General features: G+C 70.4%; 43 protein-coding genes and 2 pseudogenes. 22 read left to right on the top strand and 23 right to left on the bottom strand.

Features of this window, described 5'->3' with window-relative positions:
* Positions 1-188 precede the first annotated feature (188 nt).
* Positions 189-770, top strand: a complete 582-nt coding sequence (locus J7E87_RS30725) for a winged helix-turn-helix domain-containing protein (protein WP_215097879.1) — start codon at positions 189-191, stop codon at positions 768-770.
* Positions 771-793: 23 nt separating this feature from the next.
* Here J7E87_RS30725 and J7E87_RS30720 read toward each other — a convergent pair whose 3' ends face one another.
* A complete protein-coding gene (locus tag J7E87_RS30720) occupies positions 794-2,188 on the bottom strand; it encodes a PepSY domain-containing protein (RefSeq protein WP_215097878.1) in 1,395 nt (464 codons plus the stop codon).
* A gap of 44 nt (positions 2,189-2,232) precedes the next feature.
* Positions 2,233-2,751, bottom strand: coding sequence for a hypothetical protein (locus J7E87_RS30715; RefSeq protein ID WP_251018243.1), 519 nt, complete (start codon positions 2,749-2,751; stop codon positions 2,233-2,235).
* 192 nt (positions 2,752-2,943) lie between these two features.
* Between J7E87_RS30715 and J7E87_RS30710 the strand changes: the two genes are divergently transcribed.
* A complete protein-coding gene (locus tag J7E87_RS30710; RefSeq protein WP_215097876.1) occupies positions 2,944-3,939 on the top strand; it encodes an SDR family oxidoreductase in 996 nt (331 codons plus the stop codon).
* A gap of 265 nt (positions 3,940-4,204) precedes the next feature.
* On the opposite strand, the gene J7E87_RS30705 is transcribed toward J7E87_RS30710, so the two are convergent.
* Together J7E87_RS30705 and J7E87_RS30700 are read right to left on the bottom strand one after the other, a co-directional pair.
* Positions 4,205-5,545, bottom strand: coding sequence for a diacylglycerol kinase family protein (locus tag J7E87_RS30705; RefSeq protein WP_215097875.1), 1,341 nt, complete (start codon positions 5,543-5,545; stop codon positions 4,205-4,207).
* 356 nt (positions 5,546-5,901) lie between these two features.
* Positions 5,902-8,040, bottom strand: coding sequence for an MMPL family transporter (locus tag J7E87_RS30700; protein ID WP_215097874.1), 2,139 nt, complete (start codon positions 8,038-8,040; stop codon positions 5,902-5,904).
* 217 nt (positions 8,041-8,257) lie between these two features.
* Between J7E87_RS30700 and J7E87_RS30695 the strand changes: the two genes are divergently transcribed.
* Both J7E87_RS30695 and J7E87_RS30690 read left to right on the top strand, forming a co-directional pair.
* Entirely contained in the window at positions 8,258-9,541 is a 1,284-nt protein-coding gene (locus J7E87_RS30695) for a sensor domain-containing protein (protein WP_215097873.1), read from the top strand.
* Positions 9,526-10,176 carry a response regulator transcription factor gene (locus J7E87_RS30690; protein WP_215097872.1) on the top strand — a complete coding sequence of 217 codons (651 nt, stop codon included), beginning with the start codon at positions 9,526-9,528 and terminating at the stop codon, positions 10,174-10,176. Before J7E87_RS30695 ends, J7E87_RS30690 begins: the two co-directional genes overlap by 16 nt.
* Positions 10,177-10,199: 23 nt before the next feature.
* Here J7E87_RS30690 and J7E87_RS30685 read toward each other — a convergent pair whose 3' ends face one another.
* The gene (locus tag J7E87_RS30685; RefSeq protein WP_215097871.1) at positions 10,200-10,733 is read right to left on the bottom strand and encodes a GNAT family N-acetyltransferase; all 534 of its coding nucleotides are present in this window, start codon (positions 10,731-10,733) and stop codon (positions 10,200-10,202) included.
* Between the two features lie 214 nt (positions 10,734-10,947).
* Here J7E87_RS30685 and J7E87_RS30680 point away from each other — a divergent pair, with 214 nt between their 5' ends.
* Positions 10,948-12,519, top strand: a complete 1,572-nt coding sequence (locus J7E87_RS30680; protein ID WP_215097870.1) for a DUF1996 domain-containing protein — start codon at positions 10,948-10,950, stop codon at positions 12,517-12,519.
* Positions 12,520-12,614: 95 nt separating this feature from the next.
* Here J7E87_RS30680 and J7E87_RS30675 read toward each other — a convergent pair whose 3' ends face one another.
* Positions 12,615-13,112, bottom strand: coding sequence for a hypothetical protein (locus J7E87_RS30675; protein ID WP_215097869.1), 498 nt, complete (start codon positions 13,110-13,112; stop codon positions 12,615-12,617).
* A gap of 102 nt (positions 13,113-13,214) precedes the next feature.
* Between J7E87_RS30675 and J7E87_RS30670 the strand changes: the two genes are divergently transcribed.
* From J7E87_RS30670 to J7E87_RS30655, 4 genes are all read left to right on the top strand, one after another.
* Positions 13,215-16,337: an alpha-N-acetylglucosaminidase gene (locus tag J7E87_RS30670; protein ID WP_215097868.1), complete on the top strand. Its 3,123-nt coding sequence runs from the start codon at positions 13,215-13,217 to the stop codon at positions 16,335-16,337.
* Between the two features lie 69 nt (positions 16,338-16,406).
* Positions 16,407-17,201: a tyrosine-protein phosphatase gene (locus J7E87_RS30665; RefSeq protein ID WP_215097867.1), complete on the top strand. Its 795-nt coding sequence runs from the start codon at positions 16,407-16,409 to the stop codon at positions 17,199-17,201.
* An 83-nt stretch (positions 17,202-17,284) separates the two neighbouring features.
* On the top strand, positions 17,285-19,246 hold the full coding sequence (locus J7E87_RS30660; RefSeq protein ID WP_215097866.1) for a hypothetical protein: 1,962 nt from the start codon (positions 17,285-17,287) through the stop codon (positions 19,244-19,246).
* 107 nt (positions 19,247-19,353) lie between these two features.
* A complete protein-coding gene (locus J7E87_RS30655; protein WP_215097865.1) occupies positions 19,354-20,076 on the top strand; it encodes a TetR/AcrR family transcriptional regulator in 723 nt (240 codons plus the stop codon).
* A 414-nt stretch (positions 20,077-20,490) separates the two neighbouring features.
* On the opposite strand, the gene pulA is transcribed toward J7E87_RS30655, so the two are convergent.
* The 7 genes and pseudogenes from pulA to J7E87_RS30620 all read right to left on the bottom strand — a co-directional run bounded on the left by pulA (position 20,491) and on the right by J7E87_RS30620 (position 34,063).
* Positions 20,491-25,797 (bottom strand): pullulanase-type alpha-1,6-glucosidase, encoded by a 5,307-nt coding sequence (gene pulA / locus J7E87_RS30650; protein WP_308313135.1) that lies wholly within the window; start codon positions 25,795-25,797, stop codon positions 20,491-20,493.
* A 304-nt stretch (positions 25,798-26,101) separates the two neighbouring features.
* Positions 26,102-27,484: pseudogene (locus J7E87_RS30645) on the bottom strand (alpha-amylase family protein); the annotation flags it as partial.
* A gap of 350 nt (positions 27,485-27,834) precedes the next feature.
* Complete coding sequence (locus tag J7E87_RS30640; RefSeq protein WP_215097862.1) at positions 27,835-28,905, bottom strand: LacI family DNA-binding transcriptional regulator; 1,071 nt, start codon at positions 28,903-28,905, stop codon at positions 27,835-27,837.
* Positions 28,890-30,563: a glycoside hydrolase family 13 protein gene (locus J7E87_RS30635; RefSeq protein WP_215097861.1), complete on the bottom strand. Its 1,674-nt coding sequence runs from the start codon at positions 30,561-30,563 to the stop codon at positions 28,890-28,892. The genes J7E87_RS30640 and J7E87_RS30635 overlap by 16 nt, the downstream gene beginning before the upstream one ends.
* A gap of 100 nt (positions 30,564-30,663) precedes the next feature.
* Entirely contained in the window at positions 30,664-31,590 is a 927-nt protein-coding gene (locus J7E87_RS30630; protein WP_251018242.1) for a sugar ABC transporter permease, read from the bottom strand.
* Between the two features lie 62 nt (positions 31,591-31,652).
* Positions 31,653-32,651, bottom strand: a complete 999-nt coding sequence (locus tag J7E87_RS30625; protein WP_215097859.1) for a carbohydrate ABC transporter permease — start codon at positions 32,649-32,651, stop codon at positions 31,653-31,655.
* Between the two features lie 140 nt (positions 32,652-32,791).
* A complete protein-coding gene (locus J7E87_RS30620; protein ID WP_215097858.1) occupies positions 32,792-34,063 on the bottom strand; it encodes an extracellular solute-binding protein in 1,272 nt (423 codons plus the stop codon).
* A 366-nt stretch (positions 34,064-34,429) separates the two neighbouring features.
* Here J7E87_RS30620 and J7E87_RS30615 point away from each other — a divergent pair, with 366 nt between their 5' ends.
* The 3 genes from J7E87_RS30615 (at position 34,430) to J7E87_RS30605 (ending at position 38,110) form a co-directional block, all read left to right on the top strand.
* Positions 34,430-36,067, top strand: coding sequence for an alpha-amylase family glycosyl hydrolase (locus J7E87_RS30615; protein ID WP_215097857.1), 1,638 nt, complete (start codon positions 34,430-34,432; stop codon positions 36,065-36,067).
* A gap of 25 nt (positions 36,068-36,092) precedes the next feature.
* On the top strand, positions 36,093-37,148 hold the full coding sequence (locus tag J7E87_RS30610; protein WP_215097856.1) for a LacI family DNA-binding transcriptional regulator: 1,056 nt from the start codon (positions 36,093-36,095) through the stop codon (positions 37,146-37,148).
* A gap of 74 nt (positions 37,149-37,222) precedes the next feature.
* On the top strand, positions 37,223-38,110 hold the full coding sequence (locus J7E87_RS30605; RefSeq protein WP_215097855.1) for a phosphatase PAP2 family protein: 888 nt from the start codon (positions 37,223-37,225) through the stop codon (positions 38,108-38,110).
* 78 nt (positions 38,111-38,188) lie between these two features.
* Here J7E87_RS30605 and J7E87_RS30600 read toward each other — a convergent pair whose 3' ends face one another.
* Complete coding sequence (locus J7E87_RS30600; protein ID WP_215097854.1) at positions 38,189-41,176, bottom strand: bifunctional [glutamine synthetase] adenylyltransferase/[glutamine synthetase]-adenylyl-L-tyrosine phosphorylase; 2,988 nt, start codon at positions 41,174-41,176, stop codon at positions 38,189-38,191.
* A 222-nt stretch (positions 41,177-41,398) separates the two neighbouring features.
* Here J7E87_RS30600 and J7E87_RS30595 point away from each other — a divergent pair, with 222 nt between their 5' ends.
* On the top strand, positions 41,399-41,941 hold the full coding sequence (locus J7E87_RS30595) for a pyridoxamine 5'-phosphate oxidase family protein (protein WP_215097853.1): 543 nt from the start codon (positions 41,399-41,401) through the stop codon (positions 41,939-41,941).
* A 39-nt stretch (positions 41,942-41,980) separates the two neighbouring features.
* Complete coding sequence (locus J7E87_RS30590) at positions 41,981-42,412, top strand: VOC family protein (RefSeq protein ID WP_215097852.1); 432 nt, start codon at positions 41,981-41,983, stop codon at positions 42,410-42,412.
* Between the two features lie 158 nt (positions 42,413-42,570).
* Here J7E87_RS30590 and J7E87_RS30585 read toward each other — a convergent pair whose 3' ends face one another.
* Positions 42,571-43,890, bottom strand: coding sequence for an aldehyde dehydrogenase family protein (locus J7E87_RS30585; RefSeq protein ID WP_215097851.1), 1,320 nt, complete (start codon positions 43,888-43,890; stop codon positions 42,571-42,573).
* 233 nt (positions 43,891-44,123) lie between these two features.
* Between J7E87_RS30585 and J7E87_RS30580 the strand changes: the two are divergent.
* Positions 44,124-44,342: pseudogene (locus J7E87_RS30580) on the top strand (VOC family protein); the annotation flags it as partial.
* A 159-nt stretch (positions 44,343-44,501) separates the two neighbouring features.
* Here the strand turns inward: J7E87_RS30580 and J7E87_RS30575 are convergent.
* Positions 44,502-44,693 (bottom strand): antitoxin, encoded by a 192-nt coding sequence (locus tag J7E87_RS30575; RefSeq protein WP_215097935.1) that lies wholly within the window; start codon positions 44,691-44,693, stop codon positions 44,502-44,504.
* Positions 44,694-44,797: 104 nt separating this feature from the next.
* Positions 44,798-46,159 (bottom strand): type I glutamate--ammonia ligase, encoded by a 1,362-nt coding sequence (gene glnA, locus J7E87_RS30570; RefSeq protein ID WP_215097849.1) that lies wholly within the window; start codon positions 46,157-46,159, stop codon positions 44,798-44,800.
* A gap of 246 nt (positions 46,160-46,405) precedes the next feature.
* Between glnA and J7E87_RS30565 the strand changes: the two genes are divergently transcribed.
* From J7E87_RS30565 to J7E87_RS30555, 3 genes are all read left to right on the top strand, one after another.
* On the top strand, positions 46,406-46,807 hold the full coding sequence (locus J7E87_RS30565; RefSeq protein ID WP_215097848.1) for a hypothetical protein: 402 nt from the start codon (positions 46,406-46,408) through the stop codon (positions 46,805-46,807).
* Positions 46,808-46,868: 61 nt separating this feature from the next.
* Complete coding sequence (locus J7E87_RS30560; protein WP_215097934.1) at positions 46,869-47,510, top strand: DUF3105 domain-containing protein; 642 nt, start codon at positions 46,869-46,871, stop codon at positions 47,508-47,510.
* Entirely contained in the window at positions 47,507-48,175 is a 669-nt protein-coding gene (locus tag J7E87_RS30555) for a DUF305 domain-containing protein (RefSeq protein WP_215097847.1), read from the top strand. The genes J7E87_RS30560 and J7E87_RS30555 overlap by 4 nt, the downstream gene beginning before the upstream one ends.
* 35 nt (positions 48,176-48,210) lie before the next feature.
* Here J7E87_RS30555 and J7E87_RS35655 read toward each other — a convergent pair whose 3' ends face one another.
* Together J7E87_RS35655 and J7E87_RS35650 are read right to left on the bottom strand one after the other, a co-directional pair.
* The gene (locus tag J7E87_RS35655; protein WP_308313134.1) at positions 48,211-48,303 is read right to left on the bottom strand and encodes a DUF5990 family protein; all 93 of its coding nucleotides are present in this window, start codon (positions 48,301-48,303) and stop codon (positions 48,211-48,213) included.
* Positions 48,291-48,557 carry a DUF5990 family protein gene (locus J7E87_RS35650; protein WP_374195243.1) on the bottom strand — a complete coding sequence of 89 codons (267 nt, stop codon included), beginning with the start codon at positions 48,555-48,557 and terminating at the stop codon, positions 48,291-48,293. Before J7E87_RS35650 ends, J7E87_RS35655 begins: the two co-directional genes overlap by 13 nt.
* A 281-nt stretch (positions 48,558-48,838) precedes the next feature.
* Here J7E87_RS35650 and J7E87_RS30545 point away from each other — a divergent pair, with 281 nt between their 5' ends.
* Entirely contained in the window at positions 48,839-49,252 is a 414-nt protein-coding gene (locus tag J7E87_RS30545) for a CBS domain-containing protein (protein ID WP_215097846.1), read from the top strand.
* On the opposite strand, the gene J7E87_RS30540 is transcribed toward J7E87_RS30545, so the two are convergent.
* Positions 49,243-50,127: an alpha/beta fold hydrolase gene (locus tag J7E87_RS30540; protein WP_215097845.1), complete on the bottom strand. Its 885-nt coding sequence runs from the start codon at positions 50,125-50,127 to the stop codon at positions 49,243-49,245. The genes J7E87_RS30545 and J7E87_RS30540 overlap by 10 nt on opposite strands.
* Positions 50,128-50,302: 175 nt before the next feature.
* On the opposite strand from J7E87_RS30540, the gene J7E87_RS30535 reads away from it, so the two are divergent.
* The 3 genes from J7E87_RS30535 to J7E87_RS30525 all read left to right on the top strand — a co-directional run bounded on the left by J7E87_RS30535 (position 50,303) and on the right by J7E87_RS30525 (position 54,422).
* On the top strand, positions 50,303-50,719 hold the full coding sequence (locus tag J7E87_RS30535) for a hypothetical protein (RefSeq protein WP_215097844.1): 417 nt from the start codon (positions 50,303-50,305) through the stop codon (positions 50,717-50,719).
* 106 nt (positions 50,720-50,825) lie between these two features.
* Complete coding sequence (locus tag J7E87_RS30530; RefSeq protein ID WP_215097843.1) at positions 50,826-52,469, top strand: multicopper oxidase family protein; 1,644 nt, start codon at positions 50,826-50,828, stop codon at positions 52,467-52,469.
* A gap of 171 nt (positions 52,470-52,640) precedes the next feature.
* Positions 52,641-54,422, top strand: coding sequence for an NAD+ synthase (locus tag J7E87_RS30525; protein ID WP_215097842.1), 1,782 nt, complete (start codon positions 52,641-52,643; stop codon positions 54,420-54,422).
* Here the strand turns inward: J7E87_RS30525 and J7E87_RS30520 are convergent.
* From J7E87_RS30520 to J7E87_RS30510, 3 genes are all read right to left on the bottom strand, one after another.
* Entirely contained in the window at positions 54,391-55,617 is a 1,227-nt protein-coding gene (locus J7E87_RS30520; protein ID WP_215097841.1) for an MFS transporter, read from the bottom strand. The genes J7E87_RS30525 and J7E87_RS30520 overlap by 32 nt on opposite strands.
* Before the next feature lie 106 nt (positions 55,618-55,723).
* Positions 55,724-56,749, bottom strand: a complete 1,026-nt coding sequence (locus tag J7E87_RS30515; protein ID WP_215097840.1) for an endonuclease/exonuclease/phosphatase family protein — start codon at positions 56,747-56,749, stop codon at positions 55,724-55,726.
* Between the two features lie 212 nt (positions 56,750-56,961).
* Positions 56,962-57,630: a TetR/AcrR family transcriptional regulator gene (locus J7E87_RS30510; RefSeq protein WP_215097933.1), complete on the bottom strand. Its 669-nt coding sequence runs from the start codon at positions 57,628-57,630 to the stop codon at positions 56,962-56,964.
* Positions 57,631-57,671 lie beyond the last annotated feature (41 nt).

The following is a 57,671-nucleotide window of genomic DNA, read 5'->3' as shown; positions in this document are numbered from 1 at the left end:
CGACAGGTCGCACCGACCTTGAGCCGTTCTGGCCGTCCCGGCAGCACCATGACTTCGACCGGGTGTGTTGCCGCGCGGTGAACGCGCAGGCCCTCTAAAGCCGCTCACCCCGGTCTTCGGCCAGCGCGCACGACGTACGTCGGTCCTACCGACTCGACGACTCCTCCGCGCGAAAGAGCTGAGCCCTCATGGCGAACTCCCGTACCTTCTCCGCCGTATCCGCTGCGACCACCGCCAACCCCAAACCCGTGAATCCGGGCCGCCACCGGCTGCGTGCCGTCGACCGCGACGAAGTCGTCGCGCCGGGCAGCCTCGTCGATGTGGCGGACTTCCTGCCGCCGGGGGCCACCTGGCTGCCCGCGCCCCAGCACACCCTGCCCACCCTGCCGGGGCAGCCGCCGATGGTCGGCTACCTCGTCCTCGTACCCGCCGATCAGCAGCGGCCCCCGCTGGTGCCGTCGGCAGCTCCCGCCGACGGAGCGCAGGGTGCGGGTCCGGTGACGATCGACAGCGTCCGGCGCACCGCCCACGTGGACGGGCGGACGCTGGACCTGACGTATCTCGAGTTCGAGCTGCTGGCGCACCTGGTGGCGCACCCCCAACGGGTGCACACCCGCGACCAGTTGGTGACCACCGTGTGGGGCTACGGGCATGTGGGCGACGGCCGGACGGTCGACGTCCATGTGGCCCGGCTGCGCCGCAAGCTTGGCGCCGAGCACCGCCGCACGATCCAGACCGTGCGGCGGGTCGGCTACAAGTACGCTCCGTGAGCTGAGCGTGGGCCCGGTTTCCGCTACGCGCGGGCCCGGGCCCTCGTCACGCCCGCGAACGCGAGGTCGGCCACCAGGAAGACCAGCAGGCTGATGCCCAGCATCGGGACGAACCAGCCGATCGCCGCGGTCACGGCGGCGAGCGGCAGGAGCATGGTGATCGGCACCTTGCGCCACGCGCCGCGCGGGATGGCGCGGCCCGCGCTCAGCTTCCGGTCCTTCGTGGGCCTGCGCAACCACCACATCCGGTAGCCCCACAGGATCAGCAGGATCAGGGCCAGTGCGAGCGCGGCCAGGGCCAGCTGGTTGGCCAGGCCGAGGAAGACGCCGGTGTGGGCGTCGATGCCGAAGCGGGTCAGCTTGGCGAGCAGCGGGTAGTCGGCGAACCGTAGTTCGTCGATGACCTTGCCGTCCTTCGGGTCGACCGCCACCGAGTCCAGATGGACCGGGAACTTGGTGTCGGTCTCCTTGACGATGTAGCCGCTGCCCTCGGCCGGCAGGACGACCGACAGCTTTCCGTCGATGCCGGCGGCGCGGGCCGCTGCGAGGGCCTTGTCCACGCCGACGTCGGCGCCCTGGTGGGCTCCTGTTTGTCCGCTGCCGTGGCCATCGTGGGCGCCGCCTTCGAGGGTCGCGGAGACGGTGGGTGTGGCCCCGCCGAGCTGGTCCTGGACCGCGCCGATGTTCTCGCCCGCGTACCGCGACCAGGTCAGTCCGGTGGCGGAGAGCAGAACGAGTCCGGTCACCGCCCACAGGCCGACCGAGCCGTGCCAGGAGAGCGTCCTGCGGCGGCCCTTGACGCCGCGTTCGGGGACGAACAGGGCGCGCTTCGCGGTACGCCGGCGGCCGAGCCAGAGCAGCAGGCCGCCGAGTGCGACGACCCAGAGCCAACTGGCGGCCATTTCGCTGTAGTTGCGGCCGAGGTCGCCCAGGTGCAGATCGCGGTGGAGCTCGTCGAGCCAGGTGCGCAGCGGGAGGGCGCCGGAGCTGCCGTAGGAGGTCAGTTCGCCGCGTACGTCGGCGGTGTACGGGTCGACGAAGACGGCGAGGGACCTGCCCTCCTCGACGTCGGGGGTGGTCATCAGTACACGGGTGGTCGCGCCGTCCTCGTACGAGGGCCAGACGGCGGTCACCGTGCCGTCGGGGCGGATTTTGCGGGCGGCGTCGACCTGGGCGGAGAGCGGGACGGCGCGGTCGCCGACGGGGACTGTCAGCTCATCGCTGTAGAGGATCTTCTCGGCCTGGAAGGAGAGAGAGTAGAGCAGGCCGCTGGTCGCGGCGACGAGCAGCAGGGGCGCGATGAGCAGCCCCGCGTAGAAGTGGACACGCAGGACGAGGGGCCGCAGTGCGCTCCAGATGGAGCCTCGTGGCGGCGCTGTCTCGGATTCGTCGGTCTGGGTGGGGACGTCAATGGCCATGGTGGTCCTTGGGAGTTGACGCTGACATGGGGACAGGCCCCAGGTCAGGCGGCTGCTCCGGGGGCCGTGGCGAGGGGTGCGGCGAACGCGGGCGGGCCGCGCCGGGTCAGCGCGTGCGTGAGGTGAACGCCATGCAGGCGCCGGGGCCGCGGGCTCTGCGGGACCGGACGTGGGGCTGCGGGCAGCCGTACGACGGTGAGCAGCAGGCGCAGCGGGGTGAAGGCGAGATGCCCGACGGCGTGGGCGAGCCGGAAGAAGGCCGCCTCGCCGCGGGCCAGCCACAGCGCGCAGACGGCGGCCGCGACGAAGTGGGCGGCGAGCATGCCGGCGTCCGCGTCCATGGTTTCCATGGCTGTGGTGACGGGCTCGGCGTGATGGTGGTGCCGGGACGGGGGTCCGCCGGCTCCGGAGAAGACCAGGTGCAGGGCGCCCTGTACGGCGAGGAGGCCGGTGCCGATGGCGGGGACGCCGCGGCGTCGCCCTCCGGCGAGCCAGCCGAGCGCCGAGGTCGCCGCGAAGGCCGTAAGCAGCGCGGGGATGGGGATGTCATGGGCAGACGTCAACGAATGCCCCATGGCGGCCAACGCGATGCACACCGCCGCGAAAAGCGCGGCCCGAAAGGCGCGTATCGGCGACCGGGCATCTGTCATGGTCCGCACATGTTGCCATCTCGCGCGGTGGTTGCGGGAGTAGGCCCCTTCAGCGGGCAGCGGAATCGCGTGCCTGGCCCCTCCCCACCGGGCAGAGTCGCTGTCATGAGACTTCTGATTCTGGGGGGCACGGAGTTCGTCGGCCGTGCGGTTGTCGAGTCGGCACTGGGGCGAGGCTGGGAGGTCACGGTCTTCCACCGCGGACGGCACGAGGCGCCGGCCGGCGTCACCACGCTGCTCGGTGACCGGACCGCGCCCGACGGGCTTGCGGCGCTGGCCGACGGGGAGTGGGACGTCGTCGTCGACACCTGGTCGGCCGCGCCGTCCGTCGTACGGGACGCGGCGCGGCTGTTGGCGGGTCGGGTCGGCCGCTACGTCTATGTGTCGAGCTGTTCCGTGTACGCCTGGCCCCCGGCGCTCGGCCACGACGAGACCAGCCCGGTGGTGGAAGGCTCGCCCGACGCGGGCGAGGTGCCGTACCCGCAGGCCAAGCGGGGCGGCGAGTTGGCCGCGCTCGACGCGTTCGGCGACGAGCGCGCGCTGCTGGTGCGCGCGGGCCTGATCATCGGCCCCTGGGAGAACATCGGCCGCCTGCCGTGGTGGCTGCGGCGGATCGCCCGCGGCGGCGCTGTGCTCGCGCCGGGTCCGCGGGGCACGCCGCTGCAGTACATCGACGTACGCGACCTCGCCGAGTGGGTCGTACAGGCGGCGGAGCGGGGCCTGAGCGGCCCGTACAACGTGGTGAGTGAGCCGGGGCACACGACGATGGGCGACCTGCTGGAGGCGTGCGGGCGGGCCACGGGCTCGTCGGCGGAGCTCCGCTGGACGCCGCCGGAGACGATCCTGGCGGCGGGCATCGAGCCCTGGACGGACCTGCCGATCTGGATCCCGCGGGCGGAACAGCCGGAGCTCCACAGCGCGATCCACGGCGTGAACGTCGACAAGGCCCTTGCGGCGGGCCTGAGTTGCCGCCCGGTCGCATCGACGGTGACGGACACGTGGGGCTGGCTGGAGTCCATCGGGGGGATTCCGCCGCAGCGGGGGGACCGTCCGGTGGTGGGGCTGGCGGCGGAGTTGGAGGCGAAGGTTCTGGGCGGCTGAGCGGGGGGCCCGCGGCGGGGTTGTTCCCCTACCCGCCCTCCCCCTACGCGGCCTTGGGAGGTACCCCCATCTGTCCCTGGCCGACGTCCCGGGGTCGAACAGCCCGCCCAGCCCAAGCCCGACGCCGCTGCTCCTCCGCCCACCAACGAACTGTGACCGCCCTCCGGGTGCGGGAAAATCCGGTGGTCCCCCGGACAACAGACCCGGGCGTACCCGTACGCGTACCGCACGCCGTACACCCGCCGGGCCGACACCTGCCGTTCGCTCAGGCGGCACCGCGTCCTGCCGCGGCCCGCCCCATCGTCAGCGCCAGACACCGCACCCGGCGCCAGTCCATCGGCGGGGCGGCGTGCGGCGCGCCGGGGCGGTGCCGGGGCACGCGCACGCGCAGAGCACCGGCCGCGAGGCGACAGTGCACCGGGGTGGCCAACATCAGGGCCTCGCCGTCGACACCGACCGGGATGAGGGGAGTGTCGGCGTCGACGACGACCTCTCGGGCGGTGGCCGCGGTCAGCCCGCGGCCCTGCCCGCCACGCAGCAGGAGCTCCGTCGCTTCGGCGGCGTTACCGACGCCGACACAAAGCACCCCCAGCTCGCCGGAGTCCAGTCGCTCTCGGCGCCCCAGTCCCGCCGAGTCGCCCCTCTCATAGGGGTTGTTGCTCACCAGTACGGCCTGGGGACCGTCCATGGTCGGCGAACCGGCACGGACACTCAGCCGCGCGCCGCTGTGGTGAGTCAGCAGATCCGGCAGCATCTCCAGGGTGGTGCGGGCCTTGTCGTCGCGATAGGCGGGACTCTGCACGACTTCCGCGTACACGCCGAACGAGGCGTTGTTGATGAAGACCCGCCCCGCACTTACGTCCACAGGCTCTCCCGCATGGAGGTAGCCGAGGTCGATGCGCAGTTCGACGCCGTCGGTCAGTGCCTCCAGACATCTGGAGGGATCCTGCCGGTCCAGGCCCAGATCCATGGCGAAGTGGTTGCGGGTGCCGGCACTGATCACCATGAAGGGAATGTCGTGCTCTGCAGCCACAGCGGCAACCGAGGCCTGCGTACCGTCACCACCCGCGACGCCGAGCAGGTCGGCTCCACCCTGGACGGCCCGCCGCGCCAGCTCGGCCACATCCTGCCGCTGGGCCGGATCCAGCACGACGACCTCGGCACCAAGGGCTCTGGCTCGCTCCGCCAGGTGGAACTTCTCGACCTTTCCGCCGCCCGAGAGCGGATTCATGATCAGGAACGGTCGCTCGGCCCGGCTGACGGAGCGCTCCGGCATGCTTGGCGGGGTGTCTTCGACAAGTGCGGCCCTGCCTGCGGAAACGGCCAGCGCCCAGAGGCCGAGCGAGACCAGTACGACCCACAGCAGCCCGGCAGCCGTGTACAGAAACAGGACACCGAGCGGCGCGGCGACCACCAGCAGCGCGGCCAGCACCCTGATCCAGCCGGTGTGGGTGAGCATCCACCACACGCCGGCCGCCGTGAGCGCCAGTCCTGCCCACCCCACCCCCATGAGCACGAGGCTTCCGAGCCCGGCGAAGACCACCAGCACCAGAAGCGCCGCTGCGCCCGCCGCCAGGGCCAGACGCGCGGTCCAGCGCCTGCTCATGGGGCAACCTCCCGCCGCTCCACCGGCTGCCGGACAGGAATCTCGAGCACTGCGTACCGGGCGAGCCGAACCCCTGTGGACATGAACCTTCGCGCCACTTCAGGGTACGAGCGGTGACCCTGCGCGGCATGTCCACCGTGGACGCCTGACCGGCCGCCTGGGATGCGATGTGGTCTGGCCGACCCCTGCCTCGTCGACGTAAGCACGCTGGGCGCGGTCGCCCCGGACGAGTCTGGGGGAGATCGAGGAGCGGGGTCCGGGGCGGAGCCCGGAGAACAAGCCTCGCCGGCGGGAGGCGCGGGGTCCCCCCACGCCCGCCAGGGCGTGGGGGGAGGGTCCGGCGCGGAGCCCCCGGGTCAGGGCCGCGCCCCCGTCGGCACCGCCTCGCGGCGCGGGCGCCGGGTGTCCAGCTCGTCCGGCCGCGGCCTGCGCGTACGCCAGTTGCGCTCGCCCAGCAGCGCCATCACCGACGGCAGCAGCACCATCCGTACGATCGTCGCGTCCAGCAGCACCGCCACCGCCAGGCCCACGCCCATCTGCTGCATGTCCTGCATGGACAGCGTGCCGAACACCGCGAACACCGCCACCATGATCGCCGCCGCGCCCGTCACCGCGCCCGCTGTGCGGCGGATGCCCTCGCTGATCGCGGCGCGCGTGTCCGCCCCCCGGTCGCGCGCCTCGCTGATCCGGGAGACCACGAAGACGTGGTAGTCCATCGACAGCCCGAACAGCACCACCAGGACGAACAGCGGCATCCAGCCCTCGATCGCCCCGACCGCCTCCGTGCCGAGCGCCGACGCCCCCCAGCCGTGCTGGAAGACCGCCACCATCACGCCGTAGGCCGCCGCCACCGACAGCAGGTTGAGCAGGATCGACGTCACGGCGATGACGTACGACCGGAAGCAGAACAGCATCAGCAGGAAGGTCACGGCCGTGATGAAAGCGAAGACCGGCACGATGCCCCGCTTCAGCTGGTCGTTGAAGTCGACCGACCCCGCCAGCTCACCGCCCACGAAGACCTGCGCCCCGGTCCCGTCGAACGCCGCCGGCACTGTCTTCTCGCGCAGGTGCGCAAGCGCGTTCTTGGAGCGGCTGTCGCTGCCGTTGCCCTCCAGCGCCACCTCGATCTCCGCGACGTTCTTCGTCTTGTGCACGGTCACATCGGACGGGTCGAACTTCGCGAGCGCCCCCCGCATCCGCTCCGAGTCGATGTCGTCCGCCTTGACGACCACCCGCGCCGGCTCGGGACCGCCCGGGAAGGCCTCGGTGATCTTCTTGTACGCCACCGAAAGCGACGCGTCCGAGCCGAACTGCTTCTCCATCCCCAGCTGTTCGGTCTTCATGCCCACCGCCGGCGCCGCCAGCGCCAGCAGCACCGCGACCGCGCCGAACGCGAACAGCTTCGGCTTCGCCAGTACGGGCCTGAGCACCGCCCCCGCCACCGCGCCACTCTCGTGCGCGCCCTTCTTTCCGCGCCGGTTCAGGAAGGGGATGCGCCCCGCGTCGATGCGGTCCCCCAGCCACGCCAGCAGCGCGGGCAGCACGGTCACCGAGCCGAGCATCGCGATGAAGACGACGAGGATCGTGGCGAGCGCGAAGCCCTTGAAGAGCATCAGCCCGGACAGGAACATCCCGGCCATCGCGAGCATCACCGTCACGCCGGAGACGAGTACGGCCCGCCCGCTGGTCGCGGCCGCGATCCGCAGCGCGGTCTCGGCGTCGTGGCCCGCGGCCCGCTCGTCGCGCTCGCGTCGCAGGTAGAAGAGGCAGTAGTCGACGCCGACGGCAAGACCCATCAGGAACATCACGGAGTACGTGGACTGGAACAGGTGCAGCTGGTGGCTGGCGAGCGACAGCAGACCGAAGGCGGCCACGCACGCGGTCAGCGCGAGACCGACCGGCAGCAGCGCCGCGACGACCGCCCCGAAGGCGACCAGCAGGATCCCGAGCGCCAGCGGTACCGCGGTGAACTCGGCCTGCTTGAAGTCCTCGGAGAGCAGATCGCCGAGCCACTTCTCCGCACTGGCCTGCCCGAACTGGTGCACTTCGACGCCCGGTTGGGCCTTGTCCGTGTCCCGTACGGCATCGAGCACGGGCTGCACCCGGTCCGCCGCAGTCTTCGAATCACCCTTGATCTGGAAACGGATCAGCGCTTCCCTGCCGTCCTTGGAGGCGAGGGGCGGCTCGATCTGCTGAGCCTCGCCGGTGTTCTCCACGGCCGCCGCAAGCTCGCGCGCCGCCTCCTTCCAGCCGTCGGATGTCTTGCTGCTGACCAGTACGAGCTCGCCAGCCGGGTGATCCAGGTCCGCCTCGTCGAGGATCTTCTGGGCTCGAGCGGAGTCGCCGGCGCCCTGCTCGGACTCGGACATCTCGACCATCCCCGATGCCCCGCCGACGGCCGTGGCGAGGACGACGAAGAGCAGCCAGCCGATGATCGCCGTTTTGCGGTGGTGTGCGCTCCACACACCAATGCGTGCCGCGAGGTTATGCCTCATGGCCTTTCGCCCCCAGAGGTAAGCGCCGAATAAGTCGAGTACGACGCTAGAAATCCGCGGGCTCGCGCCCCAGCCGTCAAAGCCCCCTCCCGTGGAGACGAAAGGCGAGCTCAGGGGGTGGTGCCAGCTACACCCCCACTCGGGGGCCGGGCCCAGTGCCACCGCGCACCGGTCCGGCCACACTTGCGTCTGAGACCGGGCAACGAGGGGAATCCCAATGAACGCGACGAAGGTGAACGCGACGAAGGCACGTGACGCGGTGGTGGCCGGCGCACAAGGACTGGCGCTGGCTCTGATGGCGCTGATCGGGTCGATCACGCTCTTCGTCCTGGCGGTGGTCTCCATCTCCCTGATCCCCATAGGCGTGGGCGTGTTCACCACTCCCGCCGTACTGTCCCTGGTGCGGGTCCACGTCAACCAGCGGCGGCTGCTGGCGGCCCAGTGGTCGTCGGTGCGGATCCCGGCCCCGTACCGCCCCTTCCCCAGGGACATGCGGACCGGCATGACCGGCCGGGTCGAGCGCTGCACGCTGATGCTGAAGGACCCGGCGACCTGGCGGGACCTGCGGTGGCTGCTGGTGGACATGACGGCGGGGGCGGTCCTCGCGATACTCGCGCCCTCGCTGGTTCTGGACGGCATCTTCGGGCTGGTGCTGCTGACCGGCCTGTGGCAGCCGATCGTCGACGCGCAGGGCACCTACTGGTACGCGTTCGTGCCGGTCGGCAGCTGGGCCACGGCCGGTGCGGCCGCGCTGCTGGGCGTGGTCTGGCTGGCCGTCGCGATGAACGTCAATCACATCCTGGTCCGCACCCACTTCAAGCTCGCCGGCGCGCTGCTCCACCCGACCCGCGAGGTCGAGCTGGAACAGCGCATCGACCGGCTCACCGAGACCCGGCACGACGCGCTGGACACCTCCGCGGCGGAACTGCGCCGTATCGAGCGGGATCTGCACGACGGGGCGCAGGCCCGGCTGGTCGCCATGGGCATGAACCTCGGCACCATCGAGGCCCTCATCGAGAAGGACCCGGCGCAGGCCAAGGAGCTCGTCCTGAAGGCCCGCGCGTCCTCCGCCGAGGCGCTGACCGAACTGCGCGACCTGGTCCGCGGCATCCACCCGCCGGTCCTGGCGGAGCGCGGCCTCGGCGACGCGGTCAAGGCGCTGGCGCTGCGGCTGCCGGTGAAGACCGAGGTGGACGTGGAGCTGCCGGGCCGCGCCGACGCTCCGGTCGAGTCGGCCGCGTACTTCGCGGTGAGCGAGGCCCTGACCAATGCGGTCAAGTACTCGGGCGCCGAACGGATCTGGGTCGACATGTCGTACTCGGACGGCTCGCTGCGTATCGCGGTCACGGACAACGGAGGGGGCGGCGCGGCCATCGCCGCCGGTTCGGGCCTGAGGGGCCTCGAGCGCCGGCTCGGTACATTCGACGGCGTACTCGCCGTCAGCAGTCCCGCGGGCGGCCCCACCATGGTCACCATGGAGATCCCTTGCGAGTTGTACTAGCCGAAGACCTGTTCCTGCTGCGCGACGGACTGGTCCGCATGCTTGAGGCGTACGACTTCGAGATCCTGGCTGCCGTGGAGAGCGGGCCCGAACTCACCAAGGCATTCGCGGAGCTGGAGCCGGACGTCGCCGTCGTCGACGTCCGGCTTCCGCCGTCGCACACGGACGAGGGCCTGCAGTGCGCACTGGCGGCGCGGCGGGCGAGGCCCGGGCTGCCGGTGCTCGTTCTCTCCCAGCATGTGGAGCAGTTGTACGCGCGCGAGCTGCTGGCCGACGGCAGTGGCGGGGTGGGCTATCTCCTCAAGGACCGGGTCCTCGACGCGGAGCAGTTCATCGACGCGGTACGGCGGGTGGCCGCGGGCGGTACGGCGATGGATCCACAGGTGATCTCCCAGCTGCTGTCGCGACGGGCCGCCCAGGACAAGCCAATGGGCAGGCTGACGCCGCGAGAGCTGGAGGTCATGGAACTGATGGCGCAGGGCCGCTCCAATGCGGCGATCGCCACGCAGCTCGTGGTCACGGAGCGGGCCGTGGCCAAGCACACCTCGAACATCTTCGGGAAGCTGGGGCTGCCGGTTTCGGACGACGACAACCGGCGGGTGCTGGCGGTGCTGGCGTATCTGGACCGTGGCTAGAGCGGTGGACGCCCACGGGGGCGTCAGGCCTCGTACTCCGTGAGGTCGATCGCGTAGATGTGCAGCCGGAAGCCGTACTCCGGGTGCGTCGTCTCGTGATCCAGCTCCATGCCGAGCTTGCGCACCACGTTCTCGGACGCGTCGTTGCCCAGCCGCGCGATGCTGATCACCCGGTCAAGGCCGCGGTCCTGGAGCGCGAACTCCAGTGAGGCGTGGGCGGCTTCGGAGGCGTACCCCTGACCCCAGAACGGCCGGCCGAGCCGCCAGCTGATCTCCACGGCGGGCAGCACGTCCGGCAGAAAGTGCGGCACGGACAGGCCCACGCAGCCGACCAGTTCGCCGGAGGCGAGCAGCTCGACGGCGAAGAGGCCGAAACCCTCCTCGTCCCACTCCTCCTCCCAGCGCTCGATGTCCTGCGCCGTCTGCTCCAGGTCGCGGACCGAGCCGTCACCGATCCATTGCATGACCTCAGGGTCGGCGTTGATCTCGGCCATCGGGACGAGGTCGTCGTCGCGCCAGCGGCGCAGGAGGAGTCGGGGGGTCTGGATCTCGGTCATGGCGCCCATCCTGCCACCCCCGGAGGCCGTCCGACTTCAGTGCAATGCGCCGGATTTACTCATGGAGATTTCTACGAATTCCAATGGCGGCTGAACACCCCATGAGTCCCAACCGTATTGAACGTCGCGCTTCTCCCTCTGCCGGGGAACGTCGCGCTTCTCCCTCTGCCGGGACCCCCTTAACCCACTCCCGGCAACGAAGCAGAGGAGTTCCATGGGACGCAACAGAAAACGCTCGACTCTGGCGAACCGGGCGATAGTCGCCTCGGCCGCATTGATCCTGGGCGGGGGTGGACTGGTCGCGGTCAATACCTATGCCTCCGCAGGCGAAGGCTGGTCCTGGTCCGGCCAGCAAGACGAGCAGACGCAGAATCAGACAAAGGGCGCGGGCCAGACGGTGTCCACCATCGACTGCCCCGAGGTCGCGAACGATTTGCCCGACGTGCCCGAACAGGCACGTCCGGAAGTCGACCGGGAACTGGCAACGATGGACAGCCAGATCACCGACGCGTACCAGAAGTTCGCGGAACAGAAGGAGCAGATCGAACAGGATCCCCAGCTGGCCCAGAACGCCATTCTGAATCCGCTGAAGGACAAGCGGCTGGCGAGCATCGACCGTATTTCCGTCGCCATCAACCGGGCCGGCCAGCAGCCGCAGGGGCTTGATTCCCTCGCACCCTGCGCCCTGCGCCCCGACGACAACGTCAATGCCGGCGAAGGTGACAACGGCGGCGACGCACAGGACGGCGGACAGGACGGCGCGCAGGACGGCGGACAGGACGGCGCGCAGGACGGCGGACAGGACGGCGGTCAGAATGACGGCCAGGACAATGGTCAGGACGGCGGCCAGGATGGCGGCCAGGACGACGGTCAAGGCAATGACCAGGGCGGCCAGGCCGGAAACGGCCCCGAAGCCGGCGACTTCGTCGACATCCAGTCCGTCGAGCCGAACGTCCAGCAGCCCCAACAGCGGCGCGGCGGGTCCAAAGGCACCTTCACCACGGACTGCGGGAAGAACGAGAACGGAAAGTTCAACCCGGACAATGTCATCGTCGCCCCAGGTGTGAGCAACGGCGCGCACCATATGCACGATTACGTCGGCAACCAGGCCAATGACGCATTCGCCAGCGACGACGATCTCGCAGGCGGTGACACCACCTGCCGGAACCAGGGCGACAAGTCCACGTACTACTGGCCTGTCCTGCGACTGCAGAACGGACAGGACGAGAACGACGCCGCCGCCGACGGCGGCGGCAATGACAAGAACGTCGGAGAGATCCAGACTCCGTCCCAGGTCACGCTGAATTTCGTCGGCAGCCCGGTCAGCAAGGTCACCGCAATGCCTCGCCTCCTGCGGATCATCACCGGTGACGCCAAGGCATTCACCAACGGTGACGCGAATGCGAATGCCTCCTGGAGCTGCACCGGTTTCGAGGACCGTCAGCTGAAGGACAAGTACCCGATCTGCCCCGAGGGCAGCCAGGTGGTACGGAGCTTCAAGTTCCAGAGCTGCTGGGACGGCCAGAACACCGACAGTGCGAATCACCGCACCCACGTGGCCTTCGCGGACGGCAACGGCAATTGCGGCGATGGATTCCAGGCGATCCCGCAGCTGGTCCAGCGGATCGTCTACGACGTCCCGCCGGGTCCCGGCTTCGCGGTCGACTCCTTCCCGGAGCAGCTGCACAAGCCGATCACCGACCACGGTGACTTCATCAACGTCTTCGACGAGAACCTCATGAACAAGGTGGTGAACTGCATCAACACCGGTCAGAAGTGCCAGTGACCCGCCGGCACTGATCCCCTGCACACGACCCGGATCGGCTCCCCTGAAGGGGGGCCGATCCGGCTGTCACGGCCCCCCACCCAGTACCTGCGCGGTCAGCTCCCGTGGTGACCCGAGTGGCCCCCCTCGCTCCCCCCACTGCCACCACTGCTCCCCGAGTGGTGCTGCGAGCCGGTCTCCACCGTCCCACCGAGCCGGCCGCGCAGCGCTGTGACCACCTTCGGCTCGCCGACCGCGACCCATTTACGGCCCACGAGATACGAGCCGCCGTAGTCATTGGCCTCGTTGATCCATTCGCGCTGACCCCGGTCGGTCGCGAAGGTGGCCAGCACCCACTTGCCGTCGCCCGTCGTGCAGTTGGCCTGCCGCAGCTCGGCCGCATCCGTCTGGATGTTCGGTTTGCACTCCGCCTTCTCGGCCAGCTGCTCCAGAGTGCCCGTCGCCGTCTTCGGGGGCGTCGGGCCCTTGTCGCCGTCGCCGCCACGCCCGTCGCCATCGCCCCCCGATCCGCAGGCCGCGGCAAGGGTCAGTGCCAGAACTGCCAGTGCTGCGCGGGCCGTCCGCCGCGCTCCGGTATTCGTACTCGTCCGCATCCGGCCATCGTGCCCTGCCGGCCGCCATTTGCGCGATAGAACTCCCGGTAACCTGCGCTCCGCACACACCGGTTGTCACCAGAGCAACACGGAGGAGCGCTGATGATCGAGCTGTCGAGACGTACGGTGCTGGGCACAGCGGGAGCGATCGGCGTGGGAGCGGCATTGGCCGGACACACCCCCGCGGCTGCCGCGCCCCGGGCGGCCAACGCCCCTGCCGCAGCACCCACGGCCCAATTCGCCACCACACCCGCCCACGCCGCACTCCAGCGGCTGCTGCCCCGGCACGCCGGCCAGTTCCGGCTCCGAGCGCTGGAGGGACCCGAGCGCTTCCGGGTCACCGGCTCGAGAGGCCGTATCGAGGTTGCCGGCACCAGCCCCGCCGTACTCCTCACCGGCGTGCACTGGTACCTCAAGTACGTCTGCCGCGCGCACATCTCATGGTCGGGGAGCCAGCTGGATCTGCCCGCGCTGCTGCCGGCGCCCCGAACGGCGCTCGAGCGGTCGGCGACTGTCCCGCACCGGTTCGCCTACAACGACACGCATGACGGCTACACCGCCCCGTACGCCGACTGGGCCCGCTGGGAGCGGCTGATCGACGTCCTCGCCCTGCACGGCTGCAACGAGGTGCTGGTGACACCCGGCCAGGAGGCCGTCTACCACCGGCTGCTCATGGACTTCGGCTACTCCGACACAGAGTCCCGCACCTGGCTGCCCGCTCCCTCTCACCAGCCGTGGTGGCTGCTGCAGAACATGAGCGAGTACGGCGGCCCCCTCTCCCCCGGGCTCATCGGCAGACGTACCGACCTCGGCAGACGGATCTGCGACCGGATGCGCGAACTCGGCATGCACCCGGTCCTGCCCGGCTACTTCGGCACGGTCCCGGACGGCTTTGTCGCCCGCAACCCCGGCGACGCCCGCGTCATCCCGCAGGGCAGCTGGAACGGGCTGCGCCGCCCCGACTGGCTCGACCCGCGCACCCAGAGCTTCGCCGACGTCGCCGCCGCCTTCTACCGGCACCAGTCCGAACTGTTCGGCGAGGTCGGCCACTTCAAGATGGACCTGCTGCACGAGGGCGGCACCGCCGGGGATGTCCCGGTGGCGGACGCCGCACGCGCCGTGGAGACGTCCCTGCACACCGCCCGCCCCGGGGCCACCTGGGTCATCCTCGGCTGGCAGGCCAACCCTCGGCCCGCACTCCTCGATGCCATCGACACCGACCGGGTGCTGATCGTCGACGGGCTCTCCGACCTGGACACGGTCACCGACCGGGAGACGGCCTGGGGCGGCGCGCCGTACGCGTTCGGCACCATCCCGAACTTCGGCGGGCGCACCACCATCGGGGCGAACACCGACCGGTGGACCGCCAAGTTCACCGCCTGGCGCGACAAGCCGGGCAGCGCGCTGGCCGGCACCGCGTACATGCCGGAGGCCGCCGAGCGCGACCCCGCCGCCCTGGAGCTGTTCAGCGAACTCGCCTGGCGCGAGGAGCGGATCGACCGGGAGGCGTGGTTCGCCGAGTACGCCCAGATCCGCTACGGCGGCGAGGACAGCTCGGCGCGCACCGCCTTCGCCGCGCTCGCCGCCACCGCGTACAAGCTCACCAGCACCGACGGCCGCCCCTACGACTCGCTGTTCTGCCGCCGTCCCAGCATGACCGGGTCCATCGGCACCGCCTTCGACCCGGCGGCGTTCGACCGGGCTTTCGCGGCGCTGCTCGGCGTACGGCCGTCGCTGCGCGACAGTGACGCCTACCGCCACGATGTGACCGACCTGGCCCGTCAGGCACTCGCCAACCGCTCCCGCACGCTGCAGCTCCCACTGCGCGCCGCCTGTCTCAACAAGGACGTTGACACCTTCCGCGCCCTCACCGCGCTATGGCTGAAGCTGATGCGGCTGAGCGACACGATGGCCGGCTGCCACCGTTCCTTCCTTCTCGGCCCCTGGCTTCAGGACGCCAAACGGCTGGCCACCAGCGCGGACGAGGCGGTGGAGCTGGAGCGCACCGCCAGGGCTCTCATCACCACCTGGGCGGACCGGGCGGCGGCGGCCGAGCTCAGCAATTACGCCAACCGCGACTGGCACGGGCTGATCAACGACGTCCATGTGCCGCAGTGGGAGGCGTATCTGGACGAGCAGGCCGCCGCGATGGCCGAGGGCCGCGCGCCGAGGGCCTTCGACTGGTATCCGGCGGAGGAGGCCTGGACGAAGGACCGGCGCGCCTATCCGGTGCGGGCGACGGGTGACGCGTACCGCACGGCCCGGCGGGTGTACGACACCCTCGCCGCGGCTCCCTACCAGGGCTTCGTCGACGTCAGCGCCGATCCGCCCGCCTTCACGCCCGGCAGCACCGGCACCGTCACGGCCGCTTTCCGCAACCTCAGCGGGCTGCGCCCCACCGGCCGCGTCGACTTCGCGCTGACCGGCCTGGACGCAGAACCTCAGGGCGACCCCTTCCTGAGCAGCGTCCCGGCGGGCGCCACCGGCACCGTCTCCTGGCGGGTGACGGCCCCGGCCGAACCTCTCACCGAGCCGCTGCGCCCCATGCCGTACGAACTGCGCACGCAGTACGGCCCGCGCGGAGAGGACCCGGTGGCCGTCACCCAGAAGGGCGCGCTTTTCGTGGCATCGCCACTGGAGGCCGGGTGGCGCACCTTCACCAGCAACGCGGCCGTCTTCGGACAGCTCGGCGACCGCTTCGCGATCAACGGCGCGGGCAACGATCTGTGGCGGGGCACCACCCACTTCGGCACCGCCTACCGGGAGGCCGCGCTGACGGAGGGCGCGAGCGTCGTCCTGCGCGTGGACTCGCAGGAGAACACGAGCAGTTGGGCCCGGGCGGGCATCGTCGCACGCAACGGCCTGGCCACCCCCGGCGCCGCCGGCTTCCTGAATCTGGCCGCGACACCCGGCCAGGGCATCGTGCTGTCGTACGACACGAACGGCGACGGCACTCTGGACACGTTCAAGCGCATCACCGGCGTCAGGGCCCCGGTACTGCTGAGGCTCACCCGCAACGCGGGGACCTCCTTCACCGGAACCTGCTCGACCGACGGCGGCGCCACCTGGCGCACCATCGCCACGGTGTCCGTGCCGGGGGCCGCCGGCGCCCAGGACGTCGGGCTGTTCATGAGCGCCGCCGGCGGCGGCAGCGGGGCCCGGGGCACGGTGCGGTTCAGCGGGTGGTCGATCACGGAGCGGCCGTCGACTACCGTTCCCCAGTGAATCTACGGAAAAAGGGCTTTCCGGTAGATCCAGTAGATATCGATGTGCTGAGTCAGGGAGCCGCCCGCCATGACCGCGATCCCCGCGACCACCGTCGCCAACCTCCGCGCCCTCGGCGGCACTCCCCTGCGCTGCGGCCGTTCCGTCCGATCCGGTCAGCTCTTCCGCTCCGGGTCGCTCGACCGGCTCGACCCCGACGCCGATCCGGCCGTCGCCGCACTCGCGATCCGTACGGTAGTCGACTTCCGCACCGCGGCCGAGCGCATCGCCCGCCCGGACCGCGTCCCGCCGGGCGGGCGGCTGCTGCTCGCCGATGTGCTCGCCGACCGGGTGGCGGCCGACCGGATGCCGGTCGCCGCGCGGCTCAAGCAGGTGCTGGCCGATCCGGTGCTCGCCGAGCGGGAGTTGGGCGGCGGCCGGGCACAGGCGCTGTTCGCCGACACCTACCGGGGCTTTGTCACCACCAGCTCGGCGCGCGCCGCCTACGGCGCCTTCCTCAATGAGGTCGCCGACCCCGAGTCCGGCCCGCTGCTCTTCCACTGCACGGCGGGCAAGGACCGCACCGGCTGGGCCGCGACGATCGTCCTCACCCTGCTCGGCGCGGAGCCGGAGACCGTCGAGGAGGAGTATCTGGCCGTCAACCCGGCGGTACGGCAGGCCTTCGCCCCGCTCGTCGAGGGATACATCGCGCAGGGCGGCGACCCCGAGACCGCCCTCGCGGTCATCGGCGTGGCGCCGGAGTATCTGGCCGCGGCGCTGGACGAGGTCGACGCCCGCTACGGCACGATGGAGAAGTACGTGCATGAGGGGCTCGGCGTCCCCGCGGCGGCCATCGAGCGCATCCACGAGCGACTGGCCGGCTGAGCGCGGCCCGGTCGGCGCCACCGCCCGGCACTCCGATCGCGATGTGCCGGTGACCATAGGACCATTCGCTCGTTCTGCTGAACGTGCGCCCACAGGATGTAGTCACCACGCCCGCCCCACCGGCCCCTGCTCCCGCCCCCGGCCCTGTCTCCGTCGAACAGGCCGAGGCTGCCCTGGTCGAGCACTACACCCGGCTCGTGCGGATCGCCTATCTCGTACTGCCTCCCTCTCTCGGGCGCAACCGCCGTGTGCTGACCGCGCACGCCCTCGTGCAGCGCTCGCTCCCGCGCGGCCGCACCACACCCACGGGAGCCACGGACGCCGCGATCCCGCCCTCCCGCCGCGCGCTGGGCGACGCCGACCCCGGCTATGCGTATGTACGGGGGCGGGTGCTGCGCCAGGCCCTGGACGCCGGGCTTCCGCTGAAGCGGGCGGCCTGGCCGAAGCGCGCCCAGCTGCCGCCGCTGCTGCCGCACGTCTGGGGCCTGCGGGTCTTCCCGCGCTCCGGCGGGGCCGATGAACTCGCCCTGGACCAGCGGCTCTCCGCGCTGTCCGGGCCCGCCAGAGCGGCGTACGTTCTGCGCGGTCTGGAGGAGCTGCCCGACGCCGATGTACGTCACGCCCTCACCTCCGCCGGGGTGACGGACCCGCACGCGGCGCTCGCCGAGGCGGACGGGATGGACACGGCGGGGGATGCCGCGCTGCTCGACTCCCCGGAGTTCGACCCGTGTTCGCTGCAGGCGCGCCCCACCGATCTGATGCGCCGCCGCCAGCACGTCAAGGCGGCGCTGGTGGCGGCCGCGGCGCTCGCGGTGTGCGGCGCGCTGCTCGGGCTGCCGGGCGACGGGTGGGGCCCCGACGGTGCGGCCGCTCCGCCGTACGCACGCAATCCCGCCGCCGAATCCGCCCTGGATCCCGACCGGTTGACACGGGTCTCCCCCACGGCGTGGCAGCACTCCTCCCGTACGGACTTCTCCGTCTGGCCGGCCCGCGGCTCTCTCACCGATGACAACGCCCTGCTGCGCCGCGCACTCGCCGTCTGGGCCAGGCCCGGCAGCACGGTCCAGGTCTCCGCGACTCCCGGCACACCGCCCGGCCCGCCGATGGGTCCGCCGCAGCTGCTGTACGCGGGCGAGGTCGACCAGGCGCATGTGGTGCTCCTGCACGACGGGCTGCGGGTGGTCCGGTACGCCGAGCCCAAGGACGGCACCGGCGGCGTGGCGCTCGACTTCGCGCGTACGGACGGGGCGGACGCCGCATCGGCGGGCGCACTGGTGGCAGGCCGCACCGACGGCAATGTCCGCTATCTGACCGCGCCCTGGGTGCGGAAGACATCCGTACTCGACCTGCTCGACCCGGCGTCGGAGCCGCAACCGCTGTCGCGCGGCGAGGACGGGCTCACGGACCCACTGGCGAGCCCGGCGCAGGCGCGCGACTGCAAGGCGTGGGACGTGCTCGAGCTGCGCGACGAAACCGCCGACCGGCTGCTGACCGACCTCGGTGAACTGACCCCGGCCCGGCTCACCTCGGGCCCGCCGTCCGCCCCGCGGGACGTCACCGGCAAGGCGGAGCGCGCGTTCTGGGCCCGCACGGCCTGTCTGCTGCCCGGGGTGCGGACGCACGGTGTGCGCAGCGTCAACTCGTGGCAGTACGCGAAGCAGCCGCTGCCCGATTCGAACGGCACGGCGAACTGGCTGTGCACCCGAGCGGAGACCTGGCGGGGCACCGGGAGCCGGGTGATGGCCCAGTTCCAGGCCCCGGGCACGCAGGCCGGCGCCCCCGCCGCGATCGCGGCGCGGGCCGAGGACTCGTCTGCCTGCGGGGTACGGGATCCGAAGGTGCTGGCGGGCGTGCTCTGGAAGTCGCGGGCGGGGCGGTGGTACGTACTCGCGGCGGGCAGCGGGCAGTTCACGTCGCTCGCGACATCGGGCGGGGTCGACGGCAGCGCCCAGGGCACGCTGCTGGCGGTGCCCGCGCGGGCGGGCGCGCGGGCGGAGTTGAACGGCCGTCTGGCGGACGGCAGTCGGGTGGGCGCGCTGCACTGAACCGCTCTCGCGGCCCCTCCCGGGGCCGCCGCACGGGCCCCACGGTCGCGCTGCCTGGGCGGGCGGCCGGTCCTGGACCTGTGTACGACGCCCGTTAGGGTGTTCGTATGACGACCGGGGTACGCCGCAGGATGGGCGTCGAGCAGCGCAGGCAGCAGCTGATCGGTGTGGCGCTGGAGCTGTTCAGCCACCGCTCCCCCGACGAGGTGTCGATCGACGAGATAGCAGCGGCCGCGGGCATCTCGCGGCCGCTCGTCTACCACTACTTTCCCGGGAAGCAGAGCCTGTACGAGGCAGCGCTGCGGCGGGCCGCCGACGAGCTGGCCGGGCGGTTCCTGGAGCCGCCGGAGGGTCCGCTCGGGGCGCGGCTGCTGCGGGTCATGGGCCGGTTCTTCGACTTCGTGGACGACCACGGGCCCGGTTTCTCGGCGCTGATGCGGGGCGGTCCCGCCGTTGGTTCGTCGAGGGCGAACGCGTTGATCGACGAGGTCAGGCAGGCCGCCTACGAGCAGATCCTGGCCCATCTGCGGATCGAGACGCCGTCGGCGCGGCTGCAGTTGGTCGTACGGTCCTGGGTGTCGCTCGCCGAGTCGACCGCGCTGATCTGGCTGGACGGGCGGCGGATTCCGCGCGGCGAGCTGGAGTTGCAGCTGGTCCATGACTTCGCGGCGCTGTGCGCGGTGAGTGCGGCGTACGACGAGGAGATGGCGGGCGTCCTGCTGCGCATTCTGGCGGACGAGCCGGCCGAGGGGCCGTTCGGCGATCTGGTCGGCCGGCTGATGTCGCTGGCGCCCGCGGTGGCCGCGGTGCCCGCTCAGCGCCTGCGGTAGGACGGCTCCAGGTCGCGGACCTCGGCGGAGCGACGGGCTCGACGCCGTGTCGCCCGGTCTCGACGGGCTCGACGGGCTCGACGGGCTCGACGGGCTCGACGATCAGCGGGCTGCAGGTCGAGCGCGAAGCTCCTGCGGGCGATGCACCGCCGCAGCGGCCTGGCCACGGCTGCCCGCGCTTGTGCGTCCGACGGACAGTCGTATCGCCGAAGGCCGCCCGCGTACGGCGTGTCCGCGCCGGAAGACCAAGGACCGCGGCCGCACCGCCGGTGAGTCAGGCGGTGCGGCCGCGGCCGGATCGGCCGCTTCTTGCGGCACGTGCGCACAGTGCAGTTCCGTGGTCCCGCCGACGAGCCGGGTCAGCCGGTCGGCCTGCACCTCGGCGTCACGGCGGGCGGCGGGCACCCGCGGCGTTCAGCCCCGGGCGAAGACGGCGACGGTGCGCGCCGGAACGGTGAAGCTGCCTGAACTCCCCTCGTACGACGATGCCTTGGTGGCGCTGTCCGCGCCCGCGGCCTGGACACGGTGCAGGGCGTACGGCTTCCCGGCCAGCTCAGCGACCCGCTGGGTCTGCCGCTCGGGCGTCGCGTTGAAGACGACGACCAGATCCCCGGCCCGCATCGTGATCACGCCCGGCGTCTCGCCCTTCCCGGAGAGCGGGAAGGAGACCGCGGACTGCACCTCGCCCGCCGTGCCCAGGCTGAATGCCCGCTCACTGGCGCGGATCGAGAGCAGATCACGGTAAGCGGCCGAGGCGCCATTGATCTGCGGACATCCCACCGTGAGCGGCGCGGCCGTCAACAGGGGCTTGGCATAAGGCCACTTGGACTTGTTGTCGGGCTCCGGCGGCAGCCCGCGGCCGAAGCCGTTGCCGTCCCGGCAGTCCCAGTGGACCGCGTTGAACCAGTCGCCACTGTCGTACGAATTGCGGTCCAGCGACTTGGAGCGGAGCAGGTCCGACCCGGCCTGGGAGAGCGCGGGGCCCTGGGAGAGCGCCGCGGTCGCCATCGCCAGCACCTGCATACGGGCGCGGTCCGCCGGGGACGTACCCGGCGGCAGCTTGAAGGCGAGAGCGTCGTAGAGGGATTCGTTGTCGTGGGCGTCCGCGTAGGCGAGGGCGTCACCCGGGGCGGAGGCGTAACCGGCCGGGGCGCCGTTGTAGTCCACCTCGGAGCCCTTGACGGTGCGGCCCGAGCTGTCGGTGAAGGTGTACGCCGCGAGGTTGCCCGTAAGACCGACCTTGATCAGGTCCTGGTAGTGCAGCAGCCGGGCCTTCTGCTGGGCCTCGGTGCCATTCGCCGGCGAGGAGTTGGGCTCGGTGTAGAGCCCCGAGGCGAAGCCCTGGACGCCCGGGTCCTCGTCGAAGGGGCCGCCGCCGCGCACCGCGTCACGGGCCCGGTCGGAGAAGGTCGCCACTCCCGTCCCGGCCATGTTCTTCTGGGTGGCCTGGACGAAGCGGGCGTCGTCCGCGATCTCCCCGAAGTTCCAGCCCTCCCCGTAGAGAATGATCTTCTTGCCGTCGACGCCGTCCCGGGCGAACGTCAGCTTGTCCAGGGCCGCGCGCACCGCGAGGATGTTGGCCTTCGGGTGGTGGCCCATCAGGTCGAAGCGGAAGCCGTCGACCTTGTACTCCTTGGCCCAGGTGACGACCGAGTCGACGACGAGCTTGCCCATCATGGCGTTCTCGGGCGCGGTGTTGGCGCAGCAGGTGGAGGTGGCCACCGTGCCGTCGGCGAGGAGCCGCTGGTAGTAGCCGGGCACGATCTTGTCGAGTACGGACTTGTCGGCCTGGCCGCTCGCCACGGTGTGGTTGTAGACGACGTCCATGACGGTGCGCAGGCCGCTGGAGTTCAGGCCCTGGACCATCTGCCGGAATTCGACCGTACGCCGGGTCCCTTCCGGGTCGGAGGCGTACGAGCCCTCGGGGACGGTGTAGTGCAGCGGGTCGTAGCCCCAGTTGTACGCGTCCTTCGCGGCGGCCTTGGCGATACATGCCTGCTGCTCGTCGGAGTCGGGTGCGTACGCCTTGAGGTCGCAGGCGGGTGAGGCCTGGTCGGACTTCCTCTCCGGGATGGTGCCGATGTCGAAGGCTGGCAGGAGATGGACGTAGGAGGCGCCGGCGGCGGCGAGCGCGCGCAGATGCCTCATGCCCTGCGAGCCGCGGTCGGTGAAGGCGAGGTACTGGCCGGGGTGGTTCGATGTGCGGTCCGCGACGGAGAAGTCACGGATGTGCAGCTCCTGGATCTGCGCGTCGCGCAGTGGCACGGCGGTGGGCTTCTTCGTCGAGGCCCAGCCCACGGGTGCGAGCTTCGGGTCGGCGAGGTCGACGACCAGGCTGCGGGCGGAGTCGGTGGTCAGGGCGGTGGAATACGGGTCGGTGACCTTGTTGGTGACGACCTTCTGCACGCTCGGTGCCCAGACCTTGACCGCGTAGCGGTAGGGCCTCTGGGCCCAGCTCTTCGGCCCGGTGACCGACCAGACGCCGCTCGCGCCGTTCCGCCGCATCGCGACCGTCTTCCCGTCGAGCTCGAGGGAGACGGACTGGGCGGTGGGCGCCCAGAGGGAGAGTGTGGAACGGCCGCGGTTGTCGAAGACCGGCCCGAGCTTGGCTCCGGTCGCGTCGTACAGCTCGTCCAGTACCCCCGGGATCTGTACGCCGGTGGCGGCGAGCAGCGCGCCGTTGGCCCCGCGCTGGGTGGCGATCAGCTGGCCGTGCAGGGACTCACGGACCCTGTCCCGGTCGCGGGGGTCGACGGTGAAGGCCGGGTAGTCCTTGAGGTGGGGGTACTTGGCCTTCTGCGCGTCACTGAGCGCGGACGGTGTGAGCCGAAGCCAGCGGCCCTCGTCCGACAGCGCCCCGTCGACGACGGAGATGCCGCCGTCCTTCGCGTAGACCAGCTGCTGGCTGGTGGCGTCGGTGGCCTTCACCTTCCAGACGACGGTGTCCCGCCCGATCCACTGGGCCTCCGCCTTGGCCAGGTCGAGGGAGGGCGCGCCACCGGTCTGCGGCAGCAGATACTTCGGCTGCCCGGCCAGCAGCCGGACCTCGTGTCCGTATGTCGCGAGGTCCAGGGACTGGTCGGTCGGCAGGTCCTTCTGGTCGCCCTTGTGGAGGATGTAGCTGAGCGAGGTCGCGCCGGCGGCCAGCGGCACCTCGAAGGTCACTCCGTACGCGTCCTTCCGCACCGGCTGGAGCGGCTTGGACCAGTCGGTGGGCGATGCGGCGCCGGTCCAGGTGTGCAGGCCCCAGCTGTCGTAGTCGCCGTCGGGTCGGTGGTAGTGGAGGACGGCCTTGGTCTTGTCCTGCGGCGGGTAGGCGCCGTCAGGTGCGCGGTCGGCCTGGCCGTCCTTGCCCTGCTCGATCCACACCTCGCCGGTGCGGGCGAGGTCGACGGTGCGCCGCGGGCCGTCCGCCGTGCCGTTCTTCTCGACGGTGTACGGGAGGGTCGCGGCGCCGTCGGGGAGCTTGACCCAGGCGAAGGCGCCGTAGGCGTCCCGCCCGGTGAAGGGGGCCGTGGTGTCACCGGACTTCAGCTGCCAGCCGTCGTAGTCGCCGTCGGTCCGCTTGTAGTGGACGACGGCGTGGTCGCGCTCGACGGCCACCGGCTTCTCGGGCGGCGGGGCCTGGCCGGCGGTGCTCGAGGCGAGGGCGCTCGCGGTGCGGCCCGCGCTGTCCACCACAACGGCCTTGTAACGCAGGGGCGTTGTGGCCTTCACCTTCCGGTCGATGTACTGGGTGACCTTGTACGGGGCGTGGTCGGCAGAGCCGAGGGTGTGCCACTTGCCGTTGCCGCTCTGGGCGGCGAAGACCACGCGGTTCAGCTGTCCGCCGGAGGTGTCCGCCGTGATCTCGACGGTGCCGGTGGCTCCCGCGGCCGGCGCCTTGAGGGTCACGGTCGGCCCGGCGGCGGGCTCGGCCAGGGGCTTCGCGGCCCGGAGCACGACCGACGACAGCGCGGGGACGGTGAGCGTGACCTTGCCCTCAGTGGCGTGGACGGTGCCCGAACCGCCGTACAGGACACGGAAGTCCACGGCGTCAACCGGCACGGTCACCGTCTTGGGCGCGGTCCCGTTGTTGGCGGCGACGAGATACTCGATGGGCCCAGTGCGCGTCTTGGCGTCCGTACGGGAGAAGGCGTACACCGAGTCCTTGGCGTACCGCTCCTGCTGGACGCCGTTGCGCAGCGCCGGGTGGTCCTTGGTGAGCTTCGACAGCGCGGCGATCGACCGGTAGACCGGGTGCGCCGGGTCGTACGCGTCGACGGCGTGGGTGCGGTCCGTGCCGATCTGGTCATCGTCCAGATAGTCGGCGGTCTTCGAAGCGAAGAGACTCTGGCGGGCGTCCTTGTCGCCGCCGGCGCCGGTGAAGCCCTGCTCGTCGCCGTAGTAGATCACCGGGTTGCCGCGGCTCAGGAACATCAGCTCGTTGGCGAGCCGTGCGCGGCCCAGCAGTTCGGCGTCTTCGGCCTTGGGGTTGTCCTGCTCGAGGAAGGTGCCGATGCGGCCCATGTCGTGGTTGCCGAGGAAGGTCACCTGCTCATAGGCGTTGGCCTTGTCGGTGGTGTAGCGGTAGTCGTTGCCGAAGACACCGGCGAGCTTGCCGGCGGGCGCACCCTGCGAGGCGAAGGCGCGGGCGGCGTCCTGGAAGGGGAAGTCGAGCGTGGCGTCCAGCCGGCCGCGCGTCACATACGGCGAGGTGATCGCCGGGTCCGCGGCGAAGACCTCGCCGAACATGAAGAAGTCGTCCCGGCCGCGCTCGGCCGCGTATCTGTCCAGCGCGGTGGCCCACTGGGTCCAGAAGTCCATGTCGACATGCTTGACGGTGTCGATGCGGAAACCGTCGATGTCGAAGTCCCGGACCCACTTCTCGTAGATCTTCTCCATGCCCTTCACGACCTCGGGACGCTCGGTCCACAGATCGTCGAGGCCGGAGAAGTCGCCGTATTCGGCGCTCTCGCCCGCGAAGGTCGAGTCGCCGCGGTTGTGGTACATCGTCGGGTCGTTGAGCCAGGCGGGGACTTTCTTGCCGCCGGCGGTCGGGGTGTACGGGAAGGAACCGGCGTCGACAGTGCCGATCCCTTCGCGGTCGTCGAAGGGGCGGCCTTCGGTGTCCAGATACGGGTAGGCGCCGGTGGGCCGGTAGCCGTACTTCTTCTCGGCGTAGTCGACCGTGTCGGCGGTGTGGTTGGTGATGACGTCGAAGAAGACCTTCATGCCCTTGCCGTGGGCCTTGTCGATCAGCTTCGTAAGGTCGGCGTTGGTGCCGAAGTGGGGGTCGACCTGGGTGAAGTCGGTGATCCAGTAGCCGTGGTAGCCGGCTGAGACGTCCTTGCCCGTGCCCTGCACGGGCCGGTTCTTGAAGATCGGGGCGAGCCAGATGGCGGTGGTGCCGAGGCCCTTGATGTAGTCCAGCTTCTGGGTGAGGCCCTTGAGGTCGCCGCCCTGGTAGAAGCCCTTGTCGGCGGGGTCGTAGCCGGTTTCGAGCCGCGAACCGGCAAGGCCGCCACGGTCGTTGGAGGTGTCGCCGTTTGCGAACCGGTCGGGCAGGACGAAGTAGAACTGCTCCCGCGTCAGATCGTGCCGCGCGGGCTCGGCGGCGAGCGCCTTGTCGGAGGGCGGCGCGGGGGGTCTGGCCGCACCGGCGGCCGACCCGGCGGGTATCAGCGCCGCGAAGAGCGCGACCGCGAGGGCGATGGCCGCGCCGCGGGGGGTGGTGGTCACCGGTTGGTTCTCCTTCGGAGTTACGAACGGCTGAGGATTGCTGTCGAGGGACGTGGTGCCGGTGGCGGGGTGTTGTCCCCCACCCCGCCCTTTCCCGTAACTGGGGGCAAGCCCCCAGACCCCGTATGCGACCTTCGGCCGCATGTCCTCAATCGCCGGACGGGCTGAAAATTCAGCCCCGTGGGGGTCCCCCCCCCGGACGAAGTCTGGGGGAGATTGAGGCGCGGGGTTCGGGGCGGAGCCCCGACAACGGCTCGGGCTGGCGGAGCCCCGGTTGAGGGAAGCACGGTGCCTAACTCGACCCGCAGCCGCGGGCGTTCACATGCAGCGCCACCGCCGTGTTCGGGCCGAGCGTCGCCGTGAACTGGCCGGAGCCGTTCACCGTCACACCCCTGCCGTTCTGCACATCGCAGTAGTCACCGGCCGGCAGCGACGTCTGGAAGGTACGTGTCAGCGCCCAGCTCTCGTGGTTGATGGCCACGTACGCCTTCGCACCCCGCCCGAACGCGATCTGATCCCCGCCGTTGTCCCACCAGTCCGTGACGCCCTGACCACGCGCCACGTTCCGGAAGGCCACCATCGAGGCGATCTCGCGCCAGGCGTGCTGGCACTTCCAGCCGTCCTGCCAACATGCGTTCACCGTGCCCCCGTTGGGCGGCCCTGCGTCCTTGTCCGACCACTCGTACCCGGAGTGGATGTCGGGCGCCCCGTACGGCCACGCCAGCATGAAGACATTCGCCAGCGTGTAGTTCGCGCCGTCCTTGTAGCTGAGGGTGTCGCCGCCGCGCTCGGTGTCGTGGTTGTCCACGAAGACCGCGGACTTGGCGGACTGCATGTACCCCCACCCCTCGCCGTAGTTCTTCAGGTACGCGAGGTTCTCGTTGTTGAAGACCCGCTTGAGGTCGCGGGCGTACCGGAACTCCTGGACGTCCCCGGTCCCCAGGTACTCACTGGGCGAGACCGCCTCGCCGGCGCCGTGGATCGCCTCCTGCTTCCAGTACACGCCGGGGTCGCTGAGTCTGGACTTGATGTTCGCGAGATCAGCCGCCGGCATGTGCTTGGCGGCGTCGATGCGGAGGCCGTCGACACCGAGCGAGAGCAGATCATTCAGGTATGCGGCTATCCGTCCGCGTACGTACTCCTCGCCGGTGTCCAGGTCGGCGAGCCCGACCAGCTCGCAGTTCTGGACGTTGGCCCGGTCGCCGTAGTTGGAGCCGATCTGTGAGCGGCAGTCGTCCATGTCGGCACCCGAGTAGGTGCCGGGGTAGTTGTACTTCTCGTACGACGAGCCGCCGGTGCCGGTGCCGGCGGCGGACGCCATGTGGTTGATGACGCTGTCGGCCACGACCTTGACGCCCGCCGCATGGCAGGTGTTCACCATGGCGCTGAACGCCGCGCGGTCGCCGAGACGGCCGGCGATCTTGTAGCTGACGGGCTGGTACGAGGTCCACCACTGCCCGCCCTGGACGTGCTCCTGCGGCGGTGAGACCTGGACGAATCCATAGCCCGCGGGGCCGAGTTGTTCGGTGCACGCCTTGGCGACCGAGGCGAAGCGCCATTCGAACAGGACGGCGGTCACGTCCTTGCCGCCCGGCGGCGCCGCGTCGGCGGCTTCCGGCGGCCCGGTCACGAGGACTGCCGCGCCCGCCACCAGGGCGAGCGCGGCAGCCAGAGGTCTGCTGGCCATATCTCCTCCTGCACAACGCTGTGCATGCGTGGGGGAAGTGCGGGTGACGGTGCAGCCTTGTCCGGCAACGCGCCGTGCCCGTAAGGCCTTTGATGGTTCTGATGTCGTCTCTGACAGTTCTTGCTGCAAGAACGCAGAAAGTTATTGCGATCGCGACCGTACGAGCCTGCTCGGCCCAGGGTCAACCCTTTGGACACACTCTCGTCGCGCCGCAGAAATCTTGGGGTTTCCCAACTGCAAGACCTTTCGCAAGTTTTGCAGTGGTGTTACGTTCAACCATGACTCCGGGCCGGTCGGCCGGGGGCCCGGCAGGTCCGGGCCCCACGCGCCCGGCCGGCCGGTCCGGTCACTTACCGGCGTGCCTGCGCGGTGGTGCCCCGGACCACGAGTTCGGGCTGGAACACATATTCCGTGCTCTGTACGGGACTTCCCTGCAGCTCCTCCAGCAGCGCGCCGACCGCGGCCGCCGCCATCGCCTTCACCGGCTGACGGAGCGTGGTCAGCGGCGGATCCGTGAACGCCACCAGCTGCGAGTCGTCGAACCCGACCACCGAGAGGTCGTACGGCACATCCAGGCCCCGCTCCCGGGCCGCCCGGATGGCGCCGAGAGCCATCATGTCGCTGCCGCAGACGATGGCGGTGCACCCCTTGTCCAACAGCGCACCGGCTGCCGCATGGCCACCCTCGACGCTGAACAGCGAGCGCTGGACGAGCTGTTCGGCCGCCGCGGCGGTGTAGCCCAGGATGGAGCGGAGACCGTTGGTGAAGCCCTCGGCCTTGCGGAGGGCCGGCACATAGCGGAGGGGGCCGATCGCGAGGCCGATCCGCTCGTGCCCCAGCTCGGCCAGATGGTGCACGGCCGTCCGCATCGCCGCGCGGTCGTCGCAGGAGACGCACGGCGCGCTGATGTGCTCGCTGTAGCCGTTGATGAGGACGAACGGAACTCCCCGGTTTACGAGTTCGGCATACCGGATGTGATCGGCCGAGGTGTCGGAGTGCTGCCCGGACAGGAACACGATGCCGTTGACACCGCTCTCCTGGAGCTGTTCGACCAGCTCGTCCTCGGTCGCGCCGCCCGGCAGTTGGGTGCAGAGCACCGGGGTGTAGCCGTGCCCGGCCAGGACCTGCTCGACGGCCTGGGCGAAGGCGGGGAAGATCGGGTTGGTGAGCTCGGGGGTCAGCAGGCCGATGAGACCCGCGCTGCGCTGGCGCAGCCGTACGGGCCTCTCGTATCCGAGCACGTCGAGCGCCGCGAGCACCCGCTGACGGGTGCCGCTCGCCACCCCCGGCTTGCCGTTCATGACCCGGCTGGCGGTCGCCTCGCTGACCGACGCCTGGGCCGCGATGTCCGCGAGCCGCGGGGCGGCGCCGGACTGAAGGGCGCCCACCCGCGACGGAGGAATCGTCACACCGTCCACCACACGGCGCTGTCCGCGGGCAGTTCGACCTCGCCGTCGGCCGGCTCCACGGCGCTGCCGGCCAGCAGGACTCGGCCGGGGGCCGGTATCCGTACGGCCGCGCCCGTCGTGTTGACGGTGCAGACGAAGCCGCCCGGGCGCCGCAGCGCGAGCACTCCCTCGGGGGCGTCCAGCCACTCGACCGCGTCGCCCGCGCCCAGCGCGGGGTGCTCACGGCGTGCCGCGAGGGCGCTGCGGTACAGCTCCAGGGTCGAGTCCGGGTCGCCGGTCTGGGCCTCGACGCTGAGCCCGGCCCAGCTGTCCGGCTGGGGCAGCCAGCTGCCGCCCGCGCCGAAGCCGTACGAAGGGCCCTCCGCGGTCCACGGGATCGGCACCCGGCAGCCGTCGCGGAAGCCGTCCTGGCCCTCGGTGCGGCCGAACGCCGGGTCCTGGCGTACCTCGTCGGGCAGGTCGGTGACGTCGGGAAGCCCGAGCTCCTCGCCCTGGTAGAGATAGGCGGAGCCGGGCAGCGCCAGCATGAGCAGGGTGGCGGCGCGAGCCCGTCGCAGACCCAGTTCACGGTCGCCGGCCTCGCGGATCTGGGTGCCGGCCGCCGGGCCCGCGAAGCGGGTGGCGTGCCGGGTCACATCGTGGTTGGAGAGCACCCAGGTGGCCGGGGCGCCGACGGGCCGCATGGCGTCCAGCGACGCATCGATGGCCCGGCGCAGCTCGGCCGCGTCCCAGTGGGTGCCCAGGTACTGGAAGTTGAAGGCCTGGTGCAGCTCGTCGGGGCGCACGTAGTTGGCGGTGCGCTCGACGGTGGGGGTCCATGCTTCGGCCACCGCGATGCGGTCGCCCGGGTACTCGTCGAGGATCGTGCGCCAGGCGCGGTAGATCTCGTGGACACCGTCCTGGTCGAAGAACGGCGTGCCATCGTCACCGCTGCCCAGCAGTTTGAGCTGGTCGCCGGAGCCCAGGTCGGGCAGCCCCGCCGCCTTGACCAGGCCGTGGGCGACATCGATCCGGAAGCCGTCGACGCCCATGTCGAGCCAGAAGCGCAGGATCGAGCGGAACTCGTCGGCGACGGCCGGGTGTTCCCAGTTGAAGTCGGGCTGCTCGGGGGCGAAGAGATGCAGGTACCAGTCGCCCGGTGTGCCGTCCGGGTTCCGCGTACGGGTCCAGGCGGGGCCGCCGAAGATGGACTCCCAGTCGTTGGGCGGCAGTTCGCCGTCGGCGCCTTTGCCGGGACGGAAGTGGTAGCGGTCGCGCAGCGGGGATCCCGGGCCCTCCTTCAGCGCGCGCTTGAACCATTCGTGGGCGTCGGAGGAGTGGTTGGGCACCAGGTCGACGATGATGCGCAGCCCGAGGTCGTGCGCGTCCCGGATCAGCGCGTCGGCGTCGAGGAGCGTGCCGAACATCGGGTCGATGGCCCGGTAGTCGGCGACGTCGTAACCGGCGTCGGCCTGCGGCGATGCGTAGAAGGGGCTCAGCCACACGGCGTCGACGCCGAGTTCCTTGAGGTACGGCAGTCGGCTGCGGATGCCCGGAAGGTCCCCCATGCCGTCGCCGTTCCCGTCGGCGAAGCTGCGGGGGTACACCTGGTAGATGACGGCGTCTCTCCACCAGTCCGCGCAATCCGCGGGCAGGTCGGTGTGATGGACGTCAGCCAGGTACTGGGTCATTCTCGATCCCTCTGAGGCTCGGTGCAGCGATTCGGGCGAAACATCAGGCAGCAGGGCGCACCCGGCCGGTCAGGCAGCCGGGTGCCCCGGTTCGTGGGGGTCAGGACTTGGCGGCGCCGGCGGTGAGGCCGGTGACCAGGTGGCGCTGGACCAGATAGAAGAACAGCGACGCGGGGATGGCGATGAGCACGGAGGTCGCGGCCATCAGGTCCCACTGGGTGTCGTGCTCGCTGATGAAGGTGGTCAGGCCGATGGCGAGGGTGTACTTGTCGTCACTGAGCATGAACACCGACGCATAGGCGACCTCGGCCCAGGCGGTGAGGAAGGTGTAGAACGCGGCCACCGCCAGGCCCGGCCGGGCGAGCGGCAGGATCAGCCGGTAGAAGGTGCCGAACGGGGAGAGCCCGTCGATCCGGCCGGCTTCGTCGATCTCCGCGGGGATCGTGTCGAAGTACCCCTTGAGCAGCCAGGCGCAGTACGGGATCGCCGTGGTGCAGTAGACCAGGATCAGGGCCCAGTAGGTGTCCAGCAGACCCAGGTTGGCCAGGATGTTGTAGAGCGGCACCATGAGGATGGCGACCGGGAACATCTGGGTGACCAGGAAAGTCCACATCAGCTGGCGGTGGCCGGGGAAGCGCATCCGGGAGACCGCATAGCCGGAGCTGGCGGCGATGAAGACGCCGAGCAGGCAGGTACCGAGCGCGACGATCAGCGAGTTGACGAACCACTGGAGGAACGACGTGTCGTTCAGGACGGTTGTGTAGTTCTCGAAGCTGATCTTGTCGGCGATCTGGCCGGGGTGGAGGAAGTCGGTCTTGTCCGGGCCGAGCGAGATCCAGGCGATCCAGCCGATCGGGAACGCCGCGATGAAGCTCGCGACGATCAGCACGCCGTGGACCAGCAGGGATGCGGAACGGGAACGCTCTCCGCGCTTCAACTGCCGCTTGCCCGGGGGACGCGTGCGGGGCGGTACGGCCCCGGCCGTACCGGCCGCGCCCGCGACCGGGCGATCTGCTGTGGTGCTCATGGGGGTCGCTGCCCTCTCTGTGGTCATGGCGGGTGCTGTTGCTCGACGGCCCGGGCGGGCGGTCAGACGGCCTTCTCGTTGCGGGCCAGCCAGCGGCGGTAGAAGGAGGCGAAGACGATGAGCATCGACAGGATGATGACGCCGTACGCGGCGGAGCCGGCGTAGTCGCGCGGGTCCTGCCCGAAGCCGAGGCGGTACGCCCAGGTGACGAGGATCTGGGCCTCCGTGCCCGAGGTGTTGCCGAACAGCAGGAAGATGACCACGAACTGGTTGAACGTCCAGATGACGCCGAGCAGAACGACCGTGCTGCTCACCGAGCGCAGGCCGGCAAGTGTCACGTACCGGAAGCGCTGCCAGGGGGTGGCACCGTCCACTTCGGCGGCCTCGTACAGCTCTGCCGGGATCGACTGCAGACCGCCGAGCAGCGAGACCATCATGAAGGGGACACCGACCCAGGTGTTGACCATGATGGCTGCGGTCTTCTGCCAGAAGGGGTCACTGAGCCAGGCCGGGGTGGGCAAGTGGGCCCATTCCAGCGCCATGTTGAGGATGCCGCCGTCGTCGGCGAGGATCAGCCGCCAGGCGAAGACGGTGACGAACGTCGGCACCGCCCACGGCAGGATCAGGACCATCCGGTAGAAGGTGCGGCCGCGCATCTTGCGGTTGAGCAGCAGGGCGAGACTCATGCCGATGCTGTAGTGCAAGGCCACACAGACGACGGTCCAGACGATGGTCCAGACGAAGTGGGGCCAGAACTGGTGGTCGCCCCCGGAGAGGATCTCCGTGTAGTTGTCGAAACCCACCCACGAGAAGCTGTCGGGGATCTCGTTGACGCCGATCTTTCGTCCGACGTTGGAGCTGTCTGCATCGGTCAGCGACAGATAGATGCCGCGGCCCAGCGGATAGAGCACCAGCACGCCGATGACCGCGACCACCGGGGCCACCATCGCCCAGGCGTACCAATTCCGGTTGTACGACAGCCTGATACGGCTCATCGGCCCGCGGCGCGGGCCATCGCCACGCTGGGTCTTTCGGCTTCCGCCCTCGACGGCGACGGTCATCTTCGACACCTTTACGACAGTTCTCAGCAGGGTGCAGGAGTGGTGGTACGGACCGCTCCAGGACTGGCGCGGGCCGTACCACCACGGGCGGACCGTCCGGCCCGCCCCTTACGGAGCGGTCCGGACGGCCGGCGGCCGTCTTAGGAGAAGTCCTTGAGGAGCTTCTTGTAGGACTCGGCGGTGGCGTCCAGGCCCTTCTGCGTGCTCACCTGACCCTGGAGGATCTTGGCGAGGTTGGTGCCGAGGTCGGCGAAGAGCGAGCTGTACTCGGGCAGCTCCGGACGGGGGCGGGCCGAGTCGGACAGGATCTGCTGGAACTCGCTGATGCCCGGGGTGGCCTTGACCTCGGCCGTGTAGGCGGAGGTACGGGTCGGCAGGGTGCCGTTCTTCAGCGCGATCTTGGCCTGGGTCTCACCCGAGGTCATGAAGCCGACGAACTTCTGGGCCGCGGCCTGGTGCGCCTTGTCGGAGCCGGCGTAGACGGAGAGGTTGTGGCCGCCGGTCGGGGCGCCGGCCTTGCCGGTGGAGCCGGCCGGGACGCCGGAGATGCCGAGGTTGGCCTTGTCCTTGAAGGCGGCGCCCTTGTAGATGTTCGTCAGCTCCCACGGGCCCTGGACGATCATCGCGACCTTGCCGGTGTTGAACGCGTCCATCATGTGGGCGTAGGAGTCGGCAGTCACATCGAGCTTGGCGACACCCGGCGAGGCGAGCAGAGCCTTGTTCTGGTCGACGGCCTTGACGGCCTCGGGCGAGTTGACCGTGATCTTCTTCCCGGCGGCGTCGACCATGTCGGTGCCCTCGCCGAAGAGGTAGGGCAGCTCGAAGTAGGCGTCGGCGCGGAGCTGGAAGCCGTCGACTCCACTCTTCTCCTTGACCGCCTTGGAGACCTTCTTGACCTCGTCCAAGGTGGTCGGCGCCTTGTCGTAGCCGGCCTTCTTCAAGATCTCCTTGTTCCACATCAGGCCGAGGGAGTCGGTGACGAAGGGGGCACCGTAGGTCTTCCCCTGGTACTGGGCCTGCTTGAGCAGGGAGGGAGTGATGTCCCCGGTGTCCTTGAGCGCGTCCGTGCCGTCCAGCGGGGCCAGGAACTGCGACTTCGCCCACGAGGCGGTCCAGCCGACCTCGGCGCGGATGATGTCGGGAGCGCCCTTGCTGCCGGCCGCGGTCTGGAACTTGTTCTGCGCCTGGTCGAACGGGACGTTGACGTACTTGACCTTGATGTCCTTGTTCGCCTTCTCGAACTCGGCGATCATCGCCTTGTACGTCGGCGCCTCGTTCGTCGCGTTCGACGTGTCCCACCAGGTGAGGGTGACCGGGCCGGCGGCCTTGTCGCCGCCGTCGTCCCCGCCGCATGCCGTCGCTGCCAGTGCCAGTGCCGCTACCAGCGCGGTGGCCGCTATGCCACGCCTCATGTGAACTCCTTCAGAGATGCCCGAGATGGCGGAGGCGACCAGGCCCCCTGCCGACCGCTCCCTCGCGGCGCCGGGTTCGGCAGGAACGTAACAAGGATGAAAGAGCGCCGAAAGACCTTGCGGCAATTTTCTGCAAGAGCGGGGGATCGTTACATCCACGTGTCCTGAGGGTTGCCATTGCATCGCTTGACGGCGGCCCACTTGCGCTACTCAGGGGCACCCGCAGAGGGTTGCAAAGTCCTCCGCAAGCCCTTGCAGAGACTGTTATTTTGGTCCGCAGCACACCGTCACTGCGGGCCCGCACCCACGTTGACCTCGTTAGTTGTACGTCCCCCCCGCCCCGGACAGTAACGAGAGGGACCCCTTATGACCCACGAGCTCGCCGCCGCCATCGGCCTTCCGGCCCCCACGGCAGCCGAAGGGCCACACCCTGCAAGCTCTTCCACCGAGGGCCCGGGCTGGTGGCGCGATGCCGTCATCTACCAGGTGTACGTGCGCTCCTTCGCCGACAGCGACGGTGACGGCATCGGCGATCTGCGCGGGGCCACCCAGCGTCTGCCGCATCTCGCACAGCTGGGCATCGACGCCGTCTGGCTCACGCCCTTCTACGCCTCCCCGCAGGCCGACGGCGGCTACGACGTCGCCGACTACCGGGCCGTCGACCCGCTCTTCGGGGATCTCGCCGACGCGGACGATCTCGTCCGCACCGCCCACGAGTTGGGCCTGAAGGTGATCGTGGACGTCGTCCCCAACCACACGTCGGACCAGCACCCCTGGTTCCGGGCCGCGCTCGCGGACCATGACGCGGGAGCGGCCCGCGCGCGCTACCACTTCCGGCCCGGCAAGGGCCCTGCGGGCGAGCTGCCACCCAACGACTGGGAGTCGGTCTTCGGCGGCCCCGCCTGGACGCGGACGCCGGACGGTGAGTGGTACCTCCATCTCTTCGCGCCCGAGCAGCCCGACCTCAACTGGGAGAACGAGGAGGTGCACGAGGAGTTCGACTCGGTGCTGCGTTTCTGGCTGGACCTCGGCGTCGACGGCTTCCGCATCGATGTCGCGCACGGCATGGTCAAGGCGGCCGGCCTGCCGGACATCGGCCACAAGGAACAGGCCAGGCTGATCGGCGCACAGACACTGCCCTTCTTCGACCAGGACGGGGTGCACGAGATCCACCGCTCCTGGCGCAGGCTCCTCGACTCCTACCCCGGCGACCGGATCGGCGTCGCCGAGGCCTGGGCCCCCAGCCCGGACCGGCTCGCGCTGTACGTGCGCCCCGACGAGCTGCACCAGGCATTCAACTTCCAGTTCCTGCGCTGCCCTTGGGACCCCGAGGCGATGCGCAGCGTGATCGACGAGTCACTGGCCGCCACCGCCTCGGTGGGGGCGCCGACCACCTGGGTGCTCTCCAACCACGACGTGGTCCGCCACACCACCCGCTACGGCGGCGGCCGGCAGGGGCTGCGCCGGGCCCGCGCGGCCGCGCTGCTCATGCTCGCGCTGCCCGGTTCGACGTACATCTACCAGGGCGAGGAGCTCGGACTGCCCGAGGTCACCGACCTGCCGGACGAGGTGCGCCAGGACCCCGCCTTCTTCCGGGCAGCAGGGCAGGACGGCTTCCGCGACGGCTGCCGGGTGCCGATCCCGTGGTCCGGCCAGGAGCCGCCGTACGGTTTCGGCCCCGGAACCAGCTGGCTGCCCCAGCCCCGGACCTGGCGGGAACTGTCCGTGGAGGCCCAGACCGGCGACCCGTACTCGACGCTCGAGCTCTACCGCTCGGCGCTGGCGCTGCGCCGGGCGCTGCCGGGCGGCCCGATGCGGTGGCTGCCGGGACCCGAAGGGCTGCTCGCGCTGTCCCGCAAGGGCCTGGTCTGCACCCTCAACACCACCGGATCGGAGATCGAACTGCCCCTGCCGGGACGGCTGCTGATCTCCTCCGAGGACATGGAGCCGATGGGTGACACAGTCCGTATTCCCGCTGATTGCTGTGCGTGGTGGGCAATCTGACGTGCGACCGGTAAGGTCCAGTCCTGTGACCGCACGGCTTGCCGACATCGCAGCCCAGGCGGGGGTCAGCGAAGCCACAGTCAGCCGCGTGCTCAACGGCAAGCCCGGCGTGGCCGCGGCCACCCGCGAATCCGTACTCGCAGCGCTCGACGTGCTCGGATACGAGCGCCCCGTGCGGCTGAAGCAGCGCAGCGCCGGCCTGGTCGGCCTGATAACACCGGAGCTCGACAACCCGATCTTCCCGGCGCTCGCCCAGGTCATCGGCCAGGCCCTGACCCGGCAGGGCTACACCCCGGTCCTTGCCACCCAGACCCCGGGCGGCTCCACCGAGGACGAGCTCACCGAAATGCTGGTGGACCGCGGGGTCTCCGGAATCATCTTCGTCTCGGGCCTGCACGCGGACACCACCGCCGACATGCAGCGCTACGACCAGCTGCGCGGACAGGGCGTGCCCTATGTCCTCCTGGGCGGCTTCTCGCCCAAGGTGAAGGCCCCCTTCGTCTCGCCCGACGACCGGGCCGCGATGCATCTCGCCGTGACCCACCTCGCCTCACTCGGCCACACCCGGATCGGCCTGGCGGTCGGCCCGAAGCGTTTCGTTCCCGTACTGCGGAAGATCGAGGGCTTCCAGAAGGCCATGGAGGCCCGACTCGGTCTCGCCCCCGAGGAGTCCGAGGAACTGATCCAGCACTCGCTCTACACCCTCGAAGGCGGCCAGGCCGCGGCGGGCGCCCTGATCGGGCTCGGGTGCACCGCAGTGGTGTGCGCGAGCGACATGATGGCGCTCGGCGCGATCCGGGCCGCGCGTGGGCGGGGCCTGAAGGTGCCGCGCGACGTCTCTGTGGTGGGCTTCGACGACTCCCCGCTCATAGCGTTCACGGACCCGCCGCTGACCACCATCCGCCAGCCGGTGCAGGCCATGGGACAGGCCGCTGTCCGCACCCTCCTGGAGGAGATCGGCGGGACTCCCGCTCCGCACAGCGAATTCGTCTTCATGCCGGAGCTGGTGGTACGGGGATCGACCGCCTCGGGGCCCGCACAGCGCCCGTCACACGGACCGGCTGGGGACAGTCGTCCCTAGGGCGCAGACAATGCAAACAGGACCAGACCGGGGGATGATCAATGTGGAGGCAGCATCTGGCAGACTCTCGTCCCATGGGTGAAGCGACCGTGAAAACTATGGAAGGCCGGACGGCCGGCCCGTCACCCATGGCGGAAGATGCCATCGATGCGCCGTCGCGCAGTCGGCTGCGACAGCTGCGGTCGCCCCGCCACCCGCGGATCTGGTTCGAAATACTGCTGATCGCGGTGAGTTACTGGACATATTCGCTGGTCCGCAATGCCGTTCCGGAGCAGAAGGCACAGGCACTGCGCAACGCGGACTGGATCTGGGATGCCGAGCAGTCGCTCGGGATGGCGGTGGAGCAGTCGGTCAACCACGCCGCGAATTCGGTGACATGGCTGATCGTCTCGATGAACTACTACTACGCCACGCTGCATTTCATTGTGACGATCGGCGTGCTGGTGTGGCTCTACCGCAGTCATCCGGGCCGCTACGCGGCTGCCCGTCTTGTCCTGTTCGCCACGACGGGTGTGGCGCTGGTCGGTTACTACCTGTACCCGCTCGCGCCGCCTCGGCTGATGAGCGGCAACGACTTCATCGACACGGTCCTGGTCCACCACACCTGGGGCTCGATGGCCTCGGGCAACCTGAAGAACATGTCGAACCAGTACGCCGCGATGCCGTCGATGCACATCGGCTGGTCGCTCTGGTGCGGCCTCATAATTTTCGCGGTGGCGTCGGCCCCGTGGGCGAAGATCCTCGGTCTGCTCTATCCGACGTTGACGCTGGTCGTCATCGTCGCCACGGCGAACCACTTCTGGCTGGACGCGGTGGGCGGCATGATCTGCCTGACTTTCGGGTTCGTGGTGTCGTACGCGTGGTTCCAGGCGTATCCGCACCGGCTGCCGCAGATCCCTGCGGTGCAGGAGGAGGCGAGCCGCCCGCGGGTGGTTCGCGCGCTGGGGTTCTCGCGCCGTTAGGGGCGGCGACGCCCAGGCCGGCCCATTGCGCCACTGCCCGGCACCCACTGCGCCCCGCATCCCTGCGCCGCTACGCCCCTACGCCCCGTAGAACAACTCCTCCACGACCGCCCGCGCCCTGCGCGTAATCCGCCGGTAGTCGTCCAGCATGTCCCCCACATGCCCGGGCCCGTACCCCAAGTACCGCCCCACCGCTCCCAGTTCGCGGCTGTCCGACGGGAAGGTGTCGCCCGCGCGGCCACGGACCAGCATCACGCCGTTGCGCACCCGCGTCGCCAGCACCCAGGCCTCGTCCAGGATCTGCGCGTCCTCCGTCGTGACCAGGCCCGCCGCGTGGGCAGCCGCCAGCGCCTCGCGGGTCCGCGTCGTGCGCAGGCCCGGCTCCGCCCAGCCGTGGCGCATCTGGAACAGCTGGACCGTCCACTCGACGTCGCTCAGCCCGCCCCTGCCCAGCTTGGTGTGGAGCGTCGGGTCCGCGCCCCGCGGAAGGCGTTCGGACTCCATCCGGGCCTTCAGCCGGCGGATCTCTCGTACGGCGTCGTCGCCCAGGCCCTCCGCCGGGTAGCGCAGCGAAGCGACCAGGTCCACGAAGCGCCGGCCCAGCTCCATGTCGCCCGCCATCGGCTCCGCGCGCAGCAGCGCCTGGCTCTCCCACACCAGCCCCCACCGGCGGTAGTACACCTCGTAGGAGGCGAGCGTGCGCACCAGCGGGCCGCTCTTGCCCTCCGGCCGCAGATCCGCGTCGATCAGCAGCGGCGGGTCCGCGGTCGGCACCTGCAGCAGCCTGCGCATCTCCGTGACGACGGTGTTCGCGGCGCGGGTCGCCTCGTGCTCGTCCACACCCTCGCGCGGCTCGTGCACGAAGAGCACATCCGCGTCGGATCCGTAACTCTGCTCGCGCCCCCCGAAGCGGCCCATGCCGATGACCGCGAACCGCGTCGGCAGCGTGTCTCCCCAGTGCTCCCGCACCGCCGCCCTGAGCGCGCCCGCGAGCGTCGCCGCGTTCAGGTCGGTGACCGCGTTTCCGACCCGGTCCACCAGCGCCCCCGGGTCCGCCTCGGCCGGGCTCTCCTCGGTACCGTACGAGCCGATCAGATCGGCCGCCGCCGTACGGAACAGCTCCCGGCGCCGCACCCCACGGGCCGCTGCGACCCCCGCCTCCGCCGTGTCGGCGCGACCGACAGCCGCGAGGATCTCCTGTTCCAGATGGTCCCGGCCGCGCGGCCGCAGACCCTCCGGGTCGCCCAGCAGAGCCACCGCCTCGGGTGCCCGCAGCAGCAGATCGGGGGCGAGCCGCCCGGCGGACAGCACCCGCGCCAGATTCTCCGCGGCCGCGCCCTCGTCCCGCAGCAGCCGCAGATACCAGGGCGTCTTGCCGAGCGCGTCGGACACCTTGCGAAAGCCCAGCAGCCCGGCGTCCGGGTCGGCCGAGTCGGCGAACCAGCCGAGCAGCACGGGCAGCAGGGTCCGCTGAATCGCGGCCTTGCGGGTCACGCCCGATGACAGGGCCTCCAGATGGCGCAGGGCGGCGCCGGGATCGGCGTATCCGAGCGCCTCGAGCCGCTGCCACGCCGCCTTCGGGCTGAGCCGTGTCTCGCCGGGCGTGAGCTGTGCGACGGCGTCGAGCAGCGGCCGGTAGAACAGCTTCTCGTGCAGCCGCCGCACCACCGACGCGTGGCGCTTCCACTCCTTGTTGAGCCCGGCGACCGGGTCCGTGCGCAGTCCGAGTGAGCGGCCGAGACGGCGCAGATCGGCCTCGTCCTCCGGCACGAGGTGTGTACGCCGCAGCCGGTACAGCTGGATGCGGTGCTCCATGGCACGCAGAAAGCGGTACGCGGAGTCCATTTGCGCCGCGTCCGCCCGCCCCACATACCCGCCGGCCGCCAGCGCCCGCAACGCCTCCAGCGTGCTGCCGCTGTGCAGGGTCGCGTCGCTGCGCCCGTGCACCAACTGCAGCAGCTGCACGGCGAACTCGACGTCCCGCAGCCCGCCGGGGCCCAGCTTGAGCTCGCGCTCGACCTCCGCGACCGGGATGTTGTCGACGACGCGGCGGCGCATCTTCTGCACGTCGGGGACGAAGTTCTCACGCTCGGCGGCCTGCCACACCAGGGGCGAGACGGCCTCGACGTACTCCTCGCCGAGCGCCGGATCCCCGGCGACCGCCCGGGCCTTGAGCAGCGCCTGGAACTCCCAGGTCTTGGCCCAGCGCTGGTAGTACGCGAGATGGCTGGAGAGGGTGCGCACCAGTGGGCCGTTGCGTCCCTCCGGCCGCAGATTGGCGTCGACCGGCCAGATCGTGCCCTCGACAGTCGTCTCGGAGCAGATCCGCATCAGGTGGGACGCCAGCCGGGTCGCGGCCTGCACGGCCTTGCTCTCGTCGGCGCCCTCGACCGGCTCGGCGACGAAGATGACGTCCACGTCGGACACGTAATTGAGCTCATGGCCACCGCACTTGCCCATGGCGATGACGGCGAGCCGGCACAGAGCGGCGTCGGCGGGCGCGGCGGTCCGGGCGATGGCGAGGGCGGCCCGCAGCGTGGCTGTCGCGAGGTCGGCCAGTTCAGCGGCGGTCTCGGCGACATCCGTCGTGCCGCACACATCGCGGGCCGCGATGGAGAGCAGACACCGCCGGTAGGCGACCCGCAGCATGACCGGGTCGGTCGCGTCGGCCAGGCCGCGCTCGAAGTCCTCGACGCCCGGGTGCAGATCGGCCGCCTCATAGGTGACGAGGGCCTTCCAGTCGCCGGGGTGGCGGGCCAGATGGTCGCCGAGCGCCTCGGACGCGCCGAGCACTCCGAGCAGCCGGTCGCGCAGGGGCTTCGCGCTGACCAGGGTGTCGAGGAGGCTCTGCCGGTCCTGCGGTTTCTGCGCCTCCACGAGCCGAACGAGGCCGCGGAGCGCGAGGTCGGGATCGGCGACCGCGCCGAGCGCGTCGAGGAGCACCGGGTCGGTCCGTACGGATGCCATGTCGGGGAGGCCGAGGAGCCGCTCGGCGGCGGAGGGATCGGTGAAGCCGTGCCGCAGCAGTCGCGTGAAGGTACTGCTTCTGCGCCCCGGCACCGTCATTCCGCCGTCTCCTGTCCTGCCCGATCAAGGTACGTCCGGCTCGATCCCGATCAAGGTACGGGTCCGAGCCTAACCGCAGGGGCCCGTGAGGGACCCTCGTGATCCTCGCCCAACCGCGCGGCCCGGCATCCGGCGGGATGACCGCCGGCCGATGAGGCCGATGAGTACGAGGACGGGGCGCGGTCAACACATTCGGTGACCCGAACTCGAGAGGACCGCGCAATGCCTGAAAGCACCCACCTGCCCGAGCGGACCCCGGTGGCCGAGCTGGACCCCCGCTACAGCGACCCGAAGGCCACGGCCGCCGACTGGGCCGAGGCGGTCGCCCTCCTGGAAGCCGCGGAAATCTTCTGGCTGTCGACGGTCCGCCCCGACGGCCGTCCGCACGTCACCCCGCTGATCGCCGTGTGGCTGGACGGCGGGCTGCATTTCTGCACGGGCGCCGATGAGCGCAAAGCCAAGAATCTCCGCGACAATCAGGAGGTGGTCCTCACCACCGGCGCCAACGCACTCAGCGAGGGCTGTGACGTGGTGGTCGAGGGCGCGGCAGCGCGCGTGACGGACGAGGAGCGACTGCGCTCACTGGCCGCCGCGTACACCGAGAAGTACGGCACGGACTGGCAGTTCGACGTCCGCGACGGCGCCTTCGTGGGCGACGGCGGCTTGGCCCTGGTCTTCCGCGTGGAGCCGCGGACGGCCTTCGGCTTCGGCAAGGGCGACCCGTACGCCCAGACCCGCTGGCAGTTCACTCAGTTCGCACAGTGATTCGCTCAGTGATTCGCTCAGTGATAGGGAGCAGCACCGATGGAATGGACGCTGGAAGTCGTCCCAGTCCCGGTCACGGACCTGGACCGGGCGAAGAGCTTCTACGAGGACAACTGCGGTTTCAAGGTCGACGTCGACACCCGCATCAGCGAAGAAACCCGCATCATCCAGCTGACCCCACCGGGCTCCCGCTGCTCGATCGCCCTCCTCGCGGGCATGCCTGCCGCCCCCGGCGGACGCGATATGGAGCCCGGCTCATTGCAGGGCCTCCAGCTGTGCGTGACGGACATCCACACGGCCCACGCCGAACTGACCGACCGTGGCGTGGAGGTCAGCAACGTCCAGCACGTGGGCGCGAACGGCTGGGAGGACGGCAGCGGCGACACCTGGAACTCGTTCATGTTCTTCAAGGACCCCGACGGCAACGGCTGGGTGGTCCAGCAGGCCCCGGCACCACTGGCCGACCGCTGAGCGGTGCGAGTTCGCCCCCCGCCGGCCCAGGAACCCGCGCATGCTCTGGACCGCACGAAGCGGCCTGTTCATGCGCGCACGAGCCACCCGGCCGCCGCGAGGCACCGCGCCCCGTGACCGGAGCAGACATCGGCCCAACTCCGTAGGTGCCGGGCGATTCAGCCGAGCGGCATGTCCAGCACAGCCTTTCGGTGGCTGAACGTCTCCAGCGAGTAGCGGCCGTGGTAGTTGCCCATGCCGCTCTCGCCGACACCTCCGAAAGGCAGATCGGACACCGTGAGATGAGCCAGCGGGAGGCCGAACCCGACGCCACCCGAGGAGGTCTCCGCCAGCAACCGGTCGCGGGTTGTGGCGGATTCCGTGAACGCGTACAGCGCCAGCGGCTTGTCCCGCTCGTTGATGAACGCGATGGCCTCGTCGAGGCCGGCGATCTCCACGATCGGCAGAATCGGGCCGAAGATCTCCTCGGACATGACCGGGGAGTCCGGCGCCACTCCCGCCAGTACGGTCGGGGCGAGGTAGCGGCTCGCGCGGTCGTGCTCGCCCCCGACGACCGGACGGCCCGAGCCGAGGAAGCCGGTCAGCCGGTCGAAGTGCCGTTCGTTGACGATCCGGCCGTATTCGGGCGAGGCAGCCGGATCGTCGCCGTACGTCTGCTGCACAGCCGTCTCCAAGGCGTCCTCGAGCTTGCTCGCGGTCACCGGGTCGGTGAGCACATAGTCCGGGGCTACGCAGGTCTGCCCTGCGTTGAGGAACTTCGTGGCCACGAGCCGGGAGGCCACCGTCTGCAGGTTCGTGCCCTGGTCGACGAACGCGGGCGACTTCCCGCCGAGTTCCAGAGTCACCGGGGTGAGGTGCTCGGCGGCCGCGCGCATCACGATGCGGCCAACGGTTCCGTTGCCGGTGTAGAAGATGTGGTCGAGGTGCTGCTCCAGCAGGGCAGTGATCTCCGGGACGGCACCTTCCACCACTGCCAGCGCGTCGCTGTCGACGAACTGCGGCAGGAGCTCGGCGATGACCCGGGAGGTGGCCGGAGCCAGCTCGCTCGGCTTGGCGACGACGCAGTTGCCCGCGGCGAGCGCGCCGACCACCGGCGCGAGCAGCAGGTGCGCCGGATAGTTCCAGGGCGCGATGACCAGTACGACACCCAACGGGTCATGCACCGTCCATGCCGTCGCCGTACGGAGACGTTCGGGAACCTCGACGGGCTCGGGCCGCAGCCACTCCTCCAGGTGTTCCAGGGTGTGGTCGATCTCGCCCACGGTGGAGCCGATCTCGGTACGGAACACCTCGCGCTCGCTCTTGCCCAGGTCCGCATGGAGCGCGGCGGCGAATTCCTGACTGTGCTCCGTCAGCATGGTCCGCAGGGCGATCAGCTGCTCCCTACGCCAGGAGAGCGGCTTGGTACGCCCGGTGCGGAAGGTGGCACGCAGCCGGGCGATGACATCGCCGGGGTGTTCAGCGTTTGAGTGCACCATGGCTCCTCGATACGGATGGGTACCAACAATGCGATGCGGCCGGCACTTCCCTCGTCGCCGAACAGATTTCGGCAGCCCTCGCCGACTCGGTACCCGTGGCGTCGCGCCTCAGTGGGCCCTCATCTGTGCGGGAAAGTCCTGCTGGAGCCACCTTGCCGGTTCCCCGGCGAGGCGGCATCCGGTGAGCCGCCGGCCGGGCTACGTCGCCGCCGAGGTCCCTGAACCAGGAGATGGGGCTGCTCCAGGGCCTCCAGCTGTGCGTGACGGACATCCACACGGCCCACGCCGAACTGACCGACCGTGGCGTGGAGGCCAGCAACGTCCAGCACCTGGGCGCGAACGGCTGGGAGGACGGCAGCGACGACACCTGGAACTCGTTCATGTTCTTCAAGGACCCCGACGGCAACGGCTGGGTGGTCCAGCAGGCCCCGGCACCACTGGCCGACCGCTGAGCGGGACGGCTCGGCGCTCCCGACGTTCACGGCTGGTGGTCACCCGGCGCGCCGCACATCGAGGGCGCGAACGGCAACGGCCGGCGGCGCACGAGTACCGCGTGCGCGCGACCAGCCGTTCCTTGCCGTATCTGAGCAGTTGCCCCAATGAGGGCGCGGTCAGGTCCGGGGCGGTTCATCCCGGCGGTCCGAGCCGTACTGCTCCTTCAGCTTGTCCTGGCCGGTGTCCACCTGGCCACGGTGCTTTCCCCGGGTCTTTTCGTCGGCGTAGTCACCCGTCTTGTCGACGCCCTTGTCGGCCTGTCCCTCATGCCCCTTGAGCATGCTCTTGAGCTTGTCCATCATGGACATTCGGTCATCCTCCTCGTGCATGTGCCCCCGCCCCTCCAGGGTCACCGCACACCACGCGCTTCGCATCCCCACAGAGGTCCAGTTCTGACCCAGTGGCTGCCCGGCTAAAGCACCGGCAGGTTCTTCCGCAGCTCGAACGCGGTGACCTCGCTGCGGTACTCCTCCCACTCCTGCTTCTTGTTGCGCAGGAAGAAGTCGAAGACGTGCTCGCCCAGCGTCTCCGCCACCAGCTCGCTGCGCTCCATCAGCGTGATCGCCTCGCCGAGGTTCTGCGGCAGCGGCTCGATCCCCATCGCCCGGCGCTCGGCGTCCGAGAGCGCCCACACGTCGTCGTCCGCGCCGGCCGGGAGTTCGTAGCCCTCCTCGATGCCCTTCAGGCCCGCCGCCAGCAGCACCGCGTACGTCAGGTACGGGTTCGCGCCGGAGTCGATGGAGCGGACCTCGACCCGGGCCGAGCCCGTCTTGCCCGGCTTGTACATCGGGACACGGATCAGCGCCGAGCGGTTGTTGTGGCCCCAGCAGATGTACGAAGGGGCCTCGCCGCCCGCGCCCGCGCTGCGGGCCGAGCCGCCCCAGATGCGCTTGTAGGAGTTGACCCACTGGTTCGTCACGGCCGAGATCTCCGCGGCGTGGTTGAGCAGGCCCGCGATGAAGGAGCGGCCGATCTTGGAGAGCTGGTACTCCGCGCCCGACTCGTAGAAGGCGTTCCGGTCGCCCTCGAAGAGGGAGAGGTGGGTGTGCATCCCGGAGCCGGGGTGCTCGCTGAACGGCTTCGGCATGAACGTCGCCTGGACACCCTGTTCCAGCGCGACCTGCTTCATCACCAGGCGGAACGTCATGATGTTGTCGGCCGTGGAGAGCGCGTCCGCGTACCGAAGATCGATCTCCTGCTGGCCCGGCGCGCCCTCGTGGTGGCTGAACTCCACCGAGATGCCCATCGATTCGAGCATGGTGATCGCCTGCCGGCGGAAGTCCATGCCGACGTTCTGCGGGGTGTGGTCGAAGTAGCCGGAGTTGTCGGCGGGCGTGGGGCGGGTGCCGTCGAGCGGCTTGTTCTTCAGCAGGAAGAACTCGATCTCCGGGTGGGTGTAGAACGTGAAGCCCAGGTCGGAGGTCTTGGCGAGGATGCGCTTCAGTACGAAGCGTGGGTCGGCGAAGGACGGCGACCCGTCCGGCATCAGGATGTCGCAGAACATCCGCGCCGTGCCGGGGGCCTCGGCGCGCCACGGCAGGATCTGGAACGTGCTCGGATCCGGCTTGGCGATCATGTCGGACTCATAGACCCGCGCGAAGCCCTCGATCGCGGAGCCGTCGAAGCCGATCCCTTCGTCGAAGGCCTGCTCCAGCTCGGCGGGAGCCACCGCGACCGACTTCAGGAAGCCGAGAACATCGGTGAACCACAGGCGCACGAAGCGGATGTCGCGCTCCTCGAGCGTGCGGAGCACAAACTCCTGCTGCTTATCCATTTTCACCCATCCTTGCTGGTCAAGCCGCCTGCTCCTTACGAGCATGCCACCCGCGGGTTTCAGGCGCGTTGCGTGCCCCGTCCAAAGGCCGCTGTACCGGCTGAGCCCATTGTGGGTCAGGGCGTGCCCTGAGACGACCCTGAGGTGCCCCGATACCTCGCTCACAGGCGTTTCCCGGCGATATCCGGCCCCATATCCGGCCCCATATGAGGTGCCGGACTCCCCCGCACACTACGATCTGCGGCCATGGGGGGTCCGCGGCTCAACCACATCGCGCGCACCGCGCGTCCCACGGCGCTGCTCAGTGCCGTGGCGACGCTCCTCGGCGCGCTCTTTCTCTGTCCGAGCCCGGCAGCGAGCCCGTCCAGCCTCCACCACGGCGGCGTGACCGCCGCGATCTCCCCCAGCTCCGCGGCTTCCGCGTCGGACGTCGAGACCGCGTACACCTGCCCGTACGACAGGGGCGCCTGCGGGCTGCTGCCGCTGGTCCAGCCCGCCGTGCTCACCGCGCCGCCGCTGGACGCCCCTCTCGACGCGGGGGCGCAGCCCCCGCGCCTCGGCCCGCCGCCGCCCGCGCCCCGGCTGCCCCGCTCGCAGGCGCTGCCGCGCGCCCCCGGCCTTCACGTTCTTCAAGTGCTGCGGACCTAGCAGGCCCCGCCTCCCCCTCAGCCCCTTGATCACCGCAGACTTCACGAAGGACGACACCACCATGGCTTCCCGCAACAACGACCGCCGGGCCCGAATAGAGCAGATGCGCCGCGCCGAACAGGCCCGCGAGCGCCGCGGCCGCATCATCACGATCGCCGTCAGCGGTGTCGTCGTGGCCGGTCTCGTCGGCTTCGGCGTCTTCGTACTCAACAAGGAGTCGGAAAAGAAGGACCAGAAGGTCGCCGAGGCCAAGGCTCCCGTCACCGGTGAGAAGACCTGGGACGCGAAGAAGCTCGGCCGCAAACACGTCACCAAGGCGGTCAGCTACCCGATGAAGCCGCCGGTCGGCGGCGACCACAACCAGGTGTGGATGAACTGCAACGGCGATGTCTACAAGGAGCCGATCGCCGACATGAACGCCGTGCACTCGCTGGAGCACGGCGCGGTCTGGGTGACGTACAACGACAAGGCTCCGGCCGCGGATGTGACCAAGCTGAGCGAGCGGGTGAAGAAGACGACGTACTCGCTGATGAGCCCGGTCAAGGACCAGGCCGGCGCGATCATGCTGAGTGCCTGGGGCAAGCAGGTCACGGTCGACAGTGCGGACGACCCGCGCGTGAGCCAGTTCTTCACCAAGTACGTGCAGGGCGCGCAGACGCCGGAGCCGGGCGCGGCGTGCACGGGCGGGCTGGGCGCTCAGTGACCGGTCCGACCCGTACGCACTGGGCGGCGATCACGGCGGTCGTGCTCGCTCTGCTCTTCGCGGGGGCCGCCACGGTGGCCTCCGCGGGCGGCGGGAAAGACGCCAAGTCCCTCGTGCCGACGGCGACTTCGGCGGACGCGGGCTTTGCGCGCGACATGGCGGTCCATCATCAGCAGGCGGTGGAGATGTCCTTCATCGTGCGGGACCGCACGCAGGACGACGAGGTGCGACGGCTCGCGTACGACATCGCCAACACCCAGGCCAACCAGCGCGGCATGATGCTGGGCTGGCTGGATCTGTGGGGCCTGCCCAAGGTCTCCGCGGACAGCGAGCCGATGGTCTGGATGCGGAAGGACGAGCACGGCGCGCACTCCGGACACAGCGGTGGGCACCAGGCCATGGACGGCTCGCTGATGCCGGGCATGGCGACCAGAGCGGACCTGGAGCGGCTCGGGAAGGCCGGCGGCAAGCAGGCCGAGATCGAGTATCTCCAACTGATGATCAGCCACCACAACGGCGGGGTCACCATGGCCGAGGGGTGTGTGAAGCTCTGCGCCGTCGCTACGGAGCGGAGTCTCGCCCAGGGGATGGTGGACGCCCAGCGCTCGGAGGTCGATCTGATGGCCGACCTGCTGCGCAAGCGGGGCGCTGAAGCCCGCCCCTGAGCACCTGAGCACCTGGAACCTCGCCTGATCTTGTGTCAGACGTCCGCCCCGGTCGGCCGCCGGCTGATCCGGGGCGGACGGACGGAAGCACAGAGCGGCATGCCCTGCCCGTCCGTCAGTCTGAGCACGGTCTCGACAGTCCGAGCACGGTCTCGACCGCGCCGCCCGACACGGCGTCGTCGGGCAGGCCGGCGAGGCAGATCTCGGCCCGGCGGAACTTCGCGAACTCACCGCCCGGCGGCAGCTCGCCCCAGGTCAGACAGACGAAGCGCCCGCCCCGCCGGCCCTGGACGTACGGGCCGCGGACGTCGGCCGTGCCGTCGGACGCGGTGACCGTCTCGACGGGGATCTCGAAGACCGCCTCGGCCGCGTGGGCCGGCACCAGCCGGTCGGGCTCCGTGCCGCGCTGCGTACCGACGTGGATGTGGCGGTACTCGCCGCACGCACTGCCGGACGGGCAGCTCGCGGCCGGTGATCCTCGAGGTCAGCAGTGCCATGCCAGGGCTCGTCCATGTTTTCGGGGGCGTCGGGGCCGCCTTCAGTGGCCGCCGTCCGGGACCGCCTTCGCGGCATCTTCGTCGCCCCCGCAGCGGTCGCGTACTCCGAACGGCCCAACGACAATGGGTGCGCCGGGGGGCATATCGCACTCAGGAGGTAGAGCTCATGACCACTGCCAAAGACATCATGCACGCAGGGGCTCAGTGGATCCCCGCCCACGAGACGCTCGACCGTGCGGCGCAGCTGATGCGCGAGCTGAATGTGGGCGCGCTGCCCATAGCCGACGCCGACGACCGGCTCTGCGGCATACTCACCGACCGCGACATCGTGGTCGGCTGTGTGGCCATGGGACACGACCCGGCTCAGATCACCGCGGGGGACATGGCCCAGGGCACGCCGCGCTGGATAGAGGCCGACGCCGATGTGGACGCGGTGCTGAACGAGATGCAGGGCCACCAGATCCGCCGGCTCCCGGTGATCGAGAACAAGCGGCTGGTAGGCATGATCAGCGAGGCCGATCTGGCGCACCATCTGAACGACGAGCAGATTCACGCGTGGGTCGAGCGGATCTACGCCTGAGGCGCACCGGAGCCCGGCAGGACCTGCCCTGCGGCTGGCCCGTCACCGCCGGCCCCCGCTAGGCCGAGAATCGCCCGGGCCACCGCGTCCGGGCGGTCCAGCATCATCAGATGGCCCGCCGGTGCGACCGCCTCGAAGCGGGCGCCGAGCTGCCGGGCCAGTGCGCGCTGCCGCTCGATCCAGCGTTCCCCGCCGGCCGCCGCGGCGAGCACCGCGACCGGGGCGTCCGGCATGGCATGACGCTCGCGCAGGGCGAGGAGTTCGGCGGCGACAGCGCGGTAGTGGGTGTTCTCCAGCAGGGCGCCCCGCAGCACCCGGGACGTGGCGTAGCAGCGGCGTACGAGGGCGGCGGGTGCCGGATCGCCGCCGCCGGTACGGGAGAGGCGGACCACGGCCCGGCGGGTGAGCGGCCCGAGGGCGGTTGGCGCGCCCAGGGCGGACAGGGCGGTGCCGACACCGCGTGCCACCGCCGTACGGACCGCGGGCGCCGCGGGCACGCGCGCGTGCTCCTCGACGCTGGAGTCGACGAGCACGACGGCCGCGGTACGGGCGGGGTGCAGGCGGGCGAAGGCCTCCGCGTGGAACCCGGCGATCGAGTGCCCGACTACGGCGGCGGGCCCGTCCAGGCCGAGCGCGTCCAGTACGCCCGCGATGCGGTGGCCCTCCCCGGCGGCGGACGGCGGCACGGCGGCCGGGCCACTCAGCCCGTGTCCGGGCCGGTCGAATCGGACGACGGTGCGGTGCGGCGCGAGCAGCGGCACCACCGGGTCCCAGTCGAACCAGCTCATCGCGAGCCCGGCGCTCAGTACGCAGACCGGCCCGCTGCCCTCGACGACCACATGGTGCGGTACGCCTCCCACCCGTACGAACCTCACTGCTGCCGCCCCTTTCCTCCCGCGCCGAAGGCGGCGCGGGCACCGCCGGTCAGCCTGCCATGAACAAGATCCGGGGCGGCTGCCCGGTCCTGGACCGAGGTGCCCGACCGGCCCGGAAAGCGGCGATGGCGTGGCCACACGGCGATGCATACCGGGTGGGGGTAAGGTGCCGCACATGGCGATCACTGGGCGCGCGCGGTTCGGACAGCTGCTGCTGTTCATTGCGCTGCTCTTCGGAATCGCCATGATGCACACGGTGGGACACCCGGTGCCGGGGAACGACGGCGGGGCCGCGGAGCACACGGTGGCCTCCTCGACGGCGCACATCGCGTCTGTCGTGCACCAGCAGATCGCCGGTCCCGCGGTCCTGCCGCGCACCGGACCGGAGCTGCCCGGCATGGGCATGGACCCGATGGCCGTGTGCCTCGCCGTGCTGGACACGTTCAGCGTCTTCCTGCTGGCAGGGGGACTGCTGCGGCCCGGGCCCGCCACTCCGCCGGCGGTCTGCCACGCCCGGATATTCCGAGCGCTGTGGCCCAACCCGCCTTCCCGCAAGACCCTCCTCGCCAGGCTGTCGGTGCTGCGGATCTAGAAGTCCGCCCGGCTGCCTGGGGATCTCCGCGCTCCGAGCGGTGTACCCGAAGCAGCAGACGCGCCATCTGCCACGCATCACCACACACCACGAGGTGCACTCAGTCATGCGCGCACACCACACACGCCGCGCCGTGCTCGGCGCAGCAATCGCAGCCGCCGGTACGGGAGTTCTGGCCGGCTGCTCCGACTCGTCGGACACCGGCCGCGGGTCGACGAACCACGGGGGCAGCACACCGGACCACGGGGCCACACCGAAGGCGACGACGCAGGCCTATGTCGCCCCCGACGGCCCCGAGGGCTATGTCGCCCCCAACGGCCCCGAGGTCGTCCGGTGCGAGGAGGAACGAGGCTCCGGTCCTGTCCGCAACTTCAAGGTGACCGCCACGGCCACCTCGCTGGAACTGGGCGGCGGCCGGAAGGTCAAGTCGTGGGCGTACGGGGACCAGCTACCGGGCCGGGAGGTGCGGTTGACGGCCGGTGACACCCTCGCGCTCTCCCTCGCCAACAACCTGCCGCAGTCGACCTCGCTGCACTGTCACGGCATCTCGATGCGCAACGACATGGACGGGGTGCCGGGTGTGACGCAGCAGCCGATCCGCCCGGGCGCCGAGTTCACGTACCGCTTCACGGTCGCCGACCCGGGGACGTACTGGTTCCATCCGCACTCGGGCGTGCAGCTGGACCGCGGTATGTACGCCCCGCTGATCGTGGAGGACCCCAACGAGCCGCTGTCGTACGACAAGGAGTGGGTCGTCCTCCTGGACGACTGGCTCGACGGAGTCGACGGCTCCACACCGGAGGCGGTCCTTGCCGAGCTGAGCCACGGCATGCCCGGACACTCGGGCGATCACATGCCGTCCATGCCGTACACGCCGTCCCCGACGTCCACGACCCCGACGGCGAAAGGCCCGTCGCGGATCTTGAGAGGCGCGACGAGCCGGCTGCTCGGCGGCGAAGCGGGCGATGTCGGCTACCCGCACTACCTGATCAACGGGCGTACGCCGGACGATCCTTCACAGTTCACCGCCAAGCCCGGCGACCGCATCCGGCTGCGCATCATCAACGCCGGCGGTGAGACGGCCTTCCGGGTGGCGCTCGGCGACCACAAGCTGACGGTTGTCCACACCGACGGCTTCCCCGTCCTGCCCACCGAGACCGATGCCCTGCTCGTGGGCATGGGCGAGCGGTACGACGTGCTGTTCACCGCAAAGGACGGGGTCTTCCCGCTCACCGCTCTCGCCGAGGGCAAGAAGGCCTCGTCGATGGCTGTCCTGCGCACCGGCAAGGGGGCGCTCCCCTCGCCGTCCGCGCGTCCGGCGGAGCTGGACCGGAAGGTGCTGAAGTCGGCCTCCCGACTCGAACCCGAAGAGTCGGTGGCCCTGGACCGCCGCAGGCCGGACCGCATCATCAGGATCAAGCTGACCGGAGGCATGGAGAAGTACGACTGGGGCTTCGACGAGAGGCCCTACTCCCCGGACGAGCTCTATTCGGTCCGCTCCGGCGAGCGGGTACGCCTGGTGTTCATCAATGTCACGGAGATGTGGCACCCCATCCATCTGCACGGCCACACCTTCGCCCTGGCGGGTATCAACGGGTCCGGCGCCCGCAAGGACACCACGGCGGTACTGCCGCACCGGAAAGTGACCGTGGACTTCGACGCGAACAATCCCGGCCTGTGGATGCTGCACTGCCACAACCTCTACCACTCGGAGTCCGGGATGATGACGACCGTCGCCTACCGCTCGTAGTCCTGGGGCCAGGGGGCGGGGCCCTGAGCCGGGCACCTCCCCCGGGCCTCCTCCCCCGGCCCCCTCCCCCGGGCACTTTCGCTGCGGGGCGGTGCGGGGCGTGGCGCGGGGTGGGGTGGCACTCACCACACGACGGGGCATCGCGTCAGACAGACGATTACACTGGACCGCGTGCCTCAACTACGCCTCGCTCTGAATCAGATCGACTCGACCGTCGGCGATCTCTCCGGCAACGCCGAGGCGATCGTGCACTGGACCCGGCACTCCGCCGAGCAGGGGGCGCATCTTGTCGCCTTCCCCGAGATGGTGCTGACCGGCTACCCCGTGGAGGACCTGGCCCTGCGGTCGTCCTTCGTGGAGGCGTCCCGGGCGGCGCTGCGGGCGCTCGCCGTGCGGCTGGACGACGAAGGGTTCGGGGAACTGCCGGTCATCGTCGGCTACCTCGACCGTTCCGAGCGGGCCCAGCCGCGCTACGGCCAGCCCGCCGGGTCGCCACAGAACGCAGCCGCCGTGCTGCACCGCGGCGAGGTGGTGCTGAGCTTCGCCAAGCACCATCTGCCCAACTACGGCGTCTTCGACGAGTTCCGCTACTTCGTGCCGGGCGACACCATGCCGGTGATCCGGGTGCACGGCGTCGACGTCGCGCTGGCGATCTGCGAGGACCTCTGGCAGGACGGCGGCCGCGTCCCGGCCACCCGGTCCGCCGGGGCCGGGCTGCTCGTCTCCATCAACGCCTCGCCGTACGAGCAGAACAAGGACGACACCCGTCTCGACCTGGTGCGCAAGCGCGCCCAGGAGGCCGGCTGCACCACCGCGTATCTCGCGATGATCGGCGGACAGGACGAGCTGGTCTTCGACGGCGACTCGATCGTCGTCGACTCCGCCGGCGAAGTCGTCGCACGCGCCCCGCAGTTCGCGGAGGGCAGCGTCGTACTCGACCTCGAGCTGCCCGCGGCCTCGGCCGAGCCGCCGACCGCCCGCGGCGGAGCCGCTGATGGACGCATCGTCGACGACGGGCTGCGCATCGAGCGCGTGGTCATCTCCGAGGAGCCGCTGCCCGCGTACGAGGCCGAGCTGTCCGGCGGCTACGCCGACCGGCTCGACGACGACGAGGAGGTCTACTCCGCGCTGGTGGTGGGCCTGCGCGCGTACGCCGCCAAGAACGGCTTCCGTTCCGTGCTGATCGGGCTGTCCGGCGGCATCGACTCCGCGCTCGTCGCCGCGATCGCCTGCGACGCGCTGGGCGCGCAGAACGTGTACGGCGTCTCCATGCCGTCGAAGTACTCGTCCGACCACTCCAAGGGCGACGCGGCCGAGCTGGCCCGCCGGACCGGGCTCAACTTCCGCACCGTGCCGATCGAGCCGATGTTCGACGCGTATATGAGCCTGCTCGACCTGACCGGTCTCGCCGAGGAGAACCTCCAGTCGCGGCTGCGCGGCACCACGCTGATGGCGCTCTCCAACCAGGAGGGCCACATCGTGCTCGCGCCGGGCAACAAGTCCGAGCTGGCGGTGGGCTATTCGACGCTGTACGGCGACTCCGTCGGCGCGTACGGACCGATCAAGGACGTCTACAAGACGACGGTCTTCCGGCTCGCGAAGTGGCGCAACCGCGCCGCCGAGGAGCGCGGGCAGACGCCGCCGATCCCCGAGGCGTCCATCACCAAGCCGCCGAGCGCGGAGCTTCGCCCCGGCCAGGTCGACACCGACTCGCTGCCGGACTACGACGTACTGGACCGGATCCTGGAGCTGTACGTCGACCGGGACCAGGGCAAGGACGCGATCGTCGCGGCCGGCTTCGACGAGGAACTGGTGGCGAAGACGCTGCGGATGGTGGACACGGCGGAGTACAAGCGGCGCCAGTACCCGCCGGGCACCAAGATCTCGGCGAAGGGCTTCGGCAAGGACCGGCGGCTGCCGATCACGAACCGCTGGCGGGAGACGACGGGCTGACCTGACGCTCCGGACGGGGGCTTCCCGCGGCGACGATGCGGGAGGCCCCCGTTCGCGTACGGTCGAGCAGCCCTGCCGTCACCGCGATCGCCAGGCCCGCCGCGGCGAGGACCGAGCCCACCAGAGCCGGGGAGCTCCAGCCCCAGCCGGCCGCGATGGCCGCGCCGCCGAGCCAGGCGCCGCCCGCGTTGGCGAGGTTGAAGGCCGAGTGGTTGGAGGCGGAGGCCAGCGTCGGGGCGTCCTGCGCCTTCTTCATGACCAGCATCTGGAGCGGTGTAGTGGTCATGAACCCGACCGCGCCGAGCACCACGACCGTGACCAGCGCCGCCCACTGGATGTGCACGGTGAACCGGAACGCCACCAGCACCAGCGCGAGCGCGGCCAGCGACCCGTACAGCGTGGGGCGCAGCGCCCGGTCGGTCAGCGGGCCGGCGGCCAGCGCGCCGAGCGTCATGCCGATGCCGAAGAGGGCGAGGACCACGGTCACGGAGGATTCACCGAAGCCCATCACCTCGGTCGTCATGGAGGCGAGGTAGGAGTACACCGCGAAGACGCCGGCGAATCCGAAGACCGCGGTGAGCAGGCCGAGGAGCACCTGTCGGTCGCCGAGTGCGCGCAGCTCGCGGCCCACGCTCTGGTGCGCGTCCACGGGTACGTACGGAATGAGCCGGGCGAGCGCGGCCATGGCGACCAGGCCGATCACCGTGACGACGAGGAAGGTGGCGCGCCAGCCGAGGTGCTGGCCGAGGAGCGTGGCGGCCGGTACGCCGACGATGTTGGCGACCGTGAGGCCGAGGAACATCGTGGCCACCGCGCGCGCCTGCCGCCCGTCAGCGACCAGCCGCGCCGCGACGACCGCGCCGACGCCGAAGAAGGCGCCGTGCGGCAGCCCGGCGAGCACGCGGCCGGCGATGAGCCAGCCGAAGCCGGGGGCGAGGGCGGATGCCAGGTTGCCGACCGTGAACAGCGCCATCAGCAGCAGGAGCATCCGCTTGCGCGGGATGCGGGAGCCGAGCGCGGTCAGCAGCGGGGCGCCGATGACGACGCCGATCGCGTACGCCGACACGAGGTGGCCGGCCGTGGGAACGGAGGTGTGGAGGTCGTCGGCGACATTGGGCAGCAGGCCCATCATCACGAACTCGGTGGTGCCGATGCCGAAGGCGGATACGGCGAGCGCGAGCAGCGCGAGGGGCATGGAGTGCCTTTCCGGGGGTTAGTTCTCCTTCGAAACAAATGCTCGCACGTCGAATGTTCCCACGGATGAACGGGTGGTTGCTGTCACATAACCGGGCTTGTTCGCGTCAGAGCTGGACGCGTGCGGCGATCGGGAGATGGTCGCTGTCCGTCTGCGGCAGAGTCCAGGAGGAGACCGGCTCGACGCCCTTCACCATGATCTGGTCGATGCGCGCCATCGGGAACGACGCGGGCCAGCTGAAGCCGAAGCCGTCGCCCGCCGCGCCCTGCGTGGAGCGCATCTGGGAGGTGACCGCGTTCAGGGAGCGGTCGTTCATCGTGCCGTTGAGGTCGCCGAGCAGCACGACCTTGCCGACCTTCTCCCGGGAGATGGCCTCGCCCAGCGCGTCGGCGCTGTTGTCGCGCTGGTTGGCGGTGAAGCCGGCGTGGACCTTGACGCGTACGGACGGCATGTGAGCGACGTAGAACGCGACCGCACCCTCCGGCGTCCGCACCGTGGAGCGCATCGCGCGCGTCCAGCCCATCTGGATGTCCACCGGCGCGGTGTCGGTCATCGGGTACTTGCTCCAGAGCCCGACCGTGCCGTCCACCGAGTGGTACTTGTACGTCCCCGCCAGCGCCTTTTCGTACGTGGAGACCTGACCGACCGGCAGCTCCTGCAGCGCGACCACGTCCGCGCCCGAGGCGGCGACCTGCTTGGCGGTGCCCTCCGGGTCGGGGTTGCCCGCGTTGACGTTGTGCGTGGCGACGGTCAGATTGCCGCCCGCGGCCGCCTTGTCGTTGGACAACAGCCCGCCGAAGAGGTTGAGCCAGACGACGGCCGGGAGCAGCAGGGCGATCAGCGCGGTGACCGAGCGCCGCAGGACGGCGACGACGAGGATCACCGGGATGAACACGCCGAGCCACGGCAGGAACGTCTCGGTGAGGCTGCCCAAGTTGCCGATCCGGTTGGGGATCTGTGCGTGCAGGATCATCAACAGGGCGATGAGGACGGCGAAGCAGGCGAGGGCGACGCCGCGCCGCCAGATGCCGCGGTCGCCGCGCCAGCCCTGGAGCAGGCTCCGGACTCGTGTTCCGGTGCGCCCGGTCTCGGGGCTGCCGTTGGCGGTCTCCGTCTTGTACGCCTGCGCCATGGAGCTGTCCTCACTGCCTTGCTGTCACACCTCGCCGTCGACACTAGGCGATAGGAGGCGATTTCCTCTTCGCCGCCGGACGGCCGTTCTGCCTCGATGACGACGGGGCGGCGCACGGGGTTCCTCGTAACGGGGCAGGTGGGGACGCTGTGACAGAACGCGCACACTTCGGACGGCCGGTGGCGGAGGGCCAAATGGGCGTCGGACGGGCGTCAGCGGGGCGGGCCTTCGGCGGGGCGTACACCCTCAAGCACGGCGTCGACGATCCGTTCCGCGCTGCCCTGTTCCGGCGTGTCTCCGGGGCGCAGCACGGTCCGTACGAGCATCGGGCCGACGAAGAGGTCGCCGAGCAGACCGAAGTCGATGTCGGCGCGGATCTCGCCGTTCGCGATGCCGCGGCGCAGCACTTCGTCCATCCGTTCGCGGCGGGGGGCGATGGAGGTCCGGTGGTACATGTCCCAGAGCTGGGGATAGCTCTGCATCTGCGCGAAGACGTTGTGCAGGAGGGCGGAGGAGCGTTTGGCGAGGCCGCGCTGCCGGAGCATCTCGATGATCGCGACGAGATCGTCCCGTACGGAGGTGCCGGGCAGCGGCGGGGCGACGGGCTCCATGGAACGGACGACGTCGACGAAGAGCGCCTCTTTGCCGTCCCAACGGCGGTAGATGGTGGCTTTGCCGACACCGGCGGTGCGGGCGATGCGCTCGATGGAGAGCTCGGAGAACGGCACGCCGTCCTCGAGAAGCCGCACAACGGCCTCCACGATGGCCCGCTCGACGGCCTCACTCCGCGGCCGCCCGCGCCGCCCCGCGGCGGAGGAGGCGGAACCGGCCGACCCGGACGCCGGTGCGGAGGCGGACGCCGCGCCGGAGACGCCCGGCACCGGGGCCGCCCCGGACGGCGACGCGGACGCCGACGCCGAGG

It is taken from the genome of Streptomyces sp. ISL-1, assembly GCF_018614585.1.
GTDB lineage: Bacteria > Actinomycetota > Actinomycetes > Streptomycetales > Streptomycetaceae > Streptomyces > Streptomyces maoxianensis.
Note: the sequence above shows the minus strand (reverse complement) of the source record. Positions and strands in the feature narration are given on the sequence as shown.

Excerpts from the sequence above, each read along its gene's own strand:
- J7E87_RS30725 (WP_215097879.1), top strand. The coding sequence starts at position 189 with ATGGCGAACTCCCGTACCTTCTCCGCCGTATCCGCTGCGACCACCGCC.
- J7E87_RS30720 (WP_215097878.1), bottom strand. The coding sequence starts at position 2,188 with ATGGCCATTGACGTCCCCACCCAGACCGACGAATCCGAGACAGCGCCG.
- J7E87_RS30710 (WP_215097876.1), top strand. The coding sequence starts at position 2,944 with ATGAGACTTCTGATTCTGGGGGGCACGGAGTTCGTCGGCCGTGCGGTT.
- J7E87_RS30705 (WP_215097875.1), bottom strand. The coding sequence starts at position 5,545 with ATGAGCAGGCGCTGGACCGCGCGTCTGGCCCTGGCGGCGGGCGCAGCG.
- J7E87_RS30700 (WP_215097874.1), bottom strand. The coding sequence starts at position 8,040 with ATGAGGCATAACCTCGCGGCACGCATTGGTGTGTGGAGCGCACACCAC.
- J7E87_RS30695 (WP_215097873.1), top strand. The coding sequence starts at position 8,258 with ATGAACGCGACGAAGGTGAACGCGACGAAGGCACGTGACGCGGTGGTG.
- J7E87_RS30685 (WP_215097871.1), bottom strand. The coding sequence starts at position 10,733 with ATGACCGAGATCCAGACCCCCCGACTCCTCCTGCGCCGCTGGCGCGAC.
- J7E87_RS30680 (WP_215097870.1), top strand. The coding sequence starts at position 10,948 with ATGGGACGCAACAGAAAACGCTCGACTCTGGCGAACCGGGCGATAGTC.
- J7E87_RS30675 (WP_215097869.1), bottom strand. The coding sequence starts at position 13,112 with ATGCGGACGAGTACGAATACCGGAGCGCGGCGGACGGCCCGCGCAGCA.
- J7E87_RS30670 (WP_215097868.1), top strand. The coding sequence starts at position 13,215 with ATGATCGAGCTGTCGAGACGTACGGTGCTGGGCACAGCGGGAGCGATC.
- J7E87_RS30665 (WP_215097867.1), top strand. The coding sequence starts at position 16,407 with ATGACCGCGATCCCCGCGACCACCGTCGCCAACCTCCGCGCCCTCGGC.
- J7E87_RS30655 (WP_215097865.1), top strand. The coding sequence starts at position 19,354 with ATGACGACCGGGGTACGCCGCAGGATGGGCGTCGAGCAGCGCAGGCAG.
- J7E87_RS30635 (WP_215097861.1), bottom strand. The coding sequence starts at position 30,563 with ATGACCCAGTACCTGGCTGACGTCCATCACACCGACCTGCCCGCGGAT.
- J7E87_RS30630 (WP_251018242.1), bottom strand. The coding sequence starts at position 31,590 with ATGAGCACCACAGCAGATCGCCCGGTCGCGGGCGCGGCCGGTACGGCC.
- J7E87_RS30625 (WP_215097859.1), bottom strand. The coding sequence starts at position 32,651 with ATGACCGTCGCCGTCGAGGGCGGAAGCCGAAAGACCCAGCGTGGCGAT.
- J7E87_RS30620 (WP_215097858.1), bottom strand. The coding sequence starts at position 34,063 with ATGAGGCGTGGCATAGCGGCCACCGCGCTGGTAGCGGCACTGGCACTG.
- J7E87_RS30615 (WP_215097857.1), top strand. The coding sequence starts at position 34,430 with ATGACCCACGAGCTCGCCGCCGCCATCGGCCTTCCGGCCCCCACGGCA.
- J7E87_RS30605 (WP_215097855.1), top strand. The coding sequence starts at position 37,223 with ATGGGTGAAGCGACCGTGAAAACTATGGAAGGCCGGACGGCCGGCCCG.
- J7E87_RS30600 (WP_215097854.1), bottom strand. The coding sequence starts at position 41,176 with ATGACGGTGCCGGGGCGCAGAAGCAGTACCTTCACGCGACTGCTGCGG.
- J7E87_RS30595 (WP_215097853.1), top strand. The coding sequence starts at position 41,399 with ATGCCTGAAAGCACCCACCTGCCCGAGCGGACCCCGGTGGCCGAGCTG.
- J7E87_RS30590 (WP_215097852.1), top strand. The coding sequence starts at position 41,981 with ATGGAATGGACGCTGGAAGTCGTCCCAGTCCCGGTCACGGACCTGGAC.
- J7E87_RS30585 (WP_215097851.1), bottom strand. The coding sequence starts at position 43,890 with ATGGTGCACTCAAACGCTGAACACCCCGGCGATGTCATCGCCCGGCTG.
- J7E87_RS30575 (WP_215097935.1), bottom strand. The coding sequence starts at position 44,693 with ATGTCCATGATGGACAAGCTCAAGAGCATGCTCAAGGGGCATGAGGGA.
- glnA (WP_215097849.1), bottom strand. The coding sequence starts at position 46,159 with ATGGATAAGCAGCAGGAGTTTGTGCTCCGCACGCTCGAGGAGCGCGAC.
- J7E87_RS30565 (WP_215097848.1), top strand. The coding sequence starts at position 46,406 with ATGGGGGGTCCGCGGCTCAACCACATCGCGCGCACCGCGCGTCCCACG.
- J7E87_RS30560 (WP_215097934.1), top strand. The coding sequence starts at position 46,869 with ATGGCTTCCCGCAACAACGACCGCCGGGCCCGAATAGAGCAGATGCGC.
- J7E87_RS30545 (WP_215097846.1), top strand. The coding sequence starts at position 48,839 with ATGACCACTGCCAAAGACATCATGCACGCAGGGGCTCAGTGGATCCCC.
- J7E87_RS30535 (WP_215097844.1), top strand. The coding sequence starts at position 50,303 with ATGGCGATCACTGGGCGCGCGCGGTTCGGACAGCTGCTGCTGTTCATT.
- J7E87_RS30530 (WP_215097843.1), top strand. The coding sequence starts at position 50,826 with ATGCGCGCACACCACACACGCCGCGCCGTGCTCGGCGCAGCAATCGCA.
- J7E87_RS30520 (WP_215097841.1), bottom strand. The coding sequence starts at position 55,617 with ATGCCCCTCGCGCTGCTCGCGCTCGCCGTATCCGCCTTCGGCATCGGC.
- J7E87_RS30515 (WP_215097840.1), bottom strand. The coding sequence starts at position 56,749 with ATGGCGCAGGCGTACAAGACGGAGACCGCCAACGGCAGCCCCGAGACC.